We start from the raw sequence: 54,693 nt of genomic DNA on the forward strand, positions 1-54,693 counted from the left end.
CGTCGCGAACCCGGGTGGCGATCCGGATCTGCTCCTCCCGGGAGGCCTGGTGCGGGTAGCCGGTGCCGCCGTTGGCGCGCCAGGTCCCGATGTTGAACTGGAGGCCGCCGTAGTAGCCGTTGCCGGTGTTGATGTGCCAGTTGCCGCCGGCCTCGCACTGGGCGAGCCGGTCCCACACGGTGTTGCCGGACTCGATGACCGGCTTGGTGCCGACCTTGACGACCTCTGCGGTCGGCTGGCTGGTGACGGTGGCGGTCAGCACGACGCGGCGCACGACCTCGCCGTTGCGCACCGTCACCTTGTAGGTGACGTCGCGGGTGCCGGGGACGCCCTCGGTGACGACCTTGGTCTGTCCCTGGTACAGCGTGTCGTCGGAGACCTTGCGCACCGGCGCGGGAACGGCCTCGCCGCTCACGGAGCGCTCGCGCTTCTCGATGTCGGTGAACACGATCTTGTCGCCGTCGGCGAGCTCGGTGTCGCGGGCGGGGCGCACCTTGTCGTGCTCGTCGAGCTCGACGCCGACCTCGGCCAACGCGTCCTCGACGGTCAGCGCGGTCACCTCGCGGGTGACGGGCGCCTGGCCGGCGAGGGCGAAGGTGAGCTCCTTCGGGGTGACGACGTCGATCTGTGCGCCACCGCGGCTGATGTCGGCGCCCCGGCTGGTGGAGAGCCGGCTGTCGGCGTACGCCGAGTCGAAGCCCGTGCCGATCGCTGCGCCGATCTCTCGCAGCGCACCGTCGACGTCGGTCGCGGTCACCCAGTGCGTGCTGGTCACGCCGTCGACGGTCAGCTCGACCGGGCGGCTGTACCGGACGGCGATCCGGTCACCGGCCTCCAGCTTCGAGTCGGTGCTGGGCTGCACGATGTCGCGCGCGGACACCTCGAGGCCCTCCTCACGCAGCACGTCGCCGACGGTGTCCCCCATCGTGGAGACGGTGCGCTCCTTGCCGTCGACCGACAGCCGGACCTCGGTGGTCATCGAGGAGTAGCCCCAGGTCACCGCGGAGACCGCCACCAGGACGGCGGCGACGGTGACGACGAGGGCCTTGCGGCTGTGGACCAGCCCGAGGAAGGTCGTCTTCAGGGCCTGGCCCTTGGCGGGCTGGGCGAGGGTGGGGTGCGCAGGTCGCACGATTCTCCGAACGTCGTACTGCCCGGGCCTCGAGCGACCAGCTCGGATCCAACCCCCCTCGCATCGCCGGGTGAGCGGCGGTGCGTCGGCGGTCGGATCGGTGGTGAGCTGGTCGAGGAACTGCTTCCCGATCCCGGCCGTCAGTCGTCCACGAGAACAGGGTTCCTGCGTGGATCGCAACTTGGCGAGGGTCCTCACCTCTCGGACCCGTGACCCGTCTCACGCCGGAGATGTCCCACCCGTCCCATCAGTCACACGGCGGTCGCCCCCTGCCGCGCCGGTCCTTCAGGTCGCGCCCTCGCGGGCCGAAGGGGTCCCCGAGGACTGCACACCGACAGGCACGGAGAAGGAACGATGACGACCAGCGCCCGCTCCTCCGCCCGTGCTCCCGACCCGGACCCACCCACGCACCAGCAGCCGCACCAGCAGCCCCACCAGCAGCCCCGCGAGGTCGTCGCGGCCGTGCTGCACGCCGTGGCGGCCGATGTCGGCCGGGCGACGCTCGTCGCCGAGCTGACCGACACCGGGGAGCCCGTCATCCGCTGGAGCAACCGGGGCGCGAGCGAGCTGCTGGGCTGGGCCGGCTCCGACGTCCAGGGCGTCCGGCTGGACCGGTTCGTCATCGGCTCCGACGGCGCCTCGTTGCGCCCCCTGTTCCGCCGCGAGCGGCCGACCACGACCGCGGTGAGCCTGCGGACCGCGGTCGGCGAGACCGTGGCCTGCCGGGTGAGCACCATCCCCGCGCCCGGCGGGCTGCTCTGGGCGGTGCAGGTGGATCCGGCCCACTCCGAGCGGGAGCTCGCGCTGCGCGCCTCGGCCGACGCCCTCGAGCACCGGTTCAAGGTGATGGCGGAGCGCTCCCCCGTACCGACCATGATGTCCGAGCAGGGGATGCGGCTGGGCCACGTCAACGACGCGCTGTGCGTCCTTCTGGGCGTCACCGCCGACAAGCTCCTCGGCACCGGGTGGATCGCCTATGCGCACCGGGACGACGAGGAGCGGATCGCCGAGACCGTGGTCGCCGTGCTCGCCGGGCAGGAACGCGAGCTGCAGGCCCGGTTCCTCGACAGCCAGCGGCGGGTACGGCACACCGACATGCGGTTCACGCCGCTGCTGACCCCGGGGGTGGGCGACGGCTTCGTGGCCACCTTGGAGGACATCACCGAGCGGCGCGAGTTCGAGGAGCGGCTGAACTACCAGGCGACGCACGACTCGCTGACCGGGCTGCCCCGCCGCGCGCGGCTGTGGGAGCACGTCGGCGCCACGATGGCCGACCCCGACGCCGGCCTGGCCTGCATGTTCCTCGACCTCGACAACTTCAAGGTCGTCAACGACAGCCTCGGGCACACCGCCGGCGACGCCCTGCTCGTCGAGGTCGCCCACCGGCTCACGGCGGCGGTGCGGCCCGGCGACCTCGTCGCGCGGTTCGGCGGCGACGAGTTCGTGGTGGCCTGTGCCACCGGGTCGCTGGACGGCGCGCTCGAGGTGGCCGACCGGATCCTGCGGGTGCTGTCGGCCCCGGTGGTGCTCGACGGCGTCGAGATCCATCCCCGCGGCTCGATCGGCGTCGTGCTGCGCGGTCCCGACCACCACTCGGCCGACGACCTCATCCGTGACTGCGACATCGCGATGTACCAGGCCAAGTCGCGCGGCAAGGGCCGGATCATGGTGCTCGACGAGAGCGCCCGCAGCGCGGCCTACGACACCCTGAGCCTGGTCGCCGACCTGCGCCAGGCGATCGAGCAGCGCCGGATCACGCTGTCCTACCAGCCGGTCGTGCGGGCTCAGGACGGTCGGGCGGAGCTGGTCTCGGTCGAGGCCCTGGCGCGCTGGCGGCACCCCGAGCGGGGCAGCATCCCCGCGGACGTCTTCGTGGGGCTGGCCGAGGAGCACGGGCTGGTGCACGAGCTGGGCGAGCTCGTCCTCGAGACGGCGTGCACGGCGCTGGCGGCGTGGCAGTCCCAGCTGGGAGCGCTGGCACCGCCGTCCGTCAGCGTCAACCTCTCGGCGCTGCAGATGAACGACCACCTGCTGGCCCAGGCGGTGAAGCGGACCCTGCGGCGCAGCGGTCTGCGACCCGAGCAGCTGTGCCTGGAGATCACCGAGTCGGCACTGATGAACGACCCCGACACCGCCTCGACGATCCTGCGCCAGCTGCGCGACCACGGCGTCCAGGTCGCCATCGACGACTTCGGCACCGGGTACTCCTCACTCGCCTACCTGCGCCGCCTCCCCGTCAACTTCCTCAAGGTCGACCGCTCGTTCGTCGCCGAGCTGCAGGACGGGCACACCGCGGTCGTCCAGGCCGTCATCAGCCTCGCCCACAACCTGGGCATCGGCGTGGTCGCCGAGGGGGTGGAGACGACCTCGCAGATCCGGATGCTCGGCCAGATGAGCTGCACCGTCATGCAGGGATTCGTGATCAGCCCGGCCCTGGAGGAGCCCGACTTCGTCGACTGGTGCCGGGCCGGCCGGCTGCTCCCCGCCGGGACGACGCCGTGAGCACGGCGCTGGACGTCGACGCCATCCTCGACGGCCTCGACCAGATGGCCGCGGCACGTCCCGTGGCCGCCCAGGTGGTGGCGACCTGCAACGACGAGGGCACGGGTGCGGGCGAGCTCGCCGCCATCCTCGGCGCGGACATGGCCCTCGCGGCCCGGGTGATGAAGCTGGCCAACTCCGCCTACTTCGGCCTGTCCGGGCGGGTGCGCAGCCTGCAGCTCGCCGTCACCGTGGTCGGGTTCAACACGGTGCGTTCGATCGCGACCGTGGCGCTGTCCGGCATCGACAGCGCCAAGGACCTGCCCGAGGACTTCTGGGACACCTCGGTGCACCTGGCCGCGGCCGCCGGCGCGCTCGGCCCGCGGTTCCGCCTGACCACCGCCGACGCCCTGTGCCTCGGCCTGCTCGCCCAGCTGGGAGCAGCCCTGCTGCACCAGGCCGACCCGGACGGGTACGACGTGGTGCGCGCCACGACCGACCTGGGCACGGAGCGGTTCTCGGCCGAGACCCTGCGCTACGGGATCTGTGGCCCCCGGCTGACCGCCGAGGCCCTGCAGCAGTGGCGCTTCCCCATCGAGATGGTGGACACCCTGCGCGCCGTGCCGTCCGGTGCCGACGGCGTCCTGCTGCGCACGGCGTACGAGCTCGCGGCTCGGCTGCTGGACCCCGCGCACCGTCGGACCGGGCTCGAGCAGGTCTCGCACCGCCGGGTCACCGAGTCCGACGCACCGCGGGTGCTGACCGCGATCCGCGCGGACGTCGCCGCACTCCAGACGTCGTTGGGCCTGTGACCGCCGGGCCGGATGGTCGGGCGCTACCAGCTGCCGCCGAAGGCCAACTCGGTGTTCGCGTCGATCGCGGCGCACAGCTCGGCGAGGTCGTCCCCCCGCTCGGCGGCCATCGCCCGCACCGTCAGCGGGACGAGGTACGACGCGTTGGCGCGGCCGCGGTAGGGCACCGGCGTGAGGTAGGGCGCGTCCGTCTCGACGAGCACCCGGTCCCTGGGCGTGATCCGCAGCGCCTCGCGCAGCGCCTCGGCGTTCTTGAACGTGACCGTCCCGGCGAAGGAGAGGTGGGCGCCGCGGTCCAGGCAGGCCCGGGCGAAGGCGGCGTCGCCGGAGAAGCAGTGCATCACCCAGCGCTCGGGGGCGCCCTCGCTGTCGATCACCGCGAGCACCTCGTCGTGGGTCTCCCGGTCGTGGATGACGAGGGTCTTGTCGAGGCGCTTGGCGATGTCGACGTGGCGGCGGAACGACTCGACCTGCACCGCCCGGCCCTCGTCGCCGGTCCGGAACGCGTCGAGACCGGTCTCCCCCACCGCCCGCACCTTCGCGTGGGCGCCGGCGAGCTGCTCGATCTCGTCCCAGGCGGCCTCGAGCGCGGCGCGTCCCTCCTGCTCGAGGATCCGGGGCGCCTCGTTGGGGTGCAGGGCGACGCCCGCGACCAGCTCGGGGTGCTCGGCCGCGGCAGCCACCGCCCAGCGGGCACCGGGCAGGTCGCAGCCGATCTGCACGATCCGTCGTACGCCGACCGCGGCGGCGGCGTCGATCGCCTCCCGGGCGTCCCACGGCTGCGCGCCGCGGCCCTCCCGGCTGATGTCGAGGTGACAGTGGTTGTCGACGACCGGGTGCGGCAGCGGTTCGGGGACCGGCGGGCGCTGGTCGCTCACGAGGCGGGGTCGGTCGAGCGGACCCGGTGCAGGATCGCGTCGGCCAGCGCCTCGGGCGCCTGGGTCGGGATCCAGTGGGAGACGCCACCCAGCTCGACGAAGCGGTACGGCCCGTCGACCCAGTCGCCGGCGTGCTCCGCACCCCAGCGGCTCAGCGCGACGTCCTGGTCGCTCCACACCATGGTGGTCGGCACGCTGACCCGGCGCCGCATCAGGCGCGGGTCGCCCAGGGGCAGGGCGCGGTACCAGTTGAGCGCGGTCGGCAGCGCGCCGTCCTCGACGATCTCGGTGCGGAACCGGGCCACGTCCTCGGCGGTGAAGCCGGCCGCGCGCAGCTGCCGCGCGGCGAGGTCGTCGGTCCGGCCGAGCACCAGCTCGGGGAGGCGCGGGAGCTGGAAGGCCAGCATGTACCAGGACTTCAGCAGCTGCTCGGAGCGGACCATGGCGGTCAGGAAGGCCTGCGGGTGCGGCACGGACACCGCCGTCAGCGAGGCCACCCGGTCGGCGTGGTGGGCCGCCAGGAGCCAGGCGGGGATCGCACCCCAGTCGTGGCCGACGACGTGGGCGCGCCCCTGCGGGCCGACCAGGGCGTCCACGACGGTGAGGGCGTCGGCCATCAGCTCGCTCGCCCGGTAGTCGCGTCGGCGCCGCGGCCGGGCGCCCCGGGAGTAGCCCCGCTGGTCCATGGCCAGGGTGCGGTAGCCCGCCTCGTGCAGCAGCGGTGCGACCAGGCGCCAGGACGTGGCCCGCTCCGGGAACCCGTGCAGGAGCAGGATCGGCTCACCGTCGGGCGGACCGTCGACGAGGACGTCGAAGACGAGGCCGTCGCGCTCGACGGTCGTGACGGACTTCGGCTCAGCCATCGATGTGCACCACCTGGTAGACGTCGCGTTTGGGGAGTCCAGCCTGCCCGGCCACCACGGCGATCGCCTCCTTGCGTCGCATCCCGGACTCCTCGAGTCCGGCGACGGCGGCCCGCAGGCTGTCCGGGTCGGTCGCGATCCCCGCGCCCGGGGTCGCGCCGGTGACGACGATGGTGACCTCGCCCCGCACCCCCGCGGCGGCCCAGTCGACGAGGGCGGCGAGGCCGTCGCGGCGTACCTCCTCGTGGGTCTTGGTCAGCTCGCGACACACTGCGGCGGCGCGGTCGGCGCCGAAGGCGTCGCGCATCGCCTCCAGCGCCGCCTGGGTGCGGTGCGGCGCCTCGAAGAAGACCATCGTGCGCTGCTCGCTCGCCAGGTCCGCCAGCCGGCGGGAGCGCTCCCCCGCCTTGCGCGGCAAGAAGCCCTCGAAGCAGAACCGGTCGACAGGCAGGCCCGAGACGGCGAGAGCGGTCAGCACCGCCGACGGGCCGGGGACGGCGGTCACCCGGATGCCGGCCTCGACGGCGGCCGCCACCAGGCGGTAGCCCGGGTCGGACACGCTCGGCATGCCGGCGTCGGTCACGAGCACCACCCGCTCGCCGGCTTCGAGGGCCTCGACCAGGGCGGGGGTCCGCGCCGCCTCGTTGCCCTCGAAGTAGGACACGACGCGCCCCGACAGCTCGATGCCGAGGTCGGTCACCAGCCGCCGCAGCCGGCGGGTGTCCTCGGCGGCGACGACGTCGGCGGCGGCCAGCTCCTCGGCCAGCCGGGGCGGCGCGTCGCCGACCTGGCCGATCGGCGTACCCGCCAGCACCAGGACTCCACTCACGTCACGATCCTTGCAGATGGGGCACGTAGGGTTGCCCTCCGTGACCGTCGTCGGCCTGTCCCGCACCGCCCTCGGGCGACGGGTGCCGTTGGCGGTCGAGCGGGCGGTCAGCCCGATCCGGCGGTTGTCCGCGCGGCAGCGGCTGGTCGGCTGGCTCGGCCCGATCGGGCTCACCCTGCTGGCCTTCGCGCTGCGCCTGGTCGGCCTCGGCAACCCGCACCGGTTCGCCTTCGACGAGACGTACTACGCCAAGGACGCGTGGTCGCTGCTCAACAACGGCTACATCGAGACCTACCTGACCGATGTCGACGGCAACACCAAGACCGACATCAACGCCGACATCCTCGCCGGGCACACGCAGGGCGTGTGGACCGGCGAGCCGTCGCTCGCCGTGCACCCGGACGTCGGCAAGTGGCTGATCGCGCTCGGCGAGAAGGCGTTCGGGATGGACCCGTTCGGCTGGCGGATCGCGTCGGCCGTCGCCGGTGCGCTGATGGTGCTCGTCATGTGCCGGCTGGTACGACGGATGACCGGCTCCACGATGCTCGGCTGCGTCGCCGGCACCTTGCTGATGCTGGACGGCCTGCACTTCGTGCTGTCCCGGCTGGCGCTGCTCGACATCTTCTTGGCGCTGTTCCTGCTCTGCGCCGTCTCCTGCCTGGTGGCCGACCGCGACTGGCACCGGGAGCGGTTGGCGAGGCGCGCGCGTCGTACGGATGACGGCGTCGCGCTCACCGGCTGGGGCCCGCGGATCCTGTTCCGCCCCTGGCTGATCGCCGCCGGCGTCTGCTTCGGCCTCGCGGCCGGCACCAAGTGGACCGCCCTCTACCCGCTCGCCGCGCTGGGCGTGCTGTGCTGGATCTGGAGCGCCGGCGCCCGCCGCTCCCTCGGCATCCGGTGGCCGCTGGCGAAGGGCGCGCTCGTCGACGGGATCCCGGCGTTCCTCTCCCTCGTCGTGGTGGCGCTGCTGGTCTACATCGCGACCTGGGGCGGCTGGCTGACGCACGCGAAGGAGTACGAGGAGCACCTCAGCTCCACGCAGTACCGGCAGTACACCGGGCAGGGGCACTGCGCGAAGGACGACGACTCCTACGTCGCCACCGACCTCGACGCCACGAAGAAGTGGCCGACGGCGACCGAGAAGGACGCGAGCGGCCTCGGCGAGGCCTGGCAGTCGCTGCGCTCGCTCTGGTACTACCACCAGGACGTCTACACCTTCCACACGCACTTCCTGGACTGCTCCACCCACTTCTACGAGTCCAAGCCGTCGAGCTGGCTGCTCATCAACCGGCCCGTGGGCGTCGCGGTCACCAACGACATCTCACCCGACGCCCCCGGCTGCGACGCCCCCGCGGACAGCCACTGCATCAAGCAGGTGCTGCTGCTGCCGACGCCCGTGCTGTGGTGGGGCGGCGTCCTGGCGCTGATGTTCGCGGTGGTGATGTGGGTCGGCGCCCGCGACTGGCGCTTCGGGCTGGCCGTCGTCGGGGCCCTGTCGGCCTGGCTGCCCTGGATGATGTACGACGACCGGCCGATCTTCCTGTTCTACGCGATCGCCATCCTGCCCTTCACGATCATCGCGATCACGCTCGCCATCGGGACCTTGATCGGGTCCTCGCGCGCGCCCTCCGCCCGGCGCACCGCCGGGGTGATCGTCGGCGGGGCGTTCGTGGTGCTGACCCTGGTGAACTTCGCGTGGTTCTGGCCGATCTGGACCAACCAGATGCTGACCCACAGCGAGTGGCTGGACCGGATCTGGTTCTCCCGCTGGGTCTGACCCGGGCGGTCTGCCGGTGGTTGAGGAGCGAGGCCGCCCGCGGCCGAGCCTCGAAACCACTGGCCGTGCCGCCGGAACCCGCTCCGGACACAGTTCGCGAGAGCACGTCCGGAGGTTTCGAGGCTCCTCGCTGGCGCTCGTCGCACCTCAACCACCGGAGCACGCTCCTCGCTGGCGCTCGTCGCACCTCGACCACCGGGCGAACCGGCCGGTCAGTGGTGCCGCAGGGCGTCGATCAGCTCGCTCTTCCTCATCGACGAGCGGCCCTCGATGTCGAGCTCGCCGGCGCGCTTGCGCAGCTTGTCGACGGTCCAGTCGTCGTAGTCGCCGGCCTTGCCGCCGCGACGGCCGACCGTGCTGGCGCCCTCGGAGGCCATCGCGTTGGAGATCCGGGCGGCCTTCTCCTTGCTGGCGCCGCCCTTGCGGATCTCCTCGTAGGCGTCCGGGTTCTTGATGCCGGGGCCGTGCTTCTTGCCGGGCATGTCTCCTCCTTCTCGCTCGCGAGGGGTTCCACGTACCTCCCGGCGTTACCCGCGCAGCGGCGCGAGAGACGTGCCGGCGACGATGCGCACCTCGCCGGCCTCATGGTCGATCTCGACCCCCTCGCCGAGCTCGACGATGCGGGCGTGGCGGTGCAGCCAGTGGACGACGGCGGCGACGGCGAGCGGGCCGGGCTCGCTGCGGCGGTCGTAGCCGAAGAGCGCGCCGGGTCGGCCGGGGCCGACGATGAGGGATTCCACGCGATGCTCGCCGGGCCCGTCCGGCGAGCCGACCATGCGCAGGTCGAGGACCTTGGAGCGCCGGGGGAGGTCGGGACACCGGACCGGGATGCCGAGCAGGTCGCCGACGCGGCAGCGGCGGGGATCCGCGGCACGGTCGTGGGCCATCCGGTGCAACAGCCCATGCCCCGGCTCGGAGAGGCGGACGTCGCTGGAGACGTCCTCGACGAGGTCGAAGTCGACGACCAGGGGCAGGTCCTGGTCTGCTGCCGCCTCCCTGACCAGCCGGTGGGCGCGGGCCAGCGCGCCGCCGAGGCGCGGGCCGAAGCGCGGCAACAGGGCGGGCAGGCCCATCAGCAGGGCGGTCGGTACCAGCGCGCCGTCGTCGTCGATGACGAGCTCGATGTCGTCGACCTTGCCGATGAGCCGGTCGTCGGCGCCGATCACCTGCCGGTCCAGCAGGTGCAGCCCGACGTCGTACCCGTTGCGCTCGGCCAGCGATCCCATCAGCCCACCCCTCTCAGCCCTGCCCCATCGACGTGACCGCCATGAGCGGGATCGCGGCGAGGGCCGCGACCGCGATGACGACGAGGTAGAACACCCCGAGCGCGTTCGCGACCGGCCCGTTCACGTGCTCACCGAGGTAGTCGGGGTCGTTGGCGACCACGAGGATCGGGAAGTACGTCAACGGCAGCGCGATCGCCGAGAAGACCACTGAGATCTCGGTGACCATGATCGGGTCGACGCCGGTGAGCAGCACGCCGGCGGCGACGACGGTCGCGAGCAGCAGGATGATGTGGAAGCCGGCCGCCTCCTTCGGGCGTACGAACTTGCCCCACGGGAAGCCGAAGTACTGCGCCAGGCTGTAGCCGGTCGACAGCCCCGTCTCGCAGGCGGCGCCGAAGGTGGCGGCGAAGAAGCCGAGCACCACGACGGCGAGCCCGATCTTCCCGATCCCGACGGCCACCGGCAGGCCCACCTGGCCGAGGGTCTCGACCGCGACGCCGGCAGGCAGGAACACGGTCGCCGCGCACCCCGCGATCGCCACCGAGAGCAGGCCGCCCAGCGGGAAGCCGATGAAGACGTTGGCCCGCATCACCCCGATGTCCTTGCTCGTCCAGCGCTCCTCGACGCCGCCGCTGGAGAAGAAGAACACCTCGTAGGGCGTCATCGCGGCGCCGAACAGCGCGACGGCGAAGTAGGCGTAGGTCGCCCAACCCTCGCCCTCCGGCTTCTCCGCAGGCGACACCCCGGCGACGAGCTGGCCCCAGTCCGGACCGAGCTGCCACAGCGCCACCGCGAAGCCGATGAGCGCGAGGCCCATCAGGCCGAGCACGTTCTCGATCGAGGAGAACTTCGCGCGCCACAGCACCAGCCACACCGCCGCGGCCACGAAGGGCACGATCAGCAGGTGGTGCAGCGAGCTGACCAGCTGCAGCGCGAGGGCCACACCACCGATCTCCGCGATGAAGGTCAGCAGGGTCACCAGCATCGACCCGACCAGGTTGAGGAAGCCCATCCGGGGTCCGAGCCGCTCGCGGACCAGGTCGAAGGTGGCCCGCCGGCTGACCGCGGCGATCCGGCCGGACATCTCGGCGAACACGCAGATGCCGACCACGCCGAGCGCGACGACCCCCACCAGGGAGGTCCCGAACCGCGCGCCGACCTGAGCGTTGGTGACCAGGTCACCGATGTCGACGAAGCCGCCGATAGCGGTCAGGATGCCCAGCAGGACGGCGAAGTAGCGCTTCACGGCGCCGCCTGCTGCAGCTCGTCGGACAGGCGGTCGAGCTGATCGAGGAGCGCCTGGTCGTCGTACTTCCCGGAGACGGCGTGCGCGCGGGCCTCGCCGACGAGGTCGACGGCCCGGCCGAGCAGGTCGAGCACGTGCGCAGCGGCGTCGGCGCGGCCGGCGGGCACCTGCAGGCGCGACAGGTCCTCCTCGACCTTGCCCGCGGCCTCCTCGGCCTCGGCCAGGAGCACCGTGGTGTACGACGACCAGGTGCGCCCCTTGCGCGCCGACTCCAACGCGAGCCGGGCGGTGGCGACCTCGCTGCCGGCGTCGGTGAGGGCCTGGGCAGCCCGGTCGTCCCAGGCCGCCGGGCCGGGCCTGCTCACCACCCCGCACCCGGCGAGAAGGAGGGCGAGGGCGAGCAGGACCGCGACGACGGCCGGACGCTGCGAGCGCTTCACCTCGTGCGGCCCCGCCAGGGGACCACAGCCCACATCACGGTGAACGCGAGCGCGACCGCCGCCGCGGCGATCAGTGCGGCGCGGGTCCCGAGCACCACGTCGAACACCAGGAGCACGACCGCCGCGGACACCACCGCCAGTCCTGCCAGCCCGACCAGCGCGCAGCGCTGGGCCGCGGCCACGATCCAGTCGCGGCGCCCCTGCCGGAACAGGAGACGGTGGTAGCAGACGGGAGCGACGATGACGAGCGTGGTCAGCACGGCGGTCACCAGGATGCCGAGGTAGAGCCGCTGCTGCCCGGCGCTGAGGTCCCCGAACCGGTCCGTGAACGGGACCGTCAGCAAGAAGCCGGTGAGGATCTGCACGCCGGTCTGCATCACCCGGAGCTCCTGCAGCAGCTCGTTGAGGTTGCGGGTGATCTGCTGGGGTGGCCGTCGCCTTTGCCGGGTGCCGGCCGGCGCGGTGGTCACGCCCGGTCCTCCTCCGCCTCCTCGGCATGCGGGTAGTCCTGCTCCGGATCCACCTCCTCGACCGGCTCGTCGAGGGGTGCCTCGGGATCGGTGGGGACGTCGGGATCGTCGGGGATCGGTGGCTCGTCCGGTGCCACCGGCCGCTCGGGGTCGGGAATCGTCATCGTCGCTCCTCCTGGTCCTGGTTGCCGGTGCGGGCATCCGGCCCGGCCTTCCCCTCCTGCACGTCACGGTCCGTCGGGTGCCCCGCGACGGCGTCCGCCGGGGACTCGACCTCGCCGGCGTCGTCGAGGTTGCCCACCTCGGACACCTGGCCCTCGCCAGCGTGCTCGGCCTCTCGGGGATCCGGTCGGTTCTCCATGGCCGAGAGGTACCCCGCGGTCCGGTCAGAACACGGGTTTCCCACCGGTGACGCCCAGGACCGTGCCGGACACGTACGACGCGTCGCCGGGCGAGGCGAGGAAGACGAACGCCGGCGCGACCTCCGCCGGCTGCCCGGCCCGGCCGAGCGGCGTGTCGACGCCGAACTTCTCCACCTTCTCCGGCTCCTGGGTGGCCGGCTGCAGCGGCGTCCAGATCGGTCCGGGCGCGACCGCGTTGACGCGCACCCCGTCGCTGCCGAGCGAGGCGGCGAGGTTGACGGTCAGGTTGTTGATCGCGGCCTTGGTGGCGGCGTAGTCCAGGAGCGTCTCGGAGGGTTCGAAGGCCTGGATGGAGCCGTTGTTGACGATGCAGCCGGGCCGCTTGCGCAGGTACGGTGCAGCGGCCCGGACCAGCCACATCAGCGCGTAGAGGTTGACCTTGAAGGTGCGGTCGATCCGCTCGTCGCTCAGGTCGTCGACGGCGTGGTCGCGGGCCATCTGGTAGCCGGCGTTGTTGACCAGCACGTCGAGGCCGCCGAGCTCGTCGACGGTGCGCCGCACGGCCTCGTCGCAGGCTTCGCTGGTCCGCAGGTCCAGCGCCATGGCCAGGACCCGGCGACCGGCGCCGGTGACCAGCTCGGAGGTCGCGTCGGCATCGACCTGCTCCTCGGGCAGGTAGGTGAAGGCCACGTCCGCACCCTCGCGGGCATAGGCGATCGCGACGGCGCGGCCGATCCCGGAGTCGCCACCGGTGATCAGCGCGACCTGTCCCTCGAGGCGGCCGTGGCCGACGTACGACTCCTCGCCGTGGTCCGGCTCGGGCGTCATCTCCCCGGTGAGTCCCGGGGGCGTCTGCTGCTGGGCGGGGAAGGCGGTTTCTGTCATGTCGAGCCGTTACCCGGGTGTATCCCGAGGAGTCGGGTACGGCGGGGGCCGAGTCGACGAGAACCGACGTCGGACTAGTCGGGTCGGTCTCCCCGAGCCGCCCGGCTGGCGGTGAGGTCGTCGAGCAGCGCGTCCAGCAACCGGCGCAGTCCAGGGTGGCTCACATGCCCCTCCCGGGCCACCTGGATCAAGCGCTCGGCGACCTCCCGCACCTTCACGTTGCGGTTGCGCGACCACCACTTCAGCATCGCGAACGCGGCCTCGGCGTCGAGTCCGTAGCCCAGCATCAAGATGCCCTTGGCCTGCTCGATCGTGTCGCGGGAGGCCGCGGAGGCGGCCACCGCGGCGTCGGCCGCGGCCGACGTCTCCGCCTCGAGCTCGGGGGTCAGGTCGAGGTAGTAGCCGACCAGGCGGTCGACCTTGCCGCTGGTGCGGCCGGCGTCGTACTGGCCCTCGCCGCACAGCACGACGTTGCGCACCTCGTCGCCGACCAGGATCCGGTAGTAGACGTTGAACGGCGCTCCGTCGCTGATCGCCTCCTGCAGCGTCTGCTCGACGAGCGCGCGGTCGAGCTCGTGCTTGTGCTGCATGATCAGCTCGGTGGTCGGCTCGACCTCGCCCGGCCGGTAGCCGTGGATCGCGAAGACGTCGTCGTCCCACTCCCACTGCTCGTCGACCACGTGGAAGACGAAGCGCCCTGTCTGCCGTGCCCCCTCGGCCGGAACCAGCCCGGCCAGCGACGCCGGCTCCCCCCCTGGGACTGCTCGACCCATCTCTCCCCCCGTGCGTGCACTCGGCGACTGCGTATGCGGCCCGACGGCCGGGGTACCCCGCAACCACCCGGAGGAGGTCGGCATGGGACGACGGACCGTCTGCGATGAGAACTATCCCGAACGACGTGCGGCGCGCACAACAGGGGGCCAGCTCCCCGCGCTGCTGACGGTACGACGGGTCCTGCTGCGCCTGATCCTGGGCGAGCTGTGGGAGGGAAGGACGAGGACCGGATGAGGCTGCCCCAACCGTGCGGCCCGCTCAGCGAGGGCGTGGTCGAGACCCTGCGTGCCCGGCCGCAGGGCCTGCACGCCGTGCCCGAGCCGCGGGCCATGGGAGACGTCACCTACCCGCTGACCGACCGCGACCTCCAGCTCGCGCTGTGGGTCCTCTACGAACTGCACTACCGGGGCTTCGACGACGTCGATGACCCGCGGGCCGAGTGGGACCCGCTGCTCATGGTGAGCCGGGCCGCGCTGGAGCGGACCTTCGAGCACGCCGTGCGAGAGCTGGTGGGCGCGACCCCGCAGGACGCGCCCGCGCTCGAGGACCTCGGCGACACCCCGGCCGAGCAGGTCACCGCGGCGCTGGTGCGGATGACCGCCCGCTCCGGTCCCTCGGAGGTCGCCCAGTTCCTGCACCGGCGTGCCACCCGGCAGGAGTTCTGCTCCTACCTGGCCGAACGGGCCGTCCACCACCTGCGCGAGTCCGACCCGCAGAGCTTCGTGCTGCCGCGCATCGGCGGCGCCGCGAAGGTGGCGCTCGCAGAGCTGCAGTACGACGAGTACGGCGGCGGCCGCCCCGACCGGCTGCACCAGGCGCTGTTCGCCCGCGGGCTCGCCTCGCTGGACCTGCCGACCGACCTCGCGTCGTACGTCGAGCAGGCGACGGGCGCGACCCTCGCCTCGGTCAACCTGATGTCGCTCTTCGCCCTCAACCGTCGCCTCCGCGGTGCGGCGATGGGACACCTGGCTGCCTTCGAGGCGACCAGCTCGCTGCCGTGCGACCGCATCCTGCGCGGGGCCCGGCGTCTGCGACTCCCGGAGGAGGTCGCCGACTACTACGACGAGCACGTCGAGGCCGACGCGGTCCACGAGCAGCTGGCGATCCGCGGGATCTGCGCGGCGCTGGTCGCCGACGAGCCGGAGCTGGCTCCCGACGTCGTGTTCGGCGCGACCGCGTGCCTGGCCGTCGACGGCCTGGCCGGCCAGGTGCTGCTCGACGGGTGGCGGGCACGCCGCGAGGACCGGGCGGCGGGGTGAGCTGCTGATGAGCAAGCGACGCGTCGTCGTCACGGAGTGCCCCGGCGGACCGCTGCTGGTGCGCGGCGCCGACGAGGTGGTCGGCGTCGACGGCACCGCCGCACCGGTGGAGCGCGCCGTCGTGGCGGTGTGCCGCTGCGGCCGTTCCGACCGGCTGCCCTGGTGCGACGACAGCCACCGCGACCGACGGAGGAAGAGGAGCCCATGAGAGCCGTGACCTGGCAGGGCAGGAACCGGATGAGCGTCGAGGACGTCCCGGACCCGCGGATCCAGGAGCCTGACGACATCGTGATCCGGGTGACGTCGAGCGGACTGTGCGGATCAGACCTGCACCTCTACGAGCCCCTCGCCCCCTTCATGGAGGTCGGGGACGTCGTCGGCCACGAGCCGATCGGCGTCGTGGAGGAGGTCGGCCCCGACGTCTCGTCGTTGCGCCGCGGCGACCGCGTCGTCGTACCGTTCAACCTCAGCTGCGGCCGGTGCTGGATGTGCGCCCGCGGGCTGCAGAGCCAGTGCGAGACGACGCAGAACGTCGAGCAGGGCACCGGTGCGAGCCTGTTCGGCTACAGCAAGCTGTACGGCCAGGTGCCGGGCGCCCAGGCGGAGTACCTGCGGGTGCCGTTCGCCGACCGGCTGCCGATCAAGGTCCCCGAGGGGCCGCCCGACGACCGCTTCGTCTTCCTCTCCGACGTGCTGCCGACCGCCTGGCAGGCCGTCGACTACGCCGGACTGCGGCCCGGGGACACGCTCCTGGTGCTGGGCGCCGGCCCGATCGGTGACATGTGTGCCCGGATCGCGTTGATGCGCGGCATCCGGGTGTTCGTCGTCGACCCGGTGCCGGAGCGGCTGCAGCGGGTCTCGGCGTACGGCGCCGAGGCGCTCGTCACCGACAGCGACGCCGACACCGTCACCACGATCCTCGAGGTGACCAGCGGGCGCGGCGCCGACGCCGTGATCGACGCCGTCGGCATGGAGGCGCACGGTTCCCCCGTGGCCGAGTCGATGGCCAAGGTGGTCGGCCTGCTGCCGGACCGTCTCGCCCAGCCGCTGATGCGCACGGCCGGTGTCGACCGGTTGGCCGCTCTGCACCTGGCCATCGACGCGGTCCGCCGCGGCGGCACCGTGTCAGTCGTCGGCGTCTACGGCGGGCCGATGGACCCGATGCCGCTGATGGAGATGTTCGACAAGCAGGTCCAGCTGCGCATGGGGCAGGCGAACGTGCGCCGGTGGAGCGACGAGATCCTCGCCCTGCTGCTGGAGCCGACCGACCATCTCGGGGTGGAGACGTTCGCGACCCATCACCTGCCGCTCGAGGCCGCCCCGGCGGCGTACCGCGACTTCCGCGACAAGAACGACGGCATGGTGAAGGTGCTGTTCCAGCCCTGAGCCGACGACCGCGCCCCATGCGATTCGGTGGGGGAATGCGTGATTCCCTGGCCAATTCGCATGGGGCGCGGTGGCATCAGGCTGCGTGCGGCTTCCCGCCCGGTTCTGCGCCGACGGCACGGCGCAGGTCGGTGAAGATGCGCTGGAGCAGCCGGGAGACCTGGACCTGGGTCACGCCGAGCTCGTCGGCGATCTCCTGCTGGGTCCGCTGCTCGTAGAACCTCATCCGCAGGATGCGTCGGTCACGCGGCTTGAGCCGGCGGCAGGCCGGGCCGAGGATGGCGACGGCCTCGCTGTGGTCGAAGCCGGCGTCGACCGTCGGCAGCAGGTCGCCGAGCGAGGTTCCGGTGGCGACGACCGGCTCGTCGAGGGAGGCGGCATGCACGAGGTCGCCGCAGGCGAGGGCCTCCTCGATCTCGGCGGGCGGGCAGTCGAGCTCGTCCGCGAGCTCGCACGGCGTCGGCGGACGGCCGAGGCGCTGGGCCAGATCCTCCTCCGCGGCGACCACGCGCGGCCGGATCTCCTGGATCCGACGCGGCGGGCGCACCGCCCACGCGGCCGAGCGGAAGTGCCGCTTCAGCTCGCCCAGGATGCTCGGAACGGCGAAGACCAACAGGTCGTCACCGCGCTCCGGGTCGAAGGACTGCACGGCGCGGGTCAACGCCAGGCAGGCGACCTGCTCGAGCTCGTCGGCGGACTGGCCGCGGTTGCGGTAACGGGCGGCGAGGGTGCGGGCCACGGGGATGTTGAGCACGATGACCTCCTCGAGGAGGTCGGCGCGCTCCCCCGGTGGACACTCCCGCGCCTTCGCGAGGAGCTCTGCGGTCCGGGACTTTCGCTCGGCGGAGCTCACCTGGCTGGCGGATGAAGCGGTGGAACGGTGGGGAATGGTGGGGATCGATGCGGTGGACACTGTTACTCCCGAAGATCGAGAGGTGTGGCGGTGGGCTTGGCCACAGTTGTCTGCTGCTTCGCTACCCAACATAGCGCGTCGGTATACCCCGCGCCATCCGACGGGATCATCGTTCCTAGTCATTCGGGACTAGAGACAAGAGGACCGCGCCCGGCGTAACGGCGGACCCCGGCGCTGCGTTCTACAAGTGTGAGGGCGCAACCGGCGCCCGGTCCCGACGGAGGTCGCGGTGGAGCAGATCGTGGTGGCACTCAGCCCCTTCACCCGCCGCAGCCGTTCCCTCGGGGTCAGCCACAGCGCCGCCGGCCTGGACCGCGGCCTCGAGCCCGGCGAGCACCTGGTGCTCCACGACCCGGTGGCCGACGAGCACTTCACCGCGGTCGTCGCCGACATCGCGTTCGAGCTCGACGACACGTCGTACCGGCTCGAGATCGGCACCCGGATCACCGCCGCCGAGGCCGACGAGTGCCTGGCCCCGCCCACCGAGGACGAGCGGCTCACCACCCAGGACATCGTGGCGCTGCTGGCCGAGCTGCGCCGCAGCGAGCGGCACGTGTCGGCCGCGCTGGCCGACCTCCAGGCCCGCTGACGCCTCGCCGCGCCGACGTTCGACCAGGACGCCGTAGTCCTTCCGGGCCACCGAAACACATCCTCCGGCCCGACCTGTTCGGAAAGGATTCAACTACGGCGCGTGGCGTCGGAGAATCGTCCTCGTGCCAGCCGAGACTCCGATCCGCGTCTACATCGTCGACGACCACGAGGTCGTGCGCCGGGGTGTTGCGAGCCTGCTCGAGACCGACCCGGAGCTCGAGGTGGTCGGACAGTCGGGCAGCGCCACCGTCGCGCTGCAGGAGATCCTCGAGCTGCGGCCCGACATCGCCGTCCTCGACGCGAACCTCGCCGACGGCACCGGCGTCGACATCTGCCGCGAGATGCGCTCCGTCGACCCCAACATCAAGGCGCTGATCCTCACGTCGTACGACGACCCCGACGCCATCTCCGCGGCGATCCTCGCGGGCGCGTCGGGCTACGTGCTGAAGAAGATCGAAGGCAACTCGCTGCTCAACGGCATCAAGCTGGTCGCCGGCGGCCACTCGCTCATCGACCCCGCCGTCGCCAACCGCGTCGTCGAGCAGATGGAGATGCAGCGCAAGTCGCTCGACGTCATCTGCGAGCTCACCCCGCAGCAGCGCAGGATCTTCTTCCTCATCGCCGAGGGCATGACCAACCGGCAGATCGCCGAGAAGCTCTACCTGGCCGAGAAGACGGTCAAGAACCACGTCACCGGGCTGCTCGCCCGGCTCGGGCTCCAGCACCGCACCCAGGCCGCGCTGCTCGCCGTACGGCTCCGGGGAGCGGAGAGCGCCGCCCCGGCCGCACCGACCGCCCCGGCCGCGGACCGCATGGACCGCATGGACCGCCGCGTCGGCTGAGGCGCCGCCTGCTCGACGTACGAGACCCCCGCCCCTTGCATCACCGGGGCGGGGGTCTTCGCATGCTTGCGTCGAACGGTCCTCAGAGCTGGAAGCGGCCCACCATGTCCCGCAGCTCGGAGGCGACTCCGGTGAGCTCGGTGGCGGAGGTGAGCGTGTTCTGCGCGCCTTCCCGGGTGTCGGCGGCCGCCGTGGCGACCTGGGTGACGTCCTCGGCGATGCCGTTGGCGCCGGCGGCGGCCTCGGTGACCGAGCGGGCGATCTCGTTGGTGGTGGCGGTCTGCTCCTCCACCGCGGAGGCGATCGTCGACTGGATGTCGTTGATCCGTGCGATGACGTCGGCGATCCGGCTGATCGCGGAGACGGCGCCCTGGGTGTCGCTCTGGATGGCCTCGATCTTCTGGCCGATCTCCTCGGTCGCCTTGGCGGTCTCCTTGGCCAGCTCCTTGACCTCGTTGGCCACCACCGCGAAACCCTTGCCGGCGTCGCCGGCGCGGGCGGCCTCGATGGTGGCGTTGAGGGCGAGCAGGTTGGTCTGCTGGGCGATCGAGGTGATCACCTTGATGACCTGGCCGATCTCGGCGGACGACTCCCCCAGCGACGCGACGGTGCCCTGCGCCTCGGAGGCGACGGTGACGGCGTCGGTGGCGACGGTCGCGGCCTCGGTGGCGTTCTTGGCGATCTCACGGATGGAGGCGGTCATCTCCTCGGCCGCCGTGGCGACGGTCTGGATCGAGGCGGACACCTCGACCGACGCGCTCGACGCGGACGCCGCCCGGTCGGACGTCATCGAGGCGCCCTCGCCCATCCCCTCCGCCAGCGAGGTGAGCTGGCTGGCGGCAGCGCCGAGGGTCTCGGCAGCCCCGCTGATGTTGCCCATGCTGGCCCGCAGGGTGCTCATCAGGGCGCGCAGGCCGTCGGCGACCCGGCCGACGGCGTCGTCACCCTCGACGTCGAGCTCGCGGGTCAGGTCGCCCGTCGCCGCCGCGGAGACGACGTCGAGGATCTGAGCCACCTTGCCCGACAGTACGGCGGCCGCCTCGCGCTCGGCGACCTCGCGGTCGATCCGCGCGATGGTCTCCGAGACCAGGCGGCCGACGTTCCGCAGCGCGTCGAGGCGCTGCACGCTCGGCTGCAGGGTCTCGGTGGCGAAGAAGTCCATCGTGCCGACGACCTCGCCGTCGACGATGACCGGGAAGCAGACGCCGGACTTCACGCCGACCCGCTGGGCGACGGGCGCCCGCACGCAGTCGGTCATCTCGCCGATGTCCGGGGTGAAGTACAGGTCGCGCCGCGCCCAGGCCCGACCGGACAGGCCGATGCCCTCGGCGAACGACGCCTGCAGCGTCACCTGCCGGAACTCCGGACCGGCGTCACCGGACTCCCGGTCGAACTTCAGCAGCCGGTCGGCGGGGTCGACGGTCCAGTAGGAGCCGTACGCCCAGCCGAACTCGCCGCGCACGGTGTCGAGCACGATCTGGACGGCGGTGTCCACGTCGGTGGCCGCGCCGAGGCCGGAGAGGATCTTGTTGACGGCCGAGGTGTCGGCGGCGGCCTCGGCGCTCTCGCGCTCGATCCGCAGCCGGTCGGTGATCACCTCCCAGGTCGCCATCGCGCCGACGTACTCACCGCTGGCGTCGGTGATCGCGCTGACCAGGAGGTCGAGCGTCTGGTCGCCCACCTTGATGTCGGCGCGCCGCGGCAGGTGCTCGGCACTCGCCAGCAGGCCGCGCTGGTAGGCGGGGCTCTTGTGGAAGATGTCGAGGCTGGAGCCGACGACCTCGTCGGCCTTCACCGGCAGCACCGCCTCCAGGCTGCGCAGCGTGTTGAGCGACGCCGGGTTCATGTACTGGATCACGAAGTCGCGGTCCGCGAACATCATGTTCGTCGGGCTGTTCTCCATCATCGAGCTGGCGATCGCCGTCTGCTGCTCGACGCGCAGCTTCTGGGTGACGTCCTCGACCACGACCAGCGCGCCGACGTACCTGCCGGCGGCGTCGTGGATCGCGGTGAACGACAGGTCGCGCGTGGCGAACTCCGAGGCGACCCGGTCGGCCAACGGGAGGTTGTCGGCGGTGGCGGTCACCCGGCTGCCGAGCTCGGGGTGCGCGTAGATCAGCTCGAACGACGCGCCGACCAGCGTCTCCGGGTCGACGTCGGGGACGTCCGGGCCGCCCGCGGCCAGCTCGGCCCGGGCCTGGCGGTTGACGTACTGGACCCGGTAGTCGGGTCCGACGACGAACGCGCCGGTCGGGAGGGCGTCGTACAGCGCGAAGTCGACGGCAGAGGCGGCTGCGGAGGCGGGTGCGGATGCGGACGCGGTGGCGTTCACCGGCGGGTCGAGGGTCTCGGTCACGGGGTTCCTCCGGTGGTGTCGGGGGTGCTCGTGACGTCGACCGCGCGGTCGGCGTCGAGGACGAGCAGGATGGAGTCGGGCAGGGGCCGGACGCCGCGGACGACGTCCTGGACGGCGCGCGGCATTGTCGACGGTGCCGGCTGCAGGTCGACGCCGGCGGTGTCGATCACGTCGCCGATGTCGTCGACGAGGAGGCTCACCACCTCGCCACGGCTGCGGACGATGACGTTCATGGGCAGCTCGTCGCCCTCCCGGTCGGGCAGCCCCAGGCGCACCCGCAGGTCGAGCGCGGTGACGATCTGGCCGCGCAGGTTGATCAGGCCGGTGACGGCGCGGTCCGCGCGGGGCACCGGCGTCATCGGCTGGCGCCGCAGCACCTCCTGCACCTCGTCGACGGCGACGCCGAAGAACAGGCCCGCCACCCAGAAGGTGCAGTACTGCTCGGCGGTGCGGGTCGCCGTGCTCGGGGCGGTGGTCATGCCGACGCCCCCGATCGTGCGACGACGGCCTCGAGGTCCACCAGGTCGGTCACCCGGTCCTGGACGACGGCGCTGCCGGTGACACCGGCACGGCGACCGACCTCGCTCGAGGTGATCGCGACCTCGACGACGTCGAGCACCTTGTCGATCACGATGCCCACGGCACCCCCCGCTCCCCCGGCACCGCCGGTCTCGTGGACCACGACGCTGATCTGGTCGCCCTGGTCGCTGGTGTCGGGCAGGCCGATCGCCGAGGCGAGCCGCACGAGCGGGAGGATGCCGTCGCGGTACTGCACCACCTCCGACGTCCCGCTGCGCTCCACCCGGTCGCGCCCGAACTCCTCGAGCCGGGCGACCGCGGCCAGCGGCAGCGCGGCCCGGCGGCCGTCGGCGACCTCGAGCACGAGCAGCGCCGTCCGGTCGTCGGCAACGACCGCGCGGGGGTCGCCCGTCTCCTGCTGCGTGGCACCGACGCCGACCGTCCCGGCGATCCCGGCGACGTCGAGGATGAGAGCCACCCGGCCGTCGCCCATGATCGTCGCGCCGGCGTACATCGCGAGCGCCTTGAGCTGGCGCCCGATCGGCTTCACGACGATCTCCTGGGTGTCGTGCACCGCGGAGACGCACAGGCCGAAGCGGACGTCGTCGGACTGCAGGACGACCACCGTGAGTGCCTCGTCCTCGGGGGCGCTGCCGCCGAGCGTCTCGGCGAGGGAGACCAGCGGCAGCAGCTTTCCGCGCAGCCGGAGCACCGGTGCCCCGGCGAGGTTCTCGACCTGGCGACGCAGGTCGTCGCCCTCGATCCGGACCAGCTCGACCAGGTTGGCCTGCGGGATGGCGTACCGCTCGCCCCCCTCCCCGACCACGAGTGCCGGGATGATGGCGAGCGTGAGCGGGATCCGGACGCGGGTGGTCGTACCCCGTCCGGGCTCGGAGGAGACGTCGACGCTCCCGCCGATCCGCTCGATGTTGGTGCGCACGACGTCCATCCCGACGCCGCGGCCGGAGATGTTGGAGACTGCGGCGGCGGTCGAGAAGCCGGGCCGGAAGATGAGGCCGAGCACGTCGCGGCCGTCCATCCGGGCCAGCTGGTCGCGGGTGACGACGCCGCGCTCGACGGCGACCGCGCCGATCGTCGCGGGGTCGATGCCCTTGCCGTCGTCGGCGATCTCGACGACCACCTGGCCGGACTCGTGGTAGGCCCGCAGACTCAGCGTGCCCTTCGCGTCCTTGCCCGCCGCACGGCGTACGTCGGGAGGCTCGATGCCGTGGTCGAGGGAGTTGCGGACCAGGTGGGTCAGCGGGTCCTTGACCGCCTCGAGGAGGCTGCGGTCGAGCTCGGTCTCGTGGCCCTCCATCACCAGCTCGACCTCACGGCCGAGCTGGTGGGACAGGTCGCGCACGACCCGCGGCATCTTCGACCAGACCTGGCCGATCGGCTGCATGCGGGTCTTCATGATCGACTCCTGCAGCTCGCTGGCCACCAGGTCCAGGCGCTGACTGGCGCGGACCAGCTCCGCGTCGGCGGAGCCCAGGCTGCGCTGCACCAGCTGGTTGCGGGTCAGCACGAGCTCGCCGACCAGGTCGACCAGGTCGTCGAGCAGGTCCACGTCGACCCGGACCGAGGCGTCCACGACCGCACGGCGCTCAACGCCGTCCCACGACTCGTCGGCGGGGGCGGGGGCGGCGGGGGCCTCCACGACAGGCGCGACGGGCTGGGCGACGGGCTGGGCGACGGGCTGGGCGACGGGCTCGGCGACGGGCTCGACCGGCGGCGCCGGCTCGGTCACGGACGGAGCCGCCGGGGACACGTCCGGCTCCTCCGTGACCGAGTCGGCCGCCAGCAGGCCCTCGATGACCGCGACGACGGGGGCGACGTCGACGGCCGGGTCGGTGTCACGGCCGGTGCGCTCGATGCCCTCGAGCAGCGCGCGGACCGTGTCGACCATCGAGAGCAGTCCCTCGGCGATCGGAGGCGTCATCACGACCTCGCCGTCGCGCAGGCGCGAGAGCAGGGTCTCCCCGACGTGGGTCAGCTGCTCCAGCCGGTTGAAGGCCAGGAACCCGCTGGTGCCCTTGATGGTGTGGATCGTGCGGAAGATGCTTGAGAGCCGCTCCCGTGAGTCGGGCTGCTGCTCGAGCTCGACCAGGTCACGGTCGAGCTGGTCCAGGTTCTCGTGGGACTCCACGAGGAACTCGGCGATGATCTCGGCGTCGTCGTCCATCCGCCCTCCCTCCAGGCTCGCTCCCCCCGATCGGCCCGGACCCGGGCGGGGTGAGACGAGTCAAGAGACTTGGGACCTAGTCCCGGCCCCACGGTGGGACCAGGGGCGGAGCCGGCAGGCCGGATCAGCGGGCGGGATCGCGCGAGCGGAGGGCCTCGCTGAGCGAGGCGACGGCGGCCTCCGGCGGCGAGGCGGCGTCGGCGTTGGCGTCGGCCAGCTCGGCGAGGAGCTCGGCGCGGTGGACGGCGACGGAACGGGGGGCGTCGATGCCGATCCGGACGACGTCGCCGCGCACCTCGAGGATGGTGACGGTGACGGCCTCGGGAGAGCCGCCGCCGATGACGACGCTTTCGCCGATGCGACGCGAGAGAACCAGCACGGGAGCGAGGTTAGCGGGTCAGGCGACCAGCGGCGCAGCGAGCGGGAGGTCCGCGTCGTCGAGGATCACCTGGCTGGCGCGGCGGGTTGCGGGGTTGACGACCAGCGGCGCGCGCAGGTTGACGGTGGTGTCGGCGAGGCTGCTGCCGGCGCGGACCACCAGGAGCACGAGTACGTCGTCCGCGGAGTCCTCGTCGATGCCGAGCTCGGTCGCGGTCTCGTCGTCGAGGTCGAGCGTGTAGTCCGGGTAGAACGGCGCGGGCGGGACGACGACGAACTGCAGGTCCTGGCTGTCGAGCGAGCGGAAGCCGTGGAGCACGCCGTCGTCGTCGAGGCGCACGAGCGCGAACCGCGCGTCGTCGGGAAACCCGGGCATCGGGTGGGCCAGCTCGATGACGGGGAGGTCCATGTGCGCGATCATCGCAGGAAGTCCAACAGGCTCGGCTGCATGACCCGCGAGGTGGCCGCGAGCGCCGCCTGGTAGGCGACCTCCTGCAGCTTGAGGTGCACGGTGGTCTCGGCGAGGTCGGCGTTCTCGATCGAGCTGAGGTTGTTCTTGAGCGACATCGTCGCGTCGTCGGCGGCCTGCGCCGACTGCTCGATCCGCTGGTACCGGGTGCCGGCCACGGCGCGGACCCCGGTGACGGTGTTCTCCCGCGCCTGGAGCACCCCGATCGAGGCGGTGATGGTCGCGGTGTCACCGGCGCGCAGCGCGGTCGCGAGGGCGTCGAGCTCGGCGAACACCGAGCTGGCGCCGTCGCCGAACACGGTCCGGCCGTCGACGTCGACCTGCACCACCACGTCGTCGGCGACGCGACGGTTGACCGAGCCCGCGATCCCGGTCCAGTTGCCGCTGCTGTCGTAGGCCTGGCCGCCGGCGGTGACGCCGCCGAAGACCGGACGCTCGAGGTAGGACGCATTGGCCTGGCCGAGCAGCTGCTGGCGGACACCGTCGACCTCGATCGCCAGCGCGTCACGCGCCTGCTGACCCATCGCGCCGGTGTTGGCGCCCTGCAGCGCGAGGTCCCGCGCCCGCCGGACCGACGTGGTGACGGAGTCGAGGGTGCTGTCGATCTGGGTCAGCCAGCCGATGCCGTCCTGCGCGTTGCGGGCGTACTGTCCCTGGTCGGAGACCGAGGTCCGGATCCGCATCGCGGCGGTGGTGCCGGTCGGGTTGTCGGAGGGCCGGTTGATGAGCCGGCCGGTCGAGAGCTGCTCCTGAAGCGACGCCAGCTGGCCGAGGTTGCGCTGCAGGTTCGTGAGCGAGCCCTCGGTGAGCATCCGCTGCGTCACGCGTCCGATGGTCATTTCAGTGTCCCCTAGCGCCCGACCAGGCCGGTGCGGTTGATGAGCGTGTCGAGAACCTCGTCGAGCGTGGTCATCAGCCGGGCCGCGGCCTCGTAGGCGCGCTGCGCGGCGACCATGTTGACGGTCTCCTCGTCGAGGTTGACGCCGGCCTGCTGCTCGCGGGCGTCGTCGAGGGCGCCGGACAGCGACGCCTGGTTGGCCGTACGGCGATCGAGCGCCGCCACGTCCGTCCCGAGGCCGTTGACCAGTCGCTGGTAGGCATCCGGGTAGGTGCCGGCCCGGCTGAGCAGGTCGGCGTTGGCGCCGTCGAGCGCGCCCCCGCCCACGCTGGACGCAGCCAGCTTCGACGGGTCGGTGATCGCGACCTGCAGGCTGGCCGCGCCGACGAGCGGGTCATAGCTGAACAGCGGCGCGCCGGCGGCCCCGCTGGCGTCGTACCCGGCCGCCTGCTGGGCGTTCACGGTCGCGGCCAGGTCCGCGGCGACCGCGTCCAGCCCGGCCCGGTACGCCGGCAGCCTGGTCGTGAGGACCTCGGTGACGGCGCCCAGCTCACCGCCGGGTCCGGCCGCCCCGGCCGGGAGGACGGTGCTCCCCCACGACGCGTCGACGCGGTAGCTGAGGGGCGAGCCGTCAGCGGCGCCGGCCGGGGTGATGCCGGAGGCGAGCACGAAGGCTCCCGCCTCCTTGCCCTGGACCAGGTTGGTGCCTGCCACGGTGACGGTGAACTGGCCGTCGGCCTGGACGGTGGTGACCGCGCCGGTGAGCTCGGACAGGCGCAGCGCCAGCAGGTCGCGGCGGTCGCGCAGCACGCCGGCGTCCGTGCCGTTCTGCTCGGTGACGAGGATGTCGTGGTTGAGCGCCGCCAGCCCGGACGCGGCGGTGTTGACCTCGCTGACCAGGTTGAGGGCGTGGACCCGCTGGTCGGCCTCCTCGCCGGCGACGTTGGCGGCCTGGCTGCGCAGGGCCTGGGCGAGGCTCTCGGCGCGGCCGAGGACCTGCTGCCGGGCGGCGGTGCCGCCGGGGTTCAGCGAGAGGTCCTGCCAGGCGTTGCGCAGGTCGAGCATCGCGGCGTGCACGCCGTTGGGGCCGGGCTCGCCGACACCGTCCTCGACCCGGGCCAGGATCGTGCGGCTGGTCGAGAGGTAGGAGAGCAGGCCGTGCTCCCGGCGTACCCGGGAATCGAGCAGGGGGTCGGTCATCCGGCGCACCTCCCCGACGGTGACGCCCTCGCCGTGACCGTCGTACCGCGACCAGAGCGCGGCCTGCGCGCTGCTGACCGACTCGCCGACGACCCGGCGACGGACGTAGCCGTCGGTGCTGGCGTTGGCGATGTTGTTGCCCGCGACGTCGAGCGCGACCTGGTTGTAGCGCAGGCCCGAGAGAGCGGTGTTGATCGAACCGAAGGAGCCGGCCATCACAGGCTCCGGTCGAGGAGGTGGTGGCGCGGGGCGTCGGCGACGACGGTCCCGGCGTGGGTGTAGCTCGCGGTCGTCGCGCCGCCGATGGCGAGCAGGGTCTCGCGGGCCGAGCGGTAGCCGGCGGTGAGCAGGCCCTTGGCGTCCTCGGAGGTCTCCGCGATGTCGCGGGCGATCGCGACCAGGGCGTCGCGGTGATCACGCAGGATTCCGCGCCACGGGTCGGGTGCGGCGTCGGCCAGCGCGGCCAGTGACGGGTTCGGCGTCAGCCCGAGGACGGCGGCCGCCTCGTCGGCGGCCGTGGCGCGCAGCACCTCGGTGGCGCGCAGGTCGTCGAGCAGCTCCTCGATGTCGCGGGTGGCGTTGACCAGCCACCGGGTACGACCGCTGGCGAGGACGAGCCGCTCCACCTCGAGCCGGTAGGCCAGGGCTTCGAGCATCTCCCGCTCCCGCCACAGGACCTGTGACAGGTTGTCCATGTCTGCTGTGTCGACCACGACGATTCCGATCTCTCCGTCCACCCCGAGCTGCGGGGACACTCGTGCCGTTCCATCGCCAGCAAGGCAGCAGACCTGAGGCATTCGGGGAACGTTCCTCACCGATCGGTCAACGGACGGTTTCCGGCGTGACCAGGCGGACCCGGGACCTGGGTCCCCATTTGCCCGACCGAGCGGCCCTTAGCGGCGCATTGCCCTGCGCGCCGCCTGCGAAAGGCCGGAACCTCATGCACGTGAACGCGAACGAGGCCACCGTCGCCACCTCGGGTACGGACGAGCTGATCACCAGCCACATGCCCCTGGTGGGGCACATCGTGCGGGAGACCATGGGGCGGGTCCCGTCCCACGTCAACCGCGACGACCTCACCTCGGCGGGCCTGACCGCCCTCGTCCTCGCGGCGCGCGCCTTCGACGCGACGCGCGGCGTCCCCTTCGACCGGTACGCCGCCACCCGGATCCGCGGCGCCCTGCTCGACGAGCTGCGTTCGGTCGACTGGGCCTCCCGGTCCGTACGACGCCGGGCCCGCGACCTGGCGGAGACGCGCAACCAGCTGGCCGTCGTCCTCGGCCGCACGCCCTCCCTGTCCGAGGTCGCCCGCGCGGCCGGGTTGAGCGAGGACGAGGTCGTCGCCAACGACGACGACGTCTCCCGTGCCCAGGTGCTCTCCCTGCAGGGCTCCAGCACCACCCCGATCGAGGAGCTGGTGCCGACCCGCGCCCCCTCCCCCGAGGACCTGCTCGAGCACGGTGAGCGGCTCACCTACCTCCGCGAGGCGATCGCCGAGCTGCCCGACCGGCTGCGCGTGGTCGTCGAGGACTACTTCTTCGCCGAGCGGCCGATGGCCGACATCGCCGCGGACCTGGGCGTCACCGACTCCCGGATCTCCCAGATGCGGGCCGAGGCCCTCTCGCTGCTGCGCGACGCCCTCAACCACGAGCTCGAGCCGTCGCTCCTGCACCAGACCGGCAAGGCCGGCGGGGTCGCCCAGCGCCGCCGCGAGTCCTACTTCGCCGCCGTTGCCGCCCGGCACGCCGCCGGCATGCGTCGCGGTGTCAGCCCGCTCGACGCGGTCGGCTGAGGGCCGCTCCACCAGTTTCCGGGAAAACCTCTCAACCCGGCGATCGGCGTACCGATCACCACCCCGACGGGCGACCACGGACGGTCACCCGAACAGCAACTGACCTGATTCCAGGAGGGAAACATCATGGGTCTTCGCATCAACCAGAACATCGAGGCCACCAACGCCTACCGCAACCTGTCGGTGACGCAGGGTCAGCTCTCGAAGTCCATGGAGAAGCTGTCGTCCGGCTTCCGGATCAACCGCGCCGCCGACGACGCGGCCGGCCTGGCGATCTCCGAGGGCCTGCGCTCGCAGGTCGGTGGCCTCAAGACCGCCGTCCGCAACGCCCAGGACGGCATCTCGGTCGTCCAGACCGCTGAGGGCGCGATGACCGAGGTCCACGCGATCCTCCAGCGCGTCCGCGACCTGGCCGTCCAGGGTGCGAACGACAGCAACAACGCGGCCGCCCGCGGCAACATCAACACCGAGATCGACCAGCTGGGCGACGAGCTCACCCGGATCGCCGCGTCGACCAACTTCAACGGCACCAAGCTGCTCAACGGCTCCACGGCGTCGCTGAACTTCCAGGTCGGCGCGGGCAGCACCGCGGCCGAGGACGTCATCGCGGTCAACCTGACCGACCTGTCCGCCCTCGGCGCGACGATCAAGGGCCTCAACGTCACCGACAACGCCAGCGGCCTGGCGGCCATCACGGCCGTCGACACCGAGATCGGCAACGTCTCCACCGCTCGCGCCAACCTGGGTGCCTACCAGAACCGGCTCGAGCACACGATCGCCAACGTCAACGTGGCGATCGAGAACCTGTCGGCGTCGGAGTCGCGCATCCGCGACACCGACATGGCCTCGGAGATGATGAGCTTCACCAAGTCGCAGATCCTGTCCCAGGCCGGTACGGCGATGCTCGCGCAGGCGAACTCGGCCCCGAACGGCGTGCTCCAGCTGCTCCGCGGCTGATCCGTCCGCTGATTGCCCAGGTGCCGGGTGAGGCTTTCCGGCCTCACCCGGCACCTGGTCGTTTCTGCCTTCCCCTCACCTGACGACTGACCTGACGACTGACCTGACGAGCGACGGAGGACCCGATGGCGACTGCGAGCATCGGCGGCCTGGCCAGCGGCCTGAACACGGCCGACATCATCAGCCAGCTGATCACGCTGGAGTCCGCACCCCAGCTCAAGCTCAAGAGCCGGCTCGCCACCGAGCAGAACCGGCTCTCCTCTCTGCAACAGCTCAACGCCCGCCTCGCCGCCCTGGCCGACTCGGCGAAGGCGCTCGCCGGCGCCGACACCACGACCGGGACCTGGGCCGCCCTCAAGGCGACCTCGTCGAACACCGCCGTCAGTGTCACCGCGTCCACCGCGGCCGTACCCGGCGCCTTCACCGTGACCGTCGGCCAGACCGCGCTGAGCCACCAGCTCGCCTTCACCGACGCACACGCGAAGACCGACGTCGTCACCGGCGCCGGCACCGACGTGGTGCTCAAGCGGGCCGGACAGGCCGACGTCTCCATCAGCACCACCGGCGGCACCCTCGACGAGGTCGCCGCCGCGATCAACGCCGCCGACCAGGGCGTCCGCGCGACCCTCGTCAAGGTCGGCACGGTCGGCGGCACCGACCAGTTCCGGCTGCTCGTCGAGTCCACCGCGACCGGCGCCGCCCAGGACTTCGACCTCACCGCGGCCGACGGGTCCCCGCTCCTCGGAGGCGCCACGGTCCGCGCCGGGCGGGACGCCTCGATCGAGATCGGCGGCATCACCGCCACGTCGAGCACCAACACCTTCACCGACATCACCCCCGGCGTCACGATCACGCTGGGCACCGCCGCGACCGGGACCGCCGACATCGCCGTCACCCGGGACGCCGCCACCCGCTCGGCCGCCGTGAAGACCCTGGTCACCGACCTCAACAGCATCCTCGACGCCATCTCCACCGCGACCGCCAACAACGCCGACACCAAGAAGGCGGGCGTCCTGTCCGGCGACAGCACCCTGCGCGGGGTCGTCGGTGACCTGACCGAGACGGTCTACCCGACCGACGGGACCTCGCTCGCGTCGTACGGCATCGAGCTGGACCGCAAGGGTCGCTTCACCTTCGACGAGGCGAAGTTCGCCGCGGCGTACGCCGCCGATCCCGATGGAGTGACGGCGGCGATCACCGGCACGTCCGGGCTGGCCGCCCGGGTCCAGTCCGCCGCCGGCGCCGCCAGCGACAAGTACGACGGCACCGTGACCAGCGCCGTCAACGGGAAGAACACCTCGATCCGCCGCCTCACCGAGAGCATCGAGTCCTGGGACGACCGGCTCGCCCTGCGCCGTACCACCCTGGAGCGCCAGTACACCGCGCTCGAGACCGTCCTGTCCAAGCTCCAGGGGCAGTCCGCCTGGCTCGCCGGCCAGCTGTCGTCCCTGACCTCATCGCAGGAGTGAGCACCTGATGAACGCCATGAACGCCCACGCGGCCTACCGTTCCAACGCGGTCGCCACGGCCTCCCCCGCCCGCCTCCTCGTCATGCTCCTGGAGCGTCTCGTCCTCGACGTCGAGCGCGCCTACGTCGCCCAGCAGCGCGGCGCGTGGGCCGACGCCCACCGGGAGCTGCTGCACGCCCAGGACATCGTGATCGAGCTCGAGTCCAGCCTGGACGTCGACCGGATGCCCGCCGGCAAGCAGCTGGCCAGCCTCTACGAGTACCTGCGCAACCGACTGGTGCTCGCGAACGTCCGTCGCGACCCTCGGGTCACCACCGAGTGCCTGACCCTCAGCCGCCAGCTCTGCGACACCTGGCGGCAGGCGGCCATGACCGCCGCCGTCGGCGCCGCCGCCTCGTGACCGCCCCGGCAACGCCGGACCGCCCGGCCACCTGGACCGAGGCGCTCGACCGCCTCGAGGCGCACGCCGACCACACCGAGCAGATGCTGCAGGGCGTGCCCGCCGGCGCGACCGGGTCGACGCCCGAGCCGTGGCTGCCCCCCTCGGACCTCGGTCCGCTCCCCAACGAGCTGGTCCCCCGCGCCCGGCTGCTCCTGGCCCGCCAGCAGCAGCTGATGGCCGCCATCCCCGGCGCGCTCACCGACAACCGGCGCCAGCAGCAGGTCGCCGACCGCGTGGGACGCGCGACGACCACCCCGCCGACGCCGATCTACCTCGACGTCACCGCCTAGGGCGTGTCTCCCAAGTCCCCGCCTGCTCCGCGACGTTTCCGACTCGATCTGGCGGCGTTGGCGTCGCTCGAAGGGCGATCCGGCACGACTTCGCTCCGCCGCCTTGCCAGATCGGCCGCAAACGCCGCTCGCGACGGCGCTCACTTGGGAGACACGCCCTAGCCGTAGTCCGGCAGCGAAGCCGTCGGTCCGGGTCGGCACACCCTTGCGGGACCCGGCCATCGCAGGGGTGATGTGAGCTTGGGTCCAGCCGGCGCGGTGGCGCTGGTCGATCAGGCGGGGCCCATGGACAGTCAGCCTGCAGCCGCGGCCACGAAAGCCGTTCCGGACGTGCCGATGATCCCGCCAACTGCTGGTGCTCGCGGGGTTCGGGGCGGGGTGGCTACTCGTCGGGCGGGCTGGGGTCGCTCTGGTCGCCGGTGTCAGCGACGGGGTGGGTGCCGCGGTGGTCGACGCGGAACCGGAACCCGTTCGGGCTGGTCCACACGTAGGAGCCGGGCATCACGATGTCGTAGCGCCAGGCCGAGTGGGTCTTCGCCCGGTGGTGGCGCCGACAGAGCGGAACTTCGTTGCACGGACAGGTCACGCCACCCTCGCCGTAAGGGTGATGGTGGTCGATGTCGCAACGTTGCGCGGGTCGGGTGCAGTGCGGGAACCGGCAGCTGTGGTCGCGCAGGGCGACGCGGGTCTTGTGTCGGTCGGGGATCTCGTAGGAGTCGACGGGACGTGGTCGGCCAGGTCGATGACCGGGCGCACGATGATCGTGGTGTCCTTCGCGCGCAGCCACTCGCGGATCTGGGCGGTGCTGATCGGGCAGCGGCCCTCTTCCCACCGGCCCACGGGATTCGCGAACGGGTTCGGGTCGTCGAGGCGGCTGGTGTCGGTGAGGTGGACGTTCAACACAACCTTGCGGCCCGGCACGGTGTGCCCGGTGGTTGAGGTGCGAGCGCCAGTCCCGGTGGTTGAGGTGCGAGCGCCAGCGAGCCTCGAAACCCCCGGGCCCCCCGGACCCTCCAGGTCCTCCGGGATGAGCAAGTCGAGCGCGAGGTCCTGTCGGGCCAGTTCGGCAGCAGCCTTCGAGCGCCGCACATCCAGCGACGAGTCGTCGCCCAGCTTCCCGAGGACCTCGGCACGCCGTGCCACCGCGAGGTTGAGGTCGTGCCCGTCGGCGGCATCGAGCAGCCCGTCGAGGTGGACCAGGCCGTGCTCGTCAACCTGACCGATGTCGAAGTGCCGGTGATCGGCCGCGTTCTTGCGGTCGGTCTCTGCCCGCTCGGGGTCGAACCGCAGCACCGCTTCGGTGACGAGCCTCTCGAGTTGGGCCCATCCGACGCCGGAGGCGTTGAAGAGCTGCCGGTCCACGAACGCCGCCGCTTCGGCACACAAGCCGTGGGTGAGGTCGGCGATGCGTTCGGCCCGCCACGGCGCCAGCTTCCCGGCGGTCACGGCGGCGTAGACGTTCGGGAGGCGCCAGGCGCACTCGACGACCCGCCCGACATAGGCCTTCCCGCCGTCGGGTGACCTGCCGAGGACGGCGATGAGCTCCATGACCGCGAACTCGGACACCAGCGGTGCACCGGGTCCGGCGATGGGGATGCCGGTGTCGAGGTGGCCCTCGGTGATGGTGGCGGCTCCTTCGGGTCCGGTGACGATGTGGTCGCCGGCCCAGGCGGCGATGTCTTCCCATTCCTCGATGACCAAGGTGTTGCGGGAGCGGATCCGCTCACCCACGCGCGACAGCAAGGCTGTCGTCGAGCGGGGCTGGGTTCCGAGATCCATGACTGGATGTTCCCACCCACCCCCGACACAACCCGAGGTCGGAAACCCGCTTGTGGACTGGCGAAACCCGATCGCCGGGGTGGGGAGAATCGACCTCACGATCGGCGACAGGAGGGGCTCGTGCTCCGGTGGTTGAGGCGCGACGAGCGCCAGCGAGGAACCAGCTCCGGTGGTTGAGGCGCGACGAGCGCTAGCGAGGAGCCTCGAAACCTCCGGGCCTCCGGACGCGAACTGTGCCGGACAGTTCCGGCAGCACGGCCAGTGGTTTCGAGGCTCGCTGGCGCTCGCACCTCAACCACCGACGGACCTCCCGGCAGCACGGCCGGGGGTTTCGAGGCTCGCTGGCGCTCGCACCTCAACCACCGACGGACCTCCCGGCAGCACGGCCGGAGGTTTCGAGGCTCGCTGGCGCTCGCACCTCAACCACCGGCGGGGGCTCGCTGGCGCTCACACCTCACCGGCGGGAGGGGGCAGGCGGCGCGGGAGCGGCGGACGGTGGCAATGATCCGGTCGGCGAGCTGCTCGAGCGGCAGCACGTCGTCGGCGAGGCCGGCGCCGGCGACGGCGCCGGGCATCCCCCACACCACGGAGCTCTCCTCGTCCTGGACGACGATCCGGGCGCCGGTGGCGGCAAGCTCCTTCGCGCCGGCGAGGCCGTCTTGGCCCATGCCGGTCAGCACGGTGGCGAGCGCGCCGGAGCCGTACACCTCGACGGCGGAGCGGAACAGCACGTCGACCGCGGGGCGGCAGAAGTTCTCCTGCGGGCCCTGGTCGAGGGCCACCCGGGCACCGGCCGCCGAGCGCCGCACCCGCAGGTGGAAGTCGCCGGGCGCGAGCAGCACCTCGCCCGGGTGGACCGGTTCGCCGTCGACGGCCTCGCGGACCGTCAGCGCGGAGACCTTGTCGAGGCGCTGGGCGAGCATGGTGGTGAAGACCGGCGGCATGTGCTGCACGACGAGCACCGGCACACCGAGGTCGGCCGGCAGCCTCGGCAGGAGGCGGGCCAGCGCGTCGGGGCCGCCGGTGGAGCAGCCGATCAGCAGCGCCGAGACCGGCGCCAGCGGGGGGCGGGTCCGCTCGCGTCGTACGACGGGGACGGAGGTGCCCGGCGTGAGCTTCCGGATCCCCGCGAGCGCGCGGATCCGGGGCACGAGCTGGTCGCGGATCGCCGCGATCCCGTCGGCGATCTGGCCGGTGTTGGACGGCTTCGTCACGTAGTCCGAGGCGCCCCGGGAGAGGGCGTCGAGGGTCGCGGTCGCGCCGCGCTCGGTCAGCGTCGAGAACATGATGACCGGCAGCCGCGCATGCTTCTCGCGGATCTGGGTGAGCGCGCCGAGCCCGTCGAGGTGCGGCATCTCGATGTCGAGGGTGACGACGTCGGGCCGGAGCTCCTCGACCATGCGCACGGCCTCCAGGCCGTCGCGGGCCACTCCGGCGACCTCGATGTCCGGTGCCTGCCGGAGGGCGGTGGTCACCAGTCGTCGTACCAGTGCCGAGTCGTCGACGACGAGAACCCTGATCGCTGTCACGGCTGCTCCATCGGCTCGCTCCAGCACGGTCTGAGGGCTCAGGTCGTCCCGGACACCGCCGATGGAGCGAGCATGACCACGTCCACCGCCTTCGCCTCTGTCTCGGCGCTCGTACGACGGGAGACGTCGATGGTCTACGACGAGGGCAAGGAGTACCTCGTCGAGGCACGGCTCAACCCGCTCGCCGCCGCCCGCGGCCTCGGCCTCGAGGAGTACGTCGCCCGGCTGGCGTTCGACGCCGACGAGCGCCGCAAGGTCGTCGACGCGCTCACCATCAACGAGACGAGCTGGTTCCGCGACCACACGCCGTACCAGGCCTTCACCGACGCGATGCTGCCCGCGCTGCTGGAGCGGCGGCAGATCACCCGGCGGCTGCGGATCTGGAGCGCCGCCTGCTCGAGCGGGCAGGAGGCGTACTCGATCGCCATGCTGCTCGACCAGCACCTGCCGCCGGGCTGGAGCTACGAGATCGTCGCGACCGACATCTCCACGGCGATGCTCGAACGGGTCCGGGCCGGGCGCTACAGCCAGGTCGAGGTCAACCGCGGCCTGCCCGCCACCAGCCTGGTCCGGTACTTCACGCGCGTGGGCCGCGACTGGGAGATCACCGAGCGGCTCCGCGAGCGGGTCACCGTCAAGCACCTCAACCTGGCGGCGCCGTACGTCGGCCTGGGGAGCTTCGACGTGATCTGGCTGCGCAACGTCCTCATCTACTTCGAGGCCGCGACCAAGCAGGACATCCTGCGCCGGATGCTGCCGATGCTCGCCGACGACGGCTACCTGCTCCTCGGCTCGTCGGAGACGACCCTCGACATGCCGGCCGACCTCGCTGCCGCCTGGCAGCGCGAGCAGATCGGGCGGGTGCCGACCTACCGTCGCGCCTCCGCCGCCCGTTCCCTGACCCCGTCCCTCACCAGCACAGGAGCCTGACCGTGCGCGCGATGATCATCGACGACTCCCGGGCGATGCGCAGCATCCTGCGCCGCATCGTCACGGACCTCGACTTCGAGACCAGTGAGGCCGAGCACGGCCAGGCGGCGCTCGACCAGATGTACGCGGGCGTCGTGCCCGACGTGTGCCTGGTGGACTGGAACATGCCGGTGATGGACGGCTACACGTTCATCACCGAGGTGCGCGCCAACCCGGAGTGGCGTGACGTCACCTTGATGATGGTGACCACGGAGAGCGAGCAGCGGCAGATCGTGCGCGCGCTCGCCGCCGGCGCCCATGAGTACGTCATCAAGCCGTTCACGCCCGACGCGATCGTCGACAAGCTCTCGCTGCTCGGGCTGGTGCCCGCATGAGCGCCGTCGTGCCGGAGGTCGAGGTCCCCGCGTCCGAGGACGTCCTGGCCGTCACCGAGGACGTGTGGATGGCGCTGCTCGGCGACGACGCGCCCCTGCTGCCGCGCACGGTGGCGCCGGGTGCGCCGTTCGACGTGGCCGCCTGGTCGGCCGCGACCACGATCAGCGGCGGCTGGCAGGGCGTCGTGACCGTCGAGCTCGACGAGGCGCTCGCCCGCCGGCTGACCATGCGGATGCTGGCGCTGCCCGCCGACGAGCAGGCCAGCGACAGTGACGTCGCGGACGCCGTCGGCGAGCTGGTCAACATGGTCGGCGGCAACGTGAAGAGCCTGATGCCGGGCCCCAGCGTGCTCTCGCTGCCCGCCGTCGCCGCCGGCCGCGCCGCCTTCTCCAGCGACTCCGCCCTCGCCTGCCGCGTCGACCTCGTGTGGCAGGACGCCCCCGTCCGTGTCTCCGTGCACGTTCCCCAGGAAGGACCCCGATGAAGATCCTGATCGCCGACGACAGCCGCGTGATGCGGCAGATCGTGATCCGCACCCTGCGCCAGGCCGGGCACGGCGGGCACGACATCGTCGAGGCCGAGAACGGCCGGCAGGCGCTGGAGATGGTGCAGACCGAGGCGCCCGACCTGGTCCTCTCGGACTGGAACATGCCCGAGATGAACGGCATCGACTGCCTCTCCGCGCTGCGTGCCTCGGGCTCCCAGGTCGCCTTCGGGTTCGTCACCTCGGAGGGCTCGGAGGAGATGCGCGAGCGCGCGGCGTCCGCCGGTGCGGCCTTCCTCATCGCCAAGCCGTTCACCCCGGAGGCGTTCGACGACGCCCTCCGCAGCGTCATCTGAGGTCCCCGATGCCCGTCCACCTCCCCCAGCCCAAGCAGCTGCGCGACCTGCTCGCCGACCTCCTGGGCCGCGACGTCACGCTCAGCCCGTCGGCGCCGTTCGCCCCCGGCCCGGACACCCCCGCCTCGGTCGCCGTGTACGTCGACGACAGCCTGCGGATCAGCGCCCTGATCGCCTGCGACCTGGCCTTCTCGGCGTACGCCGGCGCGGCACTCGGCCTGATCCCGGTCGGTGACGCCGCCGCCGCGGTCGGCGACGGCAAGGTCACCGACGCGATCGCGGAGAACCTCTACGAGGTCCTCAACATCGCCGCCTCGACGTTCAACGTCGCCGGCGCCGACCACCTGCGCCTCCACGCCCTCCACCCCGCCGGCCCGCCGCTCGACCCGCAGGTGCGGATCAGCACGATGACGCTGGGGCGGCGCGAGGACCTCGCGGTCGAGATCGCGGGGTACGGGTCGGGGTTGTTGTCCGTCGTGCTGCTCTGACGGGGCGCTCGCCCCGGACCACCGGCCGGAGGGACAACGCCGGGACAGGGTGAGGGACAAACCGGGGACCTCGGCCCTCCGGAGCGGGACGAACCGCCTCCTACCGTCCCCGGCATGACCCCCCAGAACCGCAAGCGAAAGTCCCTCCTCGCCCTCGGCGCGAGCCTCCTGACGGCCTCCCTGCTGGCCCTCGCCTCCCCCGCCCAGGCGGCCGGCGAGTGGCAGGACGGCAGCAGCGAGTCCGACACGATCCTCGACTGCTGGACCGGCCAGCCCTCGACCGGTGTCACCGCGAACGTCGGCTGGTGGTCGCCGACCGGTGAGGTGCCGAAGGTGGGCGAGCCGTTCCTGCTGCACGGCTACATCGGCCTGGTCGGGCTGCCCTGCAGCAGCGGCGTGGCCGTCGTCCCCGAGATGGTCTTCGACGAGACGGCGTTCGGCTACCCCGACGAGCCCGTCAAGTGGGGCATCAACGCCATCGACGACCCGACCCCGACGTTCTCGACCGATCCGGTCGAGCTGACGCGCGGCCCGAACAACGGCATCGCGATCGCCTCGGTCAACGGGCAGGCCATCACCCTCAAGCGTGGCCAGATCTTCGAGTTCCAGGTCCCGGTGGTCGCCAAGCGCGCCCTGAAGGGTACGGCGACGCCCGCCCCGTCCTGCTACGAGCGGACCGCCGGCATCGCCCCCTGCCCGGTCGCCACGTCGGGCGACCACCTGCAGGTCGCGTTCCAGGTGGCCGGCCACGGCGGCAACAAGACCTTCGTGACGCCGTACGTCCCGCTCTTCGCAGCCGGTGCCGACGGTGGAGCCGGTGGCGGCGGTGGCGGCGGCCAGCTGGGGAAGGTCCCCTCGACCACCGGCGCGACGTACAAGGTCTCGGCGCGCAAGGCGGGCCGAGCGACCGTCACGGTCCGGGCCGCCTCGGCGCCCACCGGCCAGGTGGTCGTTCGTGACCTCGCCCGCAACGGCCGGGTCGTCGCCCGGGGCACGCTGACGGCGGGCCACCACGGCGTCCTGCGGCTGAAGGTGGCCAAGCTCGGGAAGGGCAAGCACCGCCTGGTGGCCGAGTACACCGGCTCGACGGGCGTGCAGCCGTCGAGCGCGGCGGTCCAGAAGCTCCGCCTGAAGTGATCACGCGCGACGCCCGGCTCCTCGGTCCCGGGGCCGGGCGTCGCCTCTTGACCCGGTTCTCCGCCCGGGGTTACGTTGCGCCCGACCAATCTGAACACATCCGTTGACAGATATTGAGGACCGCTCGTGCCCCGGACCGCTCCGACCACGCTGCTCGACACCGTCTCCAGCCTCGGCACGACCAGCGGCGTCGCCAACATCATCCAGCAGCTGTCCCTGCCACCGGTGGGTGAAGGCGTGAGCGAGAGCCGGGTGGTGTCGGGGAGCCCCCGGCGCCGCCCGATCAAGCGGGCACGCACCACGGGCCAGTACCTCGCGCTCGCGGTGGCCGGTTCCGACGAGGACCGGGCCGCGATGCGCTCGGCCGTCGCGCAGGTGCACCGGCACGTGCGCTCCGGGGACCACAGCCCGGTCGCCTACAACGCCAACGCCGCCGACCTGCAGCTGTGGGTGGCGGCCTGCCTGTTCCGCTTCTTCCTCGACCAGCACGTCCTCCTGTACGGCGACCTCGACCGCGCCGAGCTCGACACCCTGGTGCGGGCGGCCAGCCCCCTCGCCACCGGCGTCAACGTCCGCCCCGAGCGGTGGCCGGGCGACTGGGCTGCCTTCGAGGACTACTGGGCGAGCATGCTGCCGCGGCTGGCGATCTCGCAGGAGGTGCGCCGCGACTTCGAGTCGCTGGCCGACCTCGGGTTCCTCGGCGAGGCCTGGGGCCTTCCGGGTCGCCTGCTCGCGCGCCTGCTCGGACCGGCCTACCACTTCTTCACCCGCGCCAACCTGCCGCCGTACTTCCGCGAGCTGATGGGCTGGACCTGGACCGCGGAGGACCAGCGCAGGTTCGACCGCGCGCTCGTCGCGCTGCGCTGGGCCGACCGGCTCGGCAACCGCGCGGTGCTGCGGCTGGTGTACCGCCTCTACGTCGCCGACTTCCGGCTGCGTCGCCGGCTGGGCCTGCCCGTCCTGGGCCGGCTCCGGGTCTCCGACGTGATGGTGCGCGACGGCGGCCGGCGGCCAGGGCAGAGAGGGACCGCCGCCCGCAAGTCCGATCGGTCGAGATAGTCAGGACCTAGTCCCAGACGCCAGGGCTCAGGTCCCCTGCGGGCGGACCGATCAGGCACGGTGAGCGACGGATTGCTCAGCCCTCGCCGACGGACCGGCACCCACCGTCGCGCCAGCTCCCACGACTGGCGCGCCCCCGCAGGAGATCGACCGTGTCCTTCGCAGCGTCCGACGCCGTCGGCTTCGTGTTGCACTCCGCGATCAACGGGCTGTCCCAGCGACAGCAGGTGATCGCGGACAACATCGCCAACGTCGACACCCCCGGCTTCCGCGCCCGCAGCGTCGAGTTCGAGTCCGCGCTCTCCAGCGCGATCGAGCGCGGCCGGGCCACCACGAGCGACCTCACCGCGACGGTCGCCGCCACGGGGACCCCGGTCGGTGCCAACGACAACAACGTCGACCTCCGCAAGGAGTCGATCGCCGCGATCCAGACCCAGTACCAGTACCAGATCATGGGCCGGGCGATCAGCGACCGCGACTCGCGGCTCAACATGATGGCCGGCGGTGCTGCCTGATGGGCGCCTTCGAGACGCTGCGCATCGCGAACACCGCGCTCGGCGCGCACCAGGTCTGGCTCGACGCCCTGGCCGGCAACATCGCGAACGCCAACACGGTCAAGCGGACCAGCGAGGACGCCTTCCAGGCGACCTACGTCGAGTTCGACCCGCGCGGGGACGGCGGTGTCGACGTCGCCGGCTTCGCCGCAGGCGACCCCGAGGGCCGGATGGTCCACTCGCCCGGCCACCCGCTGGCCGACGAGGACGGCTACGTCCGGCTGCCCGACATCGACATGGCGGCCCAGATGAGCCAGCTGGTCATGGCCCAGCGCGGCTACCAGGCCTCGGTGCAGGTCACCAAGACCGCCCAGGACACTTACGGCGCGGCCCTCCAGATCGGTGCCCGCTGATGGACATCACGCCCCTGCAGTTCCCGTCGGTGTCGGCCGCCGACGCCCTCGGCTCGATCGCCGCGCCCAGCACCGCCGCGAAGGTCGCGCCGTCGGCCGGCCCGGACACCGAGTTCGGCTCGCTCGTGCTCGACGGCCTCGACCGGCTGGAGGGCCTCACCGACAAGGCCGACAACCTGGCGGTCCAGGCAGCCACCGGCAAGCTCGAGAACATCCACGACTACACGATCGCGGCCAGCGAGGCGTCCGTCGCCAGCCAGCTGACGGTCTCCCTGCGCAACCGTGCGGTCGAGGCGTTCAACGAGATCATGCGGATGCAGGTCTGAGGGCCGGTCGACGATGCAACAGCGCCTCACGCGGTACGTCACGCGCGCCCGCGACACCTTCGGCGGCTTCACGGCCGGGCAGAAGGCCGTCGCCGTCATCGGTACGGCGGCCCTGCTGATCGCCGTGTTCATGGTGTTCCGCTGGGTGTCCACGCCCAGCTACGCCCCGCTGTACTCCAACCTCTCCGGCACCGACGCGAGCGCCGTGATCGAGGAGCTCGACGCGCAGGGCGTCCCGTACAAGATCACCGGCGGCGGCGGCACGATCATGGTGCCGCGCTCGGACGTCTACGGCACCCGGATCACCCTGTCCGGCAAGGGCCTGCCCGCCAGCAGCGACGGCGGCTACAGCCTGCTCGACAAGCAGAGCCTGTCGACCTCGGAGTCGCAGGAGCAGACCAACTTCAAGCGCGCCATGGAGGGTGAGCTCGCCAAGACCGTCGAGGCCATCCACGGCGTCGACACCGCGGTCGTGCACCTCGCCATCCCGAAGAAGGAGGTCTTCACCGACGAGCAGGACCCGCCGACGGCGTCGGTCCTCATCGACACCGAGCCGGGCACCGCGCTCGACGACGGCCAGGTGCAGGCGATCGTCCACCTGGTCGCCTCCAGCATCGACGGCCTCGAGCCGAAGAACGTCACCCTCACCGACGCGACCGGCAAGCTGCTCACCACCGACGACAGCGCCGACGGCGGTGTCGGCGCGGCCTCCGCGCGCACCAAGCAGGTCGAGGCCTTCCAGGACTCGATGCAGGGCAAGATCCAGTCCCTGCTCGACACCATCGTCGGCCCCGGCAACGCCAAGGCCACGGTGACCGCCGACCTCGACTTCGACAAGTCGGTCACCGACAGCCGGACCTACGGCGCGCAGGAGAACGTCCCGCCGCTCTCGGAGTCCTCGACCAACGAGACGTACGCCGGCCCGGCCGGCTCGCTGACCAACTCCTCGGGCGGCATCGTCGGCCCCGACGGGCAGATGGACCCGGCCGCGGCCACCGGCGGCGACTCGTCGTACAAGAACTCCTCGAGGACCCGCGACAACGCGCTCGACCAGACCGTCGAGCACCGCGAGAAGGCGCCGGGCTCGATCAACAGCATCCACGTGGGTGTCGTGCTCGACTCGACGGCGGCCGCTGCCCTGCAGCCACAGGTGGTCAAGGACCAGATCAGCAGCGCCGTCGGCATCAAGGCCGACCGTGGCGACACGATCGACGTCTCCACGATGGCCTTCGACCGCAGCGCCGAGAAGGCGGCCGCGGCCGACCTCGAGGCCGCCCAGGCCGCCGACGCCGCAGCGCGGCGCAACGACCTGCTGCGCAACATCGGCATCGCCGGCGGCATCGCGCTGATGGTCCTGCTCGCCTGGCTGCAGGCGCGGCGCCGGGCCAAGGTCCGCGACGACGCCCGGGCCTACCTGGTCGAGCAGCTGCGCACCGACGCGGCGAACCGCTCCGCCGAGCTGGAGGCCCCGGCCCTGGCCGCCCTCGAGTCGTCCGAGAAGGACGAGGAGGAGTCGATGCGTGACGAGCTGATCGCACTAGTCGACCGCCAGCCCGACGACGTCGCCGCCCTGCTGCGCGGCTGGCTCGTGGAGCCGCGCCCGTGACCCTCATGACGACGTCCATGGCGGGGGCCGGCTCCGCGCTCGCCACGCTGGGGGTCCGCAAGGCCGCGGTCCTCCTCATCCAGATGGGCAAGGAGCGCGCCGCGCAGGTGATGGCGCACCTCAGCGACGCCGAGGTCGAGGCGATCTCCGGCGAGATCGCCCGGCTGGACGCGGTGTCGGCCAGCGAGACCGCGCAGGTGCTCACCGAGTTCCACGACCTCGCGACCGCGCACGCCCACGTCACCCAGGGCGGCTTCGGCTTCGCCCAGCAGCTGCTCGAGCAGTCGCTGGGGCCCGAGCGGGCCAAGGAGATCATGGAGCGGCTGCACGCGGCCGCCGTCCAGATGCCCTTCCAGTTCCTGCACCGCGCGGATCCCGCGCAGCTGCGCGGGTTCATCGCCGACGAGCACCCGCAGGTGATCGCGCTCGTGCTCGCCCACATGGCCGCCGACAAGGCGTCCCTGCTGCTCAGCGGCCTGCCGGCCCACCAGCAGGCCCTGGTCGCGCACCGGATCGCCGTGATGGACCGGACCTCGCCCGAGATCGTGCGCACCGTCGAGGCCGTCCTCGAGCGGAAGCTGTCGTCGATGCTGCAACCCACCGAGGTCTCGCGGGTCGGCGGCGTGGACCCGCTGGTCAACATCATCAACCGGTCCGACCGGCCGACCGAGCGGCAGATCGTCGAGGGCCTCGAGGGCCTCGACCCGGCCCTCGCCGACGAGGTCAAGAGCCGGATGTTCATGTTCGAGGACATCACCGGGCTCGACGACCGCTCGGTGCAGCAGGTGCTGCGGCAGGTCGACACCGCCGAGCTCGCGCTCGCCCTCAAGGGCGTCAGCGACGCGGTCCGCACCAAGATCACCGCGAACCTGTCCGAGCGCGCGGCCGAGAACCTGCTCGAGGAGGTCGAGCTGCTCGGCGCCGTCCGGCTCGCGCAGGTCGAGGAGGCCCAGCAGGGCGTCATCCGCACCATCCGCCAGCTCGAGGAGCAGGGCCAGATCATGGTCCGGCGAGGGAGCGACGATGAGTTCGTCGTCTGAGGCCAGCCTCCCGCGAGCTCGCTCGCGGGAGGCGTCGGCCGAAGAGATCGAGGGCGCGTCCGTCCGAGGGACGAGGACGGAACCGCGTGTCTCGAGATCTCAGTCGATGTCGATGAGCGCCCCGCTGCTTCCCGAGCTGCGGGTCGGCACCTGGACCCGGCTGGGCAGCGACAGCGTGCTCGGCGACCAGGTCACCGAGTCGCTGCTCGACGGTATCGCAACCCAGGCCCGGGACGCCGCGCGCGCCCAGGGGTACGCCGTCGGTTGGGCCCAGGGCCGTCGTACGGCCGACCAGCAGGCGGCGGTCGAGGAGGCCAAGCGCGCGGTCATCCACGCTGAGGCGGAGGCCCGGCGTGAGGCCGAGCACCGCGCGGCGCTCGACGCGCTGGGCCAGGCTGCCGAGCAGGTCAGGGGGCTGCTCGACGACCTGGCCCGTTCGGTCGAGGCGCAGGCGACCGACCTCGCCTGGGCCCTGACCACGGCCGTGGTCGGCGCCCAGGTAGCGCACCTGGGCCCCCAGGACGTCGTCACCCGGGTGCTGCAGGTGCTGCCGCCGACCCCGGTCGGCCGGCTGCGGCTGCACCCGTCGGCCGCCGCGTCACCGGCCGCGCAGGACCTGGCCGAGCGCGGCCTGGAGGTCGTCGCCGACGCGAGCCTCGGCCCGATCGACGCGATGGTCGAGGGCACCGACGGCTCGGTCGTCGACCTGCGGATCGACGAGGCGATGTCCCGGGTCCGGGAGGTGCTGTACCCGTGACCACCACCCTCGTCGCCGCGGACGTCCGCGAGGCGGCCGTCGCCGCCGCCGCTCCCCTGCACCTCGGCACCGTCGCCGAGCTGGTCGGCCTCCACCTCGAGGTGCGCGGCCTGCCCGACGCCGCGGTCGGCGACCTGCTCGAGGTCCGGACCGCGACCGGCCCGCTCCTCGCCGAGGTCGCCGCGCTGCGCACCGGCAGCGCCATCTGTCTCCCACTCGGCACCACGACCGGCGTCCGCGCCGGCGACGTGGTCCGCGCGACCGGCGGCCCGCTGCGGATCCAGGTCGGCGCCGCCCTGCTCGGCCGGGTGCTCGACGGCCTCGGCCGCCCCGTCGACGGCGGACCCGCCCTGGCGTCGCTGCCGGCGCTGGAGACCGTGTCGACCGAGCTCGCCACCCCCGACGCCCTCAGCCGGCCCCGGATCACCGAGCCCCTCGGCTCCGGCGTCCGCGCCCTCGACGCGCTGGTGCCCGTCGGCCGCGGCCAACGGATCGGCATCATGGCCGGCTCCGGCGTCGGCAAGTCGTCCCTGCTCTCGATGATCGCCCGCGGCACCGACGCCGCCGTCAACGTGATCGCTCTGGTGGGCGAGCGCGGCCGCGAGGTCCGCGAGTTCATCGACGGCGACCTCGGCCCCGAGGGCCTGGCCCGCTCGGTCGTCGTGGTCGCGACCTCCGACGCCCCGGCCGTCGAGCGGCTGCGCGCGGCGTTCACCGCCACCCGGATCGCGGAGTGGTTCCGCGACGGCGGCCGCGACGTCGTGCTGATGATGGACTCGCTCACCCGGGTCGCCATGGCCCAGCGCGAGATCGGCCTGTCCGCGGGCGAGCCGCCCGCCACCCGCGGCTACCCGCCCAGCGTCTTCGGCCTGCTGCCGCGCCTCCTCGAGCGCGCCGGCACCTCGGCCACCGGCTCGATCACCGGCATCTACACCGTCCTCGTCGAGGGCGACGACCTCCAGGACCCGATCGGCGACACCGCCCGCTCGATCCTCGACGGCCACGTCGTGCTCTCCCGCGACCTCGCCACCGCCGGCCACTTCCCCGCCATCGACGTGCTGGAGTCGATCTCCCGCGTGCACCGGGCCGTCACCACGCCGGAGCAGCAGCAGGACGCCGGCCGGCTGCGGCGGATGCTCGCCGCGCACCGTTCGGTCCGCGAGCTGGTCGAGATCGGCGCGTACGTCGCCGGCGCGGACTCCGACGCCGACGCCGCCCTCGCCCGGCTGCCGCAGATCGAGGCGTTCCTGCGCCAGTCGATGGACGACATCACGCCGCGCGCCGAGGCGTGGGACCAGCTGAGCCGGGTGGTGGCGTCGTGAGCCGCACCCAGCGTCAGGTGCACGGCGACGACCGCGGTCTGGCCGCCGTCGCCCGGGTCCGCGAGGTCCGCGAGACCGACAGCCGGATCGGCCTGCAGCGCGTGCTCGCCGAGGAGGTGGCGGTGCGCGCCCGGCTCGGGAGTCTCGAGGCCGGCATCGCCTCCGCGCCGGTGCCCGCCGTCACGACGGCGGCCGAGCTGGTCTCCGCGCGCACCCGGCTCGCCCACGTCGGCATCCTCGTCGGCGAGACCCGCAAGCAGGCCGCGACCGCCGAGGTCGTCACCGCCGACACCCGCGCCCGCTGGGGCGCCGACCGCGCCCGGCTGGCCGCGGTCGAGCATCTCCTCGAGCGGCGCGCCGCCCGTCGTCGTACCGAGGCCGAGCGGCGGGCCGCCCGCGACGCCGACGACCTCGCCGCTCAGCGCTGGGCACGGGGTGCGCGATGAGCATCGACCACGTGACCGCCCGGATCGGCGAGATCCAGGCCCGCCTGGCGCAGTTCGCGACCGTGCGAACCACGGGCACGACCGGCACGAACGGCAGCTTCGCCACCGAGCTGGCCGGCGCCCGGGTCGCCACCACCGCGGCCGCGGGCTCCGTCACCGGCGACCAGGTCGTCGCCGAGGCCCGCAAGTACGTGGGCCTGCCCTACGTGTGGGGCGGCACCGACCCGACCAAGGGGATGGACTGCTCCGGCCTCGTGCAGGTGGTCTACAAGAACCTCGGGTACGACCTGCCGCGCGTCTCCAACCAGCAGGCGCGGGTCGGCACTCCCGTCGCCAGCCTCGCGCAGGCGCAGCCCGGCGACCTGCTGGCCTGGGACAACTCCAGCCGCAACAACGGCGTCGACCACATCGCGATCTACATCGGCGGCGGCAAGATGATCGAGGCCCCGCGCACCGGCCTCGACATCCGCGTCGTCGACGTCCCGTCCACGCCCGACGTGATCCGCCGGATCATCGACCAGCCCGCGACCGGCGCCGCCGCGGCCTCCCCCGCCGCGGCGCGCGCGGCCACCGGGACGCCGTACGCCGACCTGATCGATGCCGCCGCCGCCCGGACCGGCGTCCCGGCGAACCTGATCGCCGCCGTCGCGAAGCAGGAGTCCGGCTTCGACGCCCGCGCCGTCAGCCCCGCCGGAGCCCAGGGCCTGATGCAGCTGATGCCCGGCACCGCGAAGGGGCTCGGTGTCACCAACCCGTTCGACCCGGCCCAGGCCATCGACGGCGGCGCCCGGCTGCTGCGCTCCCTGCTCGACCGGTTCGGGCGCACCGACCTCGCGCTGGCGGCGTACAACGCCGGAGCCGGCGCGGTCTCCCGGTACGGCGGCATCCCGCCCTACCAGGAGACGCAGAACTACGTCCGCAACGTGATGGCGATGGTGAGCTGACATGAGCATCACTCCGTTCCGGGCGGGCCTGCCCACCCCGGTCCCCACCGACGGCGCCCCCGCCGCCACCGACCAGTCGGGCGAGCCGGGTGTGGTCTTCGGCGACGCGCTCGCCGCGGCGCTGCTCGCGACGGTCCCGCTGCCGACGACGCCCGCCCCGGCGCCGAGCCTCGAGACCACCGGGCCCGATGCCGGGGCCGGGCTGCTCGCGAGCCTCCCGGCAGCATCCCCGGAGGTTTCGAGGCTCATCGCTGGCGCCGCCGCGCCGGTGGTTGAGGTGCGAGGCGCCCCGGCGCCGAGCCTCGAAACCACCGGACCCGAGGCCGGAAGCCAGCCCCTCGCGAACCTCCCGGCAGCATCCCCGGAGGTTTCGAGGCTCGTCGCTGGCGCTCCTCACACCTCAACCACCGAAGAGCTCGTCGCTGGCATCCTTCACGCCTCCGCCACCGCAGGGCTCGTCGCCGGCGCTTCGCACACCGCGACCGCCGGAGCCCCCACCGTCGAGCGGGCCGTGGTCCAGCAGGTGTTCCCCGAGGTCACCCGCCTGGTCACGAGCACGCCGACCGACCGGCCCGGCACCCACCGGATCACCCTCACCCTGCAGCCCGAGCAGCTCGGCGAGGTGCGGGTGACCCTGGTGGTCAAGGACGGCGCCGTCCAGGTGCGTCTGGCCGGCAACGCCAACGACCTGGCCGGCAGCGCGGCGGTCCACCGGGCGCTGAGCAGCGGCGTTCTCGAGCTGCAGCGGCTGCTGGAGCGCGCCGGCGCCACCGAGGCCCGGGTGCTGGTCCGCGACCCGTTCAGCCCCACGGCGCCGCAGCCCACCGCGCCGAACGCACCGGTCGCCGCGACCAGCCAGCCCGGCGGCAGCACCGTCTCCGCCGACGCCGGCCGCGAGGGGGCGTCCGCCCAGAACCGCTGGTCGGGCGACTCCGACCAGCGCCGGCAGCGGCGCGACGTACCCGAAACCCCGCTCCTGGCACCGGTCGGCACCCCGACCACCGCCCCGACCACCACCCCGTCCGGTCAGCTCGACCGGACCCTGTGAGGAGGAAGAGATGTCCGTCTCCAGCACCGAAGGCGTCGGCTACGGCGTGACCGGTACGGCGACCACGGGCGCCACCGGCACGTCCGGGACGTCGAAGACCGCCGACAAGGACATGTTCCTGCAGCTGATGGTCGCGCAGATGAAGTACCAGGACCCACTCAACCCCACCGACTCCTCGCAGTTCCTCGCCCAGACGGCCCAGTTCACCGCGCTGGAGAAGATGCAGGACGTCGCCGACCAGACCGCGATGATGCTGAGCACCCAGCTCGCCTTCGGAGCGAGCTCGCTGATCGGGCAGACAGTGCGCTGGTACGACGCGACGGGGGCCGAGCAGTCCGGCGTCGTGCAGGGCACGACCTACCTGGCCTCCGGCCCGGTCCTCAGCGTCGACGGCACGACCGTGCCGGTCACCGACGTGATCAGCGTCGGCGACGCACCCACCATCAAGGCGCCCACCACCAGCGGTGGTGGCACCTACGTGCCGCCGAGCGGCACCCCGTCCACCACCGCCTGACCCACCCGCCTGAAGGAGAACCACCATGCTTCGCTCGCTCTTCGCCGGCATCTCCGGCCTCCGCGTGAACCAGACCATGCTCGACGTCACCGGCAACAACATCGCCAACGCCAACACCACCGGCTTCAAGTCGTCGACCACCGTCTTCTCCGACACCCTCAGCCAGATGCTCACCGCGGCCTCGGGCGGCAACGCCGAGCGCGGCGGCACCAACCCGATCCAGGTCGGCCTCGGCGTCCAGCTGGCCGCGACGATGGCCAACTTCGGCCAGGGCTCGGCGCAGCTCACCGGCCGCCCGACCGACGTGATGCTGCAGGGCGACGGCTTCTTCGTGCTGCGCGACGGCCTGGAGAACGTCTACACCCGGGCCGGCGCGTTCACCTTCGACCAGGCCGGCCTCCTGGTCGCGCCCAGCGGCATGCGGGTCCAGGGCTACGCCCTCGACGCGGCCGGCCTGCCGGCCGGCGCACCGGGAGACGTCGACCTGCACATGATCGACGCCACGCTGCCGGCCGGCGTGGAGCTGACGTCGTACTCGATCTCCGCGGACGGCAAGGTCCGGGGCGTGTTCTCCGACGGCGTGCAGCGCGACATCTGCCAGCTCGCCGTCGCGGACTTCACCAACCCGATGGGCCTGGAGAAGATCGGCGACACCGCCTTCCGCGAGTCCGCCAACTCCGGCGCCGTCCAGCTCGGTGTCGCGGGCCAGGGCCAGCGCGGCCAGATCATGGCGGGTGCCCTGGAGATGTCGAACGTCGACCTGTCGGCCGAGTTCACGAACCTGATCCTCGCCCAGCGCGGCTTCCAGGCCAGCTCCCGGGTGATCACGACCAGCGACCAGGTGCTCGAGGAGCTCGTCAACATCAAGCGCTAGCGCCGATCCGGGTGCGGGAGCGCACGCGGGCCCGTCGACGGCTCATCAAAGGCTCACCGAAGGCTCAGGGTCCCGGGGACCTGGCCGATGGGACCTGCGGAACGCCACGGAGGGCGCTCCCCACCCGATCCACGCACACGGAGGTGCCGCGGTGATCTCGCTGACCCGACTCTCGGGAACCACGTTCGTGATGAATGCGGACCTGATCGAGCGCGTCGACTGCACCCCGGACACCGTGGTGACCCTGGTCGACGGCACCAAGTACATCGTGGCCGAGTCCCTCGACGAGGTGCGCGACGCCGTCATCGACTACCGCTCGGCCATCGTGGCCCGGGCGGCACTGCCGGAGGCGTCCACCGTCGCACCGGTACGAGCGCGGCAGAACCGGCTGACCGCCGTACCCCCGCGAGGAGTGACCCCGTGAAGGACATCGCAACCCCGGTCGGCATCGTCGCCGGCCTGGTGATCATCGTCGTGGCCAACGTCCTCGAGGGCGGCAACCCGATGAGCCTGCTGCTGCTCCCGCCGATGCTCCTGGTGCTGGGGACGACGATCACCGTCACCATCGCCGGCGGCACGATGAGCGACGCCAAGGCCGCGGTGAAGGACGCGAAGCGGGCGTTCACCGGTTCGGTCGAGCCGGCCGAGGCGCTCGTCCCGCAGGTCGTCTCGCTCGCCGAGCGGGCCCGCCGCGAGGGCCTGCTGGCCCTGGAGGACAGCCTGCGCGACATCGACGACCCCTTCCTGGTCAAGGGCGTCACCATGGCCATCGACGGCACCGACCCCGAGGACGTCCGCGAGATCCTCGAGGCCGAGCTGCGCGCCAAGAAGCGCGACGACAAGCAGGCCGCGAAGTTCTTCGGCGACGCCGGCGCCTACGCCCCGACCATCGGCATCATCGGCACCGTCATGGGCCTGGTCCACGTGCTCGAGAACCTCGCGACCCCCGACGAGCTCGGTCACCTCATCGCCGGCGCCTTCGTCGCCACCCTGTGGGGCGTCCTGTCGGCCAACGTCATCTGGCTGCCCATCTCGAGCCGGCTCAAGCGGCTCGGCGAGCTGGAGTGCGCCCGGATGGAGGTCGCCATCGAGGGCGTCGCCGCCATCCAGGCCGGCGCCAACCCCCGCCTGGTGGCGGAGAAGCTGCGCTCCCTGCTGCCGACCGGCACCGTCGAGCGCGAGGCGGCCTGATGTCCTCCGGCAAGGCAGGTCGCGGCACCAGCCCGCCCCGCCGCCGCCACCACGAGGAGGAGCACGAGGACCACGGCGCCGGGCACGAGCGCTGGCTCGTGACCTACGCCGACATGGTGACCCTGCTGATGGTGCTGTTCATCGTCATGTTCGCGATGTCGAACGTGGACGAGAAGAAGTACGAGGAGCTCAAGGAGGGCCTCGCCGTCGGCTTCGGCCGGGAGCAGTCGATCCTCAACGGCGCCAGTCCGGTCAGCAACGCCAAGGGCGTCACCGCCGAGAACGCGTCCTTCGAGATGCTGCTCGCCCAGGTTCCGGAGAACCAGCGCGAGACCGTCACGAAGATCCTGCAGGAGTCGGACCGGCTCAAGAGCGAGCGCACCCAGGGCGCCGCCCGCGCCGAGGTCGACCGCCTGCTCAAGGTCTGGAAGAAGATCGACAAGGCGTTGCGCGACCAGGGCCTGCGCGACGACGTGCGCGCGACCATCGACGAGCGCGGCCTGGTGGTCAGCCTGGTGTCGCAGCACGTCGTGTTCGACCCCGACATCGCCGAGCTGACCGAGCGCGGACGGCGCGTGGTCGACGCCATCGCGCCGGTGCTGGCCGAGCTGCACGAGCCGATCGAGCTCGACGGCCACACCAACCAGGAGCCCGTGAAGCCGCGCTACTACCCCTCCGACTGGGAGCTGTCGCTGGCCCGCGCAGCCAACGTGCTGCACCGCCTCGAGGACACCCACGGCATCCCCGCCCGCCGGCTGCGCGCCACCGGCTTCGGCCACACCAAGCCGCTCGTCGACCCGGCCCGCACCGGCTCGCAACGGGTCAACAAGCGCGTCGACGTCCTGGTCCTCAGCCAGCAGCCGGCCGAGACCCGCGCCCTCATGGGACAGGCGTACGACGAGCTGCGCCGCGAGGCCGGACTCGAGGGCCTCCCCATCGACCCCGCCGGCGACGGCACGGCCTCCGGACCGGACGCCGCCGCCCGCCCCGCCCCCGCAGACAGCCGAGAGGAACGACCGTGAGCACCACCGTCGCCGCACCCGCGGCCACCGCAGAGGCCGCCGCCAAGGGCGGCAAGGGCCGGACGATCGGCATCGCCATCCTGCTCCTCGCCCTGGTCGGCGGCGGCGCCTGGTTCTTCGTGCTCAAGCCCAGCGGCGACGCCGGACCCAAGCCGGGCGAGGTGGTCACCCTCGAGGCGATCCAGGTCAACCTCGCCGGCGGCCACTACCTGCGCCTCGGCATGGCCCTCCAGCTCACCGAGGGCACCCAGGAGGCCGACGGCAGCAAGGCCCTCGACGCCGCGATCACCGTGTTCAGCGGGCTCCCGGTCGGCGAGGTCAACAAGCCGGACGTGCGTGAGGCCCTGCGCAAGCAGCTGCTCGACCGGCTCAAGGAGCGCTACCACCACGAGGTGATGGAGGTGTACTTCACCGAGTACGTCACCCAATAGCTCGCTTCGCTCGCGAAAGGCATTGCGCTCGCTTCGCTCGCCGCCTTGCCGTTCCGGTCAACCAGGCTCGCTGCGCTCGCGGCCGACCGGGACCCTCCCGGGGACCCTGCATAGCCCGAAGTGACCACGGGACCCTGACCGCCCGGTGCCCTGGCGACCCCTCAGGTCCGGCACCGCGGCGACGATGGGCTCGTCGTGACCCTCCAGCGGCCGCGCCGCCGGCCTCGCACGGCCGAACCCACGCCGTACGACTTCCGGCGACCGATCCAGCTCTCGCGCGAGCACCAGCGCACCCTGCAGCTCGGCTTCGACAGCTTCGCGCGCCAGGCGACGACAGTGTTCACGAGCTCGCTGCGCACCGTGTGCACGGTCGCGCTCACCGGCATCGAGCAGCGCACCTACGCCGAGTACGTCGACAGCCTCGGCCCGTCGACGTACATGACCCTGTTCACGGCCGACCCCATCCCCGGCACCGGCGTGCTGGAGATCCCGCTGTTCGCGACGATGTCGTGCCTCGACCACATGCTCGGCGGGCCCGGCTCCGACGAGCAGCCGGACCGGCCGCTGACCGAGATCGAGGACGGCGTGATCCGCGGGCTGGTCGAGCGGCTGCTCGGTGAGATGCGCTACGCCCTCGACGGGATCGTGACGCTGGAGCCGAACGTCACCGGCATCGAGTACAGCCCCCAGTTCGCCCAGGTCGCCAGCGCCGCCGACGTGATGGTGGTGGTGACCCTCGAGCTCAAGATCGGCGAGCGCGCGCACCGGATGTCGGTGTGCCTGCCGTTCAGCGGCCTGCTCCCCCACCTCACCAACGCCACCGGCAACGGTGCGGTCTCCGACCGTGAGCGCGCCCAGCGCGCGCGCTCCGCACACCTGCTGCAGGAGCAGTTCCAACGGGTTCCCGTGTCGGTCTCGGTCCGGTTCCGGCCGATCCCGGTCGACCCGGCGACGCTGGCCGACCTGCGTCCCGGATCGGTGCTGCGGCTCAACCACCCAGCGTCCGCGCCGCTGGACGTGACCGTCGCCGGCAACACCTTCGCCCATGCCACCCCCGGCGCCCGTGGCCAGCGCCTCGCCGCCCTCATCGTCACCACGCCCGAGGAGTCCTGATCCCATGACCGACGTACTCGACCCCGCCCTGCTCGCCGAGGCCGTCGCGGTCGCCGCGGCCGGGTCCCTGCCGGCCGTCACGCCGCTGACGCCCGGCCCGGCCCAGCCCGGCTCGCCGCACGTCACCGCGGCCTTCGCGGGCGGCGCCATCGCCGAGCTCGACGGCGGGGTGCCCGGCGCGGTCGTCGTCCTTGTCGGCACCGAACTGGTCGAGGCCCTCGCCAGCAGCCCGATCGGAGCGCTCGACGTCGCCTCCGCCGTCCAGCCGGCCCTCGACGCCGCGGCCCGCCAGCTCGGCGCGCACGCCCGCAGCGCCCGCACCCTCGACCTCGACGCGGCGGGGTACGACGTCACCGCCGAGCTCGGTGGCCCGTTCAGCACCGTCCCGCTCATCGGCGCCGGCATCGCGGCCGCCGTCCTCGTCCCCGAGGCCACCCTCGCCGGGGCCCGCGAGCCGATCACCGAGGACGCGGCGCCCGCCGCGTCCGTGCTGGCCGACGCCGTCGAGGACGCTGCCTCCGAGCCGTTCGTGCCCGCGTTCGGCGCCCCGGCCGCACCGCCGCGCGGCCTGGAGCTGCTCCAGGGCGTCGACATGGAGGTCACCGTCGAGCTCGGTCGCACCCGGATGACCGTGCGCGACCTGCTCGCCCTGACCCCGGGCGCCGTCCTCGAGTTGGACCGCGCCGCCGGCAGCCCCGCCGACCTCCTCGTCAACGGCCGTCTCGTCGCCCGCGGCGAGGTCGTCGTCGTCGACGAGGACTTCGGCCTGCGGGTCACCGAGATCCTCGACGCGAACGCCGCGGTCTGACCCCGATGTCCGACAGCGTGAGCCTGGGCGAGCTGGCCGTTCGCCTGGTCGGCTCGCTGGCGCTCGTCGTCGGGCTGCTGCTGCTCATCGCCCGCTTCGCCAACCGCCGGTTCAAGGCGCCCGCCGGCGCCGCGATCCAGGTCGTC

65 protein-coding genes (2 of these 65 running past the window's edge) are annotated in these 54,693 nt (G+C 72.4%); 40 read left to right on the forward strand and 25 right to left on the reverse strand.

Annotated elements, in window-relative coordinates:
* A protein-coding gene (locus KU893_RS23110) for a resuscitation-promoting factor (protein ID WP_308167166.1) crosses the window boundary here: on the reverse strand, positions 1-1,132 show its 5' portion. It extends 59 nt beyond the left edge of the window; only the first 1,132 of its 1,191 coding nucleotides appear in the window; it begins with the start codon at positions 1,130-1,132; the stop codon falls past the left edge of the window.
* A gap of 354 nt (positions 1,133-1,486) precedes the next feature.
* On the opposite strand from KU893_RS23110, the gene KU893_RS03125 reads away from it, so the two are divergent.
* Together KU893_RS03125 and KU893_RS03130 are read left to right on the forward strand one after the other, a co-directional pair.
* A complete protein-coding gene (locus KU893_RS03125) occupies positions 1,487-3,634 on the forward strand; it encodes a putative bifunctional diguanylate cyclase/phosphodiesterase (RefSeq protein ID WP_218232863.1) in 2,148 nt (715 codons plus the stop codon).
* Complete coding sequence (locus tag KU893_RS03130) at positions 3,631-4,425, forward strand: HDOD domain-containing protein (protein ID WP_218232864.1); 795 nt, start codon at positions 3,631-3,633, stop codon at positions 4,423-4,425. Before KU893_RS03125 ends, KU893_RS03130 begins: the two co-directional genes overlap by 4 nt.
* Before the next feature lie 23 nt (positions 4,426-4,448).
* Here KU893_RS03130 and KU893_RS03135 read toward each other — a convergent pair whose 3' ends face one another.
* The 3 genes from KU893_RS03135 to rsmI are packed head-to-tail and all read right to left on the reverse strand — an operon-like array spanning position 4,449 to position 6,995.
* On the reverse strand, positions 4,449-5,303 hold the full coding sequence (locus KU893_RS03135; RefSeq protein WP_218232865.1) for a TatD family hydrolase: 855 nt from the start codon (positions 5,301-5,303) through the stop codon (positions 4,449-4,451).
* Complete coding sequence (locus KU893_RS03140; protein WP_218232866.1) at positions 5,300-6,166, reverse strand: alpha/beta fold hydrolase; 867 nt, start codon at positions 6,164-6,166, stop codon at positions 5,300-5,302. Before KU893_RS03140 ends, KU893_RS03135 begins: the two co-directional genes overlap by 4 nt.
* Positions 6,159-6,995: a 16S rRNA (cytidine(1402)-2'-O)-methyltransferase gene (rsmI, locus tag KU893_RS03145; protein WP_218232867.1), complete on the reverse strand. Its 837-nt coding sequence runs from the start codon at positions 6,993-6,995 to the stop codon at positions 6,159-6,161. Before rsmI ends, KU893_RS03140 begins: the two co-directional genes overlap by 8 nt.
* Positions 6,996-7,035: 40 nt before the next feature.
* Between rsmI and KU893_RS03150 the strand changes: the two genes are divergently transcribed.
* Positions 7,036-8,772, forward strand: coding sequence for a dolichyl-phosphate-mannose--protein mannosyltransferase (locus KU893_RS03150; RefSeq protein WP_257440837.1), 1,737 nt, complete (start codon positions 7,036-7,038; stop codon positions 8,770-8,772).
* A 212-nt stretch (positions 8,773-8,984) separates the two neighbouring features.
* Here KU893_RS03150 and KU893_RS03155 read toward each other — a convergent pair whose 3' ends face one another.
* The 9 genes from KU893_RS03155 to KU893_RS03195 form a co-directional block, all read right to left on the reverse strand.
* Complete coding sequence (locus KU893_RS03155) at positions 8,985-9,254, reverse strand: DUF7218 family protein (RefSeq protein ID WP_218232869.1); 270 nt, start codon at positions 9,252-9,254, stop codon at positions 8,985-8,987.
* A 45-nt stretch (positions 9,255-9,299) separates the two neighbouring features.
* Entirely contained in the window at positions 9,300-9,998 is a 699-nt protein-coding gene (locus tag KU893_RS03160; protein ID WP_218232870.1) for a hypothetical protein, read from the reverse strand.
* A gap of 13 nt (positions 9,999-10,011) precedes the next feature.
* Positions 10,012-11,244 (reverse strand): NRAMP family divalent metal transporter, encoded by a 1,233-nt coding sequence (locus KU893_RS03165; protein ID WP_218232871.1) that lies wholly within the window; start codon positions 11,242-11,244, stop codon positions 10,012-10,014.
* A complete protein-coding gene (locus tag KU893_RS03170) occupies positions 11,241-11,684 on the reverse strand; it encodes a hypothetical protein (protein ID WP_218232872.1) in 444 nt (147 codons plus the stop codon). Before KU893_RS03170 ends, KU893_RS03165 begins: the two co-directional genes overlap by 4 nt.
* Positions 11,681-12,154 (reverse strand): DUF6328 family protein, encoded by a 474-nt coding sequence (locus KU893_RS03175; RefSeq protein ID WP_218232873.1) that lies wholly within the window; start codon positions 12,152-12,154, stop codon positions 11,681-11,683. The genes KU893_RS03170 and KU893_RS03175 overlap by 4 nt, the downstream gene beginning before the upstream one ends.
* Complete coding sequence (locus KU893_RS03180) at positions 12,151-12,318, reverse strand: hypothetical protein (RefSeq protein ID WP_218232874.1); 168 nt, start codon at positions 12,316-12,318, stop codon at positions 12,151-12,153. The genes KU893_RS03175 and KU893_RS03180 overlap by 4 nt, the downstream gene beginning before the upstream one ends.
* Positions 12,315-12,515, reverse strand: coding sequence for a hypothetical protein (locus KU893_RS03185; protein ID WP_218232875.1), 201 nt, complete (start codon positions 12,513-12,515; stop codon positions 12,315-12,317). Before KU893_RS03185 ends, KU893_RS03180 begins: the two co-directional genes overlap by 4 nt.
* 25 nt (positions 12,516-12,540) lie before the next feature.
* Positions 12,541-13,401: an SDR family oxidoreductase gene (locus tag KU893_RS03190; protein WP_218232876.1), complete on the reverse strand. Its 861-nt coding sequence runs from the start codon at positions 13,399-13,401 to the stop codon at positions 12,541-12,543.
* Between the two features lie 74 nt (positions 13,402-13,475).
* On the reverse strand, positions 13,476-14,174 hold the full coding sequence (locus tag KU893_RS03195) for a PAS and ANTAR domain-containing protein (RefSeq protein WP_218232877.1): 699 nt from the start codon (positions 14,172-14,174) through the stop codon (positions 13,476-13,478).
* Between the two features lie 82 nt (positions 14,175-14,256).
* On the opposite strand from KU893_RS03195, the gene KU893_RS03200 reads away from it, so the two are divergent.
* The 4 genes from KU893_RS03200 to KU893_RS03215 are packed head-to-tail and all read left to right on the forward strand — an operon-like array spanning position 14,257 to position 16,820.
* Entirely contained in the window at positions 14,257-14,409 is a 153-nt protein-coding gene (locus KU893_RS03200; RefSeq protein WP_218232878.1) for a hypothetical protein, read from the forward strand.
* On the forward strand, positions 14,406-15,434 hold the full coding sequence (locus KU893_RS03205; protein ID WP_218232879.1) for an iron-containing redox enzyme family protein: 1,029 nt from the start codon (positions 14,406-14,408) through the stop codon (positions 15,432-15,434). The genes KU893_RS03200 and KU893_RS03205 overlap by 4 nt, the downstream gene beginning before the upstream one ends.
* A 7-nt stretch (positions 15,435-15,441) precedes the next feature.
* A complete protein-coding gene (locus KU893_RS03210; protein ID WP_218232880.1) occupies positions 15,442-15,642 on the forward strand; it encodes a CDGSH iron-sulfur domain-containing protein in 201 nt (66 codons plus the stop codon).
* The gene (locus KU893_RS03215) at positions 15,639-16,820 is read left to right on the forward strand and encodes an alcohol dehydrogenase catalytic domain-containing protein (protein WP_218232881.1); all 1,182 of its coding nucleotides are present in this window, start codon (positions 15,639-15,641) and stop codon (positions 16,818-16,820) included. Before KU893_RS03210 ends, KU893_RS03215 begins: the two co-directional genes overlap by 4 nt.
* Before the next feature lie 76 nt (positions 16,821-16,896).
* Here KU893_RS03215 and KU893_RS03220 read toward each other — a convergent pair whose 3' ends face one another.
* The gene (locus KU893_RS03220) at positions 16,897-17,673 is read right to left on the reverse strand and encodes a sigma-70 family RNA polymerase sigma factor (RefSeq protein WP_218232882.1); all 777 of its coding nucleotides are present in this window, start codon (positions 17,671-17,673) and stop codon (positions 16,897-16,899) included.
* Between the two features lie 289 nt (positions 17,674-17,962).
* Between KU893_RS03220 and KU893_RS03225 the strand changes: the two genes are divergently transcribed.
* Complete coding sequence (locus KU893_RS03225) at positions 17,963-18,322, forward strand: hypothetical protein (RefSeq protein ID WP_218232883.1); 360 nt, start codon at positions 17,963-17,965, stop codon at positions 18,320-18,322.
* A 124-nt stretch (positions 18,323-18,446) separates the two neighbouring features.
* Positions 18,447-19,166 (forward strand): response regulator, encoded by a 720-nt coding sequence (locus KU893_RS03230; RefSeq protein WP_218232884.1) that lies wholly within the window; start codon positions 18,447-18,449, stop codon positions 19,164-19,166.
* 82 nt (positions 19,167-19,248) lie between these two features.
* Here KU893_RS03230 and KU893_RS03235 read toward each other — a convergent pair whose 3' ends face one another.
* The 8 genes from KU893_RS03235 to flgN form a co-directional block, all read right to left on the reverse strand.
* Entirely contained in the window at positions 19,249-21,522 is a 2,274-nt protein-coding gene (locus KU893_RS03235) for a methyl-accepting chemotaxis protein (protein ID WP_257440838.1), read from the reverse strand.
* Positions 21,519-22,001: a chemotaxis protein CheW gene (locus KU893_RS03240; protein WP_218232885.1), complete on the reverse strand. Its 483-nt coding sequence runs from the start codon at positions 21,999-22,001 to the stop codon at positions 21,519-21,521. The genes KU893_RS03235 and KU893_RS03240 overlap by 4 nt, the downstream gene beginning before the upstream one ends.
* Positions 21,998-24,226, reverse strand: coding sequence for a chemotaxis protein CheA (locus KU893_RS03245; protein ID WP_218232886.1), 2,229 nt, complete (start codon positions 24,224-24,226; stop codon positions 21,998-22,000). The genes KU893_RS03240 and KU893_RS03245 overlap by 4 nt, the downstream gene beginning before the upstream one ends.
* 124 nt (positions 24,227-24,350) lie before the next feature.
* Positions 24,351-24,605: a carbon storage regulator gene (locus KU893_RS03250; protein WP_218232887.1), complete on the reverse strand. Its 255-nt coding sequence runs from the start codon at positions 24,603-24,605 to the stop codon at positions 24,351-24,353.
* Positions 24,606-24,623: 18 nt separating this feature from the next.
* Positions 24,624-25,013 (reverse strand): flagellar assembly protein FliW, encoded by a 390-nt coding sequence (gene fliW, locus KU893_RS03255; protein ID WP_246591740.1) that lies wholly within the window; start codon positions 25,011-25,013, stop codon positions 24,624-24,626.
* Between the two features lie 8 nt (positions 25,014-25,021).
* On the reverse strand, positions 25,022-25,912 hold the full coding sequence (locus KU893_RS03260) for a flagellin N-terminal helical domain-containing protein (RefSeq protein WP_218232889.1): 891 nt from the start codon (positions 25,910-25,912) through the stop codon (positions 25,022-25,024).
* Positions 25,913-25,923: 11 nt separating this feature from the next.
* Positions 25,924-27,327: a flagellar hook-associated protein FlgK gene (gene flgK, locus KU893_RS03265; RefSeq protein ID WP_218232890.1), complete on the reverse strand. Its 1,404-nt coding sequence runs from the start codon at positions 27,325-27,327 to the stop codon at positions 25,924-25,926.
* On the reverse strand, positions 27,327-27,806 hold the full coding sequence (gene flgN, locus KU893_RS03270; RefSeq protein ID WP_218232891.1) for a flagellar export chaperone FlgN: 480 nt from the start codon (positions 27,804-27,806) through the stop codon (positions 27,327-27,329). Before flgN ends, flgK begins: the two co-directional genes overlap by 1 nt.
* Positions 27,807-28,057: 251 nt before the next feature.
* Here flgN and KU893_RS03275 point away from each other — a divergent pair, with 251 nt between their 5' ends.
* The 5 genes from KU893_RS03275 to KU893_RS03295 all read left to right on the forward strand — a co-directional run bounded on the left by KU893_RS03275 (position 28,058) and on the right by KU893_RS03295 (position 32,061).
* Positions 28,058-28,903 (forward strand): sigma-70 family RNA polymerase sigma factor, encoded by an 846-nt coding sequence (locus KU893_RS03275; protein WP_257440839.1) that lies wholly within the window; start codon positions 28,058-28,060, stop codon positions 28,901-28,903.
* Between the two features lie 126 nt (positions 28,904-29,029).
* The gene (locus tag KU893_RS03280) at positions 29,030-29,860 is read left to right on the forward strand and encodes a flagellin N-terminal helical domain-containing protein (RefSeq protein ID WP_218232893.1); all 831 of its coding nucleotides are present in this window, start codon (positions 29,030-29,032) and stop codon (positions 29,858-29,860) included.
* A 125-nt stretch (positions 29,861-29,985) separates the two neighbouring features.
* Positions 29,986-31,329, forward strand: coding sequence for a flagellar filament capping protein FliD (fliD, locus tag KU893_RS03285; protein WP_218232894.1), 1,344 nt, complete (start codon positions 29,986-29,988; stop codon positions 31,327-31,329).
* A gap of 7 nt (positions 31,330-31,336) precedes the next feature.
* A complete protein-coding gene (gene fliS / locus KU893_RS03290) occupies positions 31,337-31,729 on the forward strand; it encodes a flagellar export chaperone FliS (RefSeq protein ID WP_218232895.1) in 393 nt (130 codons plus the stop codon).
* A complete protein-coding gene (locus tag KU893_RS03295) occupies positions 31,726-32,061 on the forward strand; it encodes a hypothetical protein (protein WP_218232896.1) in 336 nt (111 codons plus the stop codon). Before fliS ends, KU893_RS03295 begins: the two co-directional genes overlap by 4 nt.
* A gap of 382 nt (positions 32,062-32,443) precedes the next feature.
* On the opposite strand, the gene KU893_RS03300 is transcribed toward KU893_RS03295, so the two are convergent.
* The 3 genes from KU893_RS03300 to KU893_RS03310 form a co-directional block, all read right to left on the reverse strand.
* Positions 32,444-32,647 (reverse strand): hypothetical protein, encoded by a 204-nt coding sequence (locus tag KU893_RS03300; RefSeq protein WP_218232897.1) that lies wholly within the window; start codon positions 32,645-32,647, stop codon positions 32,444-32,446.
* Complete coding sequence (locus tag KU893_RS03305; RefSeq protein ID WP_218232898.1) at positions 32,644-33,840, reverse strand: DUF222 domain-containing protein; 1,197 nt, start codon at positions 33,838-33,840, stop codon at positions 32,644-32,646. The genes KU893_RS03300 and KU893_RS03305 overlap by 4 nt, the downstream gene beginning before the upstream one ends.
* 419 nt (positions 33,841-34,259) lie before the next feature.
* A complete protein-coding gene (locus tag KU893_RS03310) occupies positions 34,260-35,369 on the reverse strand; it encodes a protein-glutamate methylesterase/protein-glutamine glutaminase (protein WP_257440840.1) in 1,110 nt (369 codons plus the stop codon).
* Positions 35,370-35,441: 72 nt separating this feature from the next.
* On the opposite strand from KU893_RS03310, the gene KU893_RS03315 reads away from it, so the two are divergent.
* The 26 genes from KU893_RS03315 to KU893_RS03440 form a co-directional block, all read left to right on the forward strand.
* Positions 35,442-36,299: a CheR family methyltransferase gene (locus KU893_RS03315; protein ID WP_218232899.1), complete on the forward strand. Its 858-nt coding sequence runs from the start codon at positions 35,442-35,444 to the stop codon at positions 36,297-36,299.
* A gap of 11 nt (positions 36,300-36,310) precedes the next feature.
* Complete coding sequence (locus KU893_RS03320; protein WP_218233131.1) at positions 36,311-36,673, forward strand: response regulator; 363 nt, start codon at positions 36,311-36,313, stop codon at positions 36,671-36,673.
* Positions 36,670-37,158: a chemotaxis protein CheX gene (locus KU893_RS03325; protein WP_218232900.1), complete on the forward strand. Its 489-nt coding sequence runs from the start codon at positions 36,670-36,672 to the stop codon at positions 37,156-37,158. Before KU893_RS03320 ends, KU893_RS03325 begins: the two co-directional genes overlap by 4 nt.
* The gene (locus tag KU893_RS03330) at positions 37,155-37,514 is read left to right on the forward strand and encodes a response regulator (protein WP_218232901.1); all 360 of its coding nucleotides are present in this window, start codon (positions 37,155-37,157) and stop codon (positions 37,512-37,514) included. The genes KU893_RS03325 and KU893_RS03330 overlap by 4 nt, the downstream gene beginning before the upstream one ends.
* A gap of 8 nt (positions 37,515-37,522) precedes the next feature.
* The gene (locus KU893_RS03335) at positions 37,523-38,002 is read left to right on the forward strand and encodes a hypothetical protein (protein WP_218232902.1); all 480 of its coding nucleotides are present in this window, start codon (positions 37,523-37,525) and stop codon (positions 38,000-38,002) included.
* A gap of 114 nt (positions 38,003-38,116) precedes the next feature.
* Positions 38,117-39,139: an Ig-like domain-containing protein gene (locus KU893_RS03340; RefSeq protein WP_218232903.1), complete on the forward strand. Its 1,023-nt coding sequence runs from the start codon at positions 38,117-38,119 to the stop codon at positions 39,137-39,139.
* A gap of 126 nt (positions 39,140-39,265) precedes the next feature.
* The gene (locus KU893_RS03345; protein WP_218232904.1) at positions 39,266-40,198 is read left to right on the forward strand and encodes an oxygenase MpaB family protein; all 933 of its coding nucleotides are present in this window, start codon (positions 39,266-39,268) and stop codon (positions 40,196-40,198) included.
* Between the two features lie 152 nt (positions 40,199-40,350).
* Positions 40,351-40,713, forward strand: coding sequence for a flagellar basal body rod protein FlgB (flgB, locus tag KU893_RS03350; RefSeq protein WP_218232905.1), 363 nt, complete (start codon positions 40,351-40,353; stop codon positions 40,711-40,713).
* Entirely contained in the window at positions 40,713-41,105 is a 393-nt protein-coding gene (locus tag KU893_RS03355; RefSeq protein ID WP_218232906.1) for a flagellar basal body rod protein FlgC, read from the forward strand. Before flgB ends, KU893_RS03355 begins: the two co-directional genes overlap by 1 nt.
* Positions 41,105-41,431, forward strand: a complete 327-nt coding sequence (fliE, locus tag KU893_RS03360; RefSeq protein WP_218232907.1) for a flagellar hook-basal body complex protein FliE — start codon at positions 41,105-41,107, stop codon at positions 41,429-41,431. Before KU893_RS03355 ends, fliE begins: the two co-directional genes overlap by 1 nt.
* 13 nt (positions 41,432-41,444) lie before the next feature.
* Positions 41,445-43,037: a flagellar basal-body MS-ring/collar protein FliF gene (gene fliF / locus KU893_RS03365; protein ID WP_218232908.1), complete on the forward strand. Its 1,593-nt coding sequence runs from the start codon at positions 41,445-41,447 to the stop codon at positions 43,035-43,037.
* A gap of 5 nt (positions 43,038-43,042) precedes the next feature.
* Entirely contained in the window at positions 43,043-44,077 is a 1,035-nt protein-coding gene (gene fliG, locus KU893_RS03370; RefSeq protein ID WP_246591742.1) for a flagellar motor switch protein FliG, read from the forward strand.
* Between the two features lie 112 nt (positions 44,078-44,189).
* Positions 44,190-44,834: a FliH/SctL family protein gene (locus KU893_RS03375; protein WP_218232909.1), complete on the forward strand. Its 645-nt coding sequence runs from the start codon at positions 44,190-44,192 to the stop codon at positions 44,832-44,834.
* Positions 44,831-46,156, forward strand: coding sequence for a FliI/YscN family ATPase (locus tag KU893_RS03380; RefSeq protein ID WP_218232910.1), 1,326 nt, complete (start codon positions 44,831-44,833; stop codon positions 46,154-46,156). Before KU893_RS03375 ends, KU893_RS03380 begins: the two co-directional genes overlap by 4 nt.
* Positions 46,153-46,602, forward strand: a complete 450-nt coding sequence (locus KU893_RS03385; protein WP_218232911.1) for a flagellar FliJ family protein — start codon at positions 46,153-46,155, stop codon at positions 46,600-46,602. The genes KU893_RS03380 and KU893_RS03385 overlap by 4 nt, the downstream gene beginning before the upstream one ends.
* A complete protein-coding gene (locus tag KU893_RS23115) occupies positions 46,599-47,546 on the forward strand; it encodes a transglycosylase SLT domain-containing protein (RefSeq protein WP_218232912.1) in 948 nt (315 codons plus the stop codon). The genes KU893_RS03385 and KU893_RS23115 overlap by 4 nt, the downstream gene beginning before the upstream one ends.
* Position 47,547: 1 nt before the next feature.
* Positions 47,548-48,594, forward strand: coding sequence for a flagellar hook-length control protein FliK (locus KU893_RS03395; protein WP_218232913.1), 1,047 nt, complete (start codon positions 47,548-47,550; stop codon positions 48,592-48,594).
* Between the two features lie 10 nt (positions 48,595-48,604).
* Positions 48,605-49,108: a flagellar hook capping FlgD N-terminal domain-containing protein gene (locus KU893_RS03400; RefSeq protein ID WP_218232914.1), complete on the forward strand. Its 504-nt coding sequence runs from the start codon at positions 48,605-48,607 to the stop codon at positions 49,106-49,108.
* Positions 49,109-49,133: 25 nt separating this feature from the next.
* A complete protein-coding gene (locus KU893_RS03405; protein ID WP_218232915.1) occupies positions 49,134-49,982 on the forward strand; it encodes a flagellar hook protein FlgE in 849 nt (282 codons plus the stop codon).
* Between the two features lie 151 nt (positions 49,983-50,133).
* The gene (locus tag KU893_RS03410; protein ID WP_218232916.1) at positions 50,134-50,406 is read left to right on the forward strand and encodes a flagellar FlbD family protein; all 273 of its coding nucleotides are present in this window, start codon (positions 50,134-50,136) and stop codon (positions 50,404-50,406) included.
* Positions 50,403-51,173, forward strand: coding sequence for a motility protein A (locus tag KU893_RS03415; protein ID WP_257440842.1), 771 nt, complete (start codon positions 50,403-50,405; stop codon positions 51,171-51,173). The genes KU893_RS03410 and KU893_RS03415 overlap by 4 nt, the downstream gene beginning before the upstream one ends.
* Positions 51,173-52,195, forward strand: coding sequence for an OmpA/MotB family protein (locus KU893_RS03420; RefSeq protein ID WP_218232917.1), 1,023 nt, complete (start codon positions 51,173-51,175; stop codon positions 52,193-52,195). Before KU893_RS03415 ends, KU893_RS03420 begins: the two co-directional genes overlap by 1 nt.
* The gene (locus KU893_RS23120) at positions 52,192-52,626 is read left to right on the forward strand and encodes a flagellar basal body-associated FliL family protein (RefSeq protein ID WP_218232918.1); all 435 of its coding nucleotides are present in this window, start codon (positions 52,192-52,194) and stop codon (positions 52,624-52,626) included. The genes KU893_RS03420 and KU893_RS23120 overlap by 4 nt, the downstream gene beginning before the upstream one ends.
* A gap of 195 nt (positions 52,627-52,821) precedes the next feature.
* On the forward strand, positions 52,822-53,739 hold the full coding sequence (locus KU893_RS03430; protein ID WP_257440843.1) for a flagellar motor switch protein FliM: 918 nt from the start codon (positions 52,822-52,824) through the stop codon (positions 53,737-53,739).
* A 4-nt stretch (positions 53,740-53,743) separates the two neighbouring features.
* Complete coding sequence (gene fliN / locus KU893_RS03435) at positions 53,744-54,547, forward strand: flagellar motor switch protein FliN (protein ID WP_218232919.1); 804 nt, start codon at positions 53,744-53,746, stop codon at positions 54,545-54,547.
* A 5-nt stretch (positions 54,548-54,552) separates the two neighbouring features.
* Positions 54,553-54,693, forward strand: the 5' end (the start) of a protein-coding gene (locus tag KU893_RS03440) for a flagellar biosynthetic protein FliO (protein ID WP_218232920.1). Its footprint extends 342 nt past the window's final position; the window shows 141 of its 483 coding nt (coding positions 1-141); its start codon is at positions 54,553-54,555; its stop codon lies off the right edge, out of view.

It is taken from the genome of Nocardioides daeguensis, from assembly GCF_019192965.1.
Taxonomy (GTDB): domain Bacteria; phylum Actinomycetota; class Actinomycetes; order Propionibacteriales; family Nocardioidaceae; genus Nocardioides; species Nocardioides daeguensis.

What these genes read in the sequence shown, in the direction of transcription:
- KU893_RS03125 (WP_218232863.1), top strand. Translation starts at nt 1,487, where the DNA reads ATGACGACCAGCGCCCGCTCCTCCGCCCGTGCTCCCGACCCGGACCCA.
- KU893_RS03140 (WP_218232866.1), bottom strand. Translation starts at nt 6,166, where the DNA reads ATGGCTGAGCCGAAGTCCGTCACGACCGTCGAGCGCGACGGCCTCGTC.
- KU893_RS03155 (WP_218232869.1), bottom strand. Translation starts at nt 9,254, where the DNA reads ATGCCCGGCAAGAAGCACGGCCCCGGCATCAAGAACCCGGACGCCTAC.
- KU893_RS03160 (WP_218232870.1), bottom strand. Translation starts at nt 9,998, where the DNA reads ATGGGATCGCTGGCCGAGCGCAACGGGTACGACGTCGGGCTGCACCTG.
- KU893_RS03180 (WP_218232874.1), bottom strand. Translation starts at nt 12,318, where the DNA reads ATGACGATTCCCGACCCCGAGCGGCCGGTGGCACCGGACGAGCCACCG.
- KU893_RS03185 (WP_218232875.1), bottom strand. Translation starts at nt 12,515, where the DNA reads ATGGAGAACCGACCGGATCCCCGAGAGGCCGAGCACGCTGGCGAGGGC.
- KU893_RS03190 (WP_218232876.1), bottom strand. Translation starts at nt 13,401, where the DNA reads ATGACAGAAACCGCCTTCCCCGCCCAGCAGCAGACGCCCCCGGGACTC.
- KU893_RS03195 (WP_218232877.1), bottom strand. Translation starts at nt 14,174, where the DNA reads ATGGGTCGAGCAGTCCCAGGGGGGGAGCCGGCGTCGCTGGCCGGGCTG.
- KU893_RS03200 (WP_218232878.1), top strand. Translation starts at nt 14,257, where the DNA reads ATGGGACGACGGACCGTCTGCGATGAGAACTATCCCGAACGACGTGCG.
- KU893_RS03205 (WP_218232879.1), top strand. Translation starts at nt 14,406, where the DNA reads ATGAGGCTGCCCCAACCGTGCGGCCCGCTCAGCGAGGGCGTGGTCGAG.
- KU893_RS03210 (WP_218232880.1), top strand. Translation starts at nt 15,442, where the DNA reads ATGAGCAAGCGACGCGTCGTCGTCACGGAGTGCCCCGGCGGACCGCTG.
- KU893_RS03215 (WP_218232881.1), top strand. Translation starts at nt 15,639, where the DNA reads ATGAGAGCCGTGACCTGGCAGGGCAGGAACCGGATGAGCGTCGAGGAC.
- KU893_RS03240 (WP_218232885.1), bottom strand. Translation starts at nt 22,001, where the DNA reads ATGACCACCGCCCCGAGCACGGCGACCCGCACCGCCGAGCAGTACTGC.
- KU893_RS03245 (WP_218232886.1), bottom strand. Translation starts at nt 24,226, where the DNA reads ATGGACGACGACGCCGAGATCATCGCCGAGTTCCTCGTGGAGTCCCAC.
- fliW (WP_246591740.1), bottom strand. Translation starts at nt 25,013, where the DNA reads ATGGACCTCCCCGTCATCGAGCTGGCCCACCCGATGCCCGGGTTTCCC.
- KU893_RS03260 (WP_218232889.1), bottom strand. Translation starts at nt 25,912, where the DNA reads ATGACCATCGGACGCGTGACGCAGCGGATGCTCACCGAGGGCTCGCTC.
- flgK (WP_218232890.1), bottom strand. Translation starts at nt 27,327, where the DNA reads ATGGCCGGCTCCTTCGGTTCGATCAACACCGCTCTCTCGGGCCTGCGC.
- flgN (WP_218232891.1), bottom strand. Translation starts at nt 27,806, where the DNA reads ATGGACAACCTGTCACAGGTCCTGTGGCGGGAGCGGGAGATGCTCGAA.
- KU893_RS03280 (WP_218232893.1), top strand. Translation starts at nt 29,030, where the DNA reads ATGGGTCTTCGCATCAACCAGAACATCGAGGCCACCAACGCCTACCGC.
- fliD (WP_218232894.1), top strand. Translation starts at nt 29,986, where the DNA reads ATGGCGACTGCGAGCATCGGCGGCCTGGCCAGCGGCCTGAACACGGCC.
- fliS (WP_218232895.1), top strand. Translation starts at nt 31,337, where the DNA reads ATGAACGCCATGAACGCCCACGCGGCCTACCGTTCCAACGCGGTCGCC.
- KU893_RS03305 (WP_218232898.1), bottom strand. Translation starts at nt 33,840, where the DNA reads ATGGATCTCGGAACCCAGCCCCGCTCGACGACAGCCTTGCTGTCGCGC.
- KU893_RS03315 (WP_218232899.1), top strand. Translation starts at nt 35,442, where the DNA reads ATGACCACGTCCACCGCCTTCGCCTCTGTCTCGGCGCTCGTACGACGG.
- KU893_RS03320 (WP_218233131.1), top strand. Translation starts at nt 36,311, where the DNA reads ATGATCATCGACGACTCCCGGGCGATGCGCAGCATCCTGCGCCGCATC.
- KU893_RS03325 (WP_218232900.1), top strand. Translation starts at nt 36,670, where the DNA reads ATGAGCGCCGTCGTGCCGGAGGTCGAGGTCCCCGCGTCCGAGGACGTC.
- KU893_RS03330 (WP_218232901.1), top strand. Translation starts at nt 37,155, where the DNA reads ATGAAGATCCTGATCGCCGACGACAGCCGCGTGATGCGGCAGATCGTG.
- KU893_RS03335 (WP_218232902.1), top strand. Translation starts at nt 37,523, where the DNA reads ATGCCCGTCCACCTCCCCCAGCCCAAGCAGCTGCGCGACCTGCTCGCC.
- KU893_RS03340 (WP_218232903.1), top strand. Translation starts at nt 38,117, where the DNA reads ATGACCCCCCAGAACCGCAAGCGAAAGTCCCTCCTCGCCCTCGGCGCG.
- KU893_RS03355 (WP_218232906.1), top strand. Translation starts at nt 40,713, where the DNA reads ATGGGCGCCTTCGAGACGCTGCGCATCGCGAACACCGCGCTCGGCGCG.
- fliE (WP_218232907.1), top strand. Translation starts at nt 41,105, where the DNA reads ATGGACATCACGCCCCTGCAGTTCCCGTCGGTGTCGGCCGCCGACGCC.
- fliF (WP_218232908.1), top strand. Translation starts at nt 41,445, where the DNA reads ATGCAACAGCGCCTCACGCGGTACGTCACGCGCGCCCGCGACACCTTC.
- fliG (WP_246591742.1), top strand. Translation starts at nt 43,043, where the DNA reads ATGACGACGTCCATGGCGGGGGCCGGCTCCGCGCTCGCCACGCTGGGG.
- KU893_RS03375 (WP_218232909.1), top strand. Translation starts at nt 44,190, where the DNA reads ATGAGCGCCCCGCTGCTTCCCGAGCTGCGGGTCGGCACCTGGACCCGG.
- KU893_RS23115 (WP_218232912.1), top strand. Translation starts at nt 46,599, where the DNA reads ATGAGCATCGACCACGTGACCGCCCGGATCGGCGAGATCCAGGCCCGC.
- KU893_RS03395 (WP_218232913.1), top strand. Translation starts at nt 47,548, where the DNA reads ATGAGCATCACTCCGTTCCGGGCGGGCCTGCCCACCCCGGTCCCCACC.
- KU893_RS03400 (WP_218232914.1), top strand. Translation starts at nt 48,605, where the DNA reads ATGTCCGTCTCCAGCACCGAAGGCGTCGGCTACGGCGTGACCGGTACG.
- KU893_RS03405 (WP_218232915.1), top strand. Translation starts at nt 49,134, where the DNA reads ATGCTTCGCTCGCTCTTCGCCGGCATCTCCGGCCTCCGCGTGAACCAG.
- KU893_RS03420 (WP_218232917.1), top strand. Translation starts at nt 51,173, where the DNA reads ATGTCCTCCGGCAAGGCAGGTCGCGGCACCAGCCCGCCCCGCCGCCGC.
- fliN (WP_218232919.1), top strand. Translation starts at nt 53,744, where the DNA reads ATGACCGACGTACTCGACCCCGCCCTGCTCGCCGAGGCCGTCGCGGTC.